General features: G+C 35.5%; 50 protein-coding genes and 1 tRNA gene (2 of these 51 running past the window's edge). 18 read left to right on the plus strand and 33 right to left on the minus strand.

The window, feature by feature from the left end:
* Nucleotides 1-281 carry the end of a methionine--tRNA ligase gene (gene metG / locus ACJJVJ_RS11600; protein ID WP_405370430.1) on the plus strand. The gene continues 1,792 nt to the left of window position 1, outside the view, so 281 of the gene's 2,073 nt are visible here — the last part of the coding sequence; its start codon lies off the left edge, out of view; the stop codon is at nucleotides 279-281.
* 75 nt (nucleotides 282-356) lie between these two features.
* On the opposite strand, the gene ACJJVJ_RS11605 is transcribed toward metG, so the two are convergent.
* Complete coding sequence (locus ACJJVJ_RS11605; protein ID WP_405370432.1) at nucleotides 357-1,052, minus strand: hypothetical protein; 696 nt, start codon at nucleotides 1,050-1,052, stop codon at nucleotides 357-359.
* Between the two features lie 185 nt (nucleotides 1,053-1,237).
* Here ACJJVJ_RS11605 and ACJJVJ_RS11610 point away from each other — a divergent pair, with 185 nt between their 5' ends.
* Both ACJJVJ_RS11610 and ACJJVJ_RS11615 read left to right on the plus strand, forming a co-directional pair.
* Nucleotides 1,238-2,674: a hypothetical protein gene (locus tag ACJJVJ_RS11610; protein WP_405370433.1), complete on the plus strand. Its 1,437-nt coding sequence runs from the start codon at nucleotides 1,238-1,240 to the stop codon at nucleotides 2,672-2,674.
* 311 nt (nucleotides 2,675-2,985) lie between these two features.
* Nucleotides 2,986-5,175 (plus strand): TonB-dependent receptor, encoded by a 2,190-nt coding sequence (locus tag ACJJVJ_RS11615; RefSeq protein WP_405370435.1) that lies wholly within the window; start codon nucleotides 2,986-2,988, stop codon nucleotides 5,173-5,175.
* Between the two features lie 91 nt (nucleotides 5,176-5,266).
* Here ACJJVJ_RS11615 and ACJJVJ_RS11620 read toward each other — a convergent pair whose 3' ends face one another.
* Nucleotides 5,267-5,701, minus strand: a complete 435-nt coding sequence (locus ACJJVJ_RS11620) for a hypothetical protein (protein ID WP_104513947.1) — start codon at nucleotides 5,699-5,701, stop codon at nucleotides 5,267-5,269.
* 188 nt (nucleotides 5,702-5,889) lie between these two features.
* Between ACJJVJ_RS11620 and greA the strand changes: the two genes are divergently transcribed.
* Nucleotides 5,890-6,366 carry a transcription elongation factor GreA gene (gene greA, locus ACJJVJ_RS11625; RefSeq protein WP_104513946.1) on the plus strand — a complete coding sequence of 159 codons (477 nt, stop codon included), beginning with the start codon at nucleotides 5,890-5,892 and terminating at the stop codon, nucleotides 6,364-6,366.
* Nucleotides 6,366-6,761: an HIT family protein gene (locus ACJJVJ_RS11630; protein ID WP_211289269.1), complete on the plus strand. Its 396-nt coding sequence runs from the start codon at nucleotides 6,366-6,368 to the stop codon at nucleotides 6,759-6,761. The genes greA and ACJJVJ_RS11630 overlap by 1 nt, the downstream gene beginning before the upstream one ends.
* 404 nt (nucleotides 6,762-7,165) lie before the next feature.
* On the opposite strand, the gene ACJJVJ_RS11635 is transcribed toward ACJJVJ_RS11630, so the two are convergent.
* On the minus strand, nucleotides 7,166-7,615 hold the full coding sequence (locus ACJJVJ_RS11635; protein ID WP_104513944.1) for a nucleoside deaminase: 450 nt from the start codon (nucleotides 7,613-7,615) through the stop codon (nucleotides 7,166-7,168).
* Between the two features lie 161 nt (nucleotides 7,616-7,776).
* On the opposite strand from ACJJVJ_RS11635, the gene ACJJVJ_RS11640 reads away from it, so the two are divergent.
* The gene (locus ACJJVJ_RS11640) at nucleotides 7,777-9,540 is read left to right on the plus strand and encodes a 1-deoxy-D-xylulose-5-phosphate synthase (RefSeq protein WP_405370438.1); all 1,764 of its coding nucleotides are present in this window, start codon (nucleotides 7,777-7,779) and stop codon (nucleotides 9,538-9,540) included.
* Here ACJJVJ_RS11640 and ACJJVJ_RS11645 read toward each other — a convergent pair whose 3' ends face one another.
* Together ACJJVJ_RS11645 and dgt are read right to left on the minus strand one after the other, a co-directional pair.
* Entirely contained in the window at nucleotides 9,541-12,357 is a 2,817-nt protein-coding gene (locus ACJJVJ_RS11645; protein ID WP_405370440.1) for a T9SS type A sorting domain-containing protein, read from the minus strand.
* A gap of 49 nt (nucleotides 12,358-12,406) precedes the next feature.
* Nucleotides 12,407-13,738 (minus strand): dGTP triphosphohydrolase, encoded by a 1,332-nt coding sequence (dgt, locus tag ACJJVJ_RS11650; protein WP_104513941.1) that lies wholly within the window; start codon nucleotides 13,736-13,738, stop codon nucleotides 12,407-12,409.
* 173 nt (nucleotides 13,739-13,911) lie between these two features.
* Here dgt and ACJJVJ_RS11655 point away from each other — a divergent pair, with 173 nt between their 5' ends.
* From ACJJVJ_RS11655 to ACJJVJ_RS11665, 3 genes are all read left to right on the plus strand, one after another.
* Entirely contained in the window at nucleotides 13,912-15,186 is a 1,275-nt protein-coding gene (locus tag ACJJVJ_RS11655; RefSeq protein ID WP_405370443.1) for a hypothetical protein, read from the plus strand.
* An 86-nt stretch (nucleotides 15,187-15,272) separates the two neighbouring features.
* A complete protein-coding gene (locus ACJJVJ_RS11660; protein ID WP_405370445.1) occupies nucleotides 15,273-18,089 on the plus strand; it encodes a TonB-dependent receptor domain-containing protein in 2,817 nt (938 codons plus the stop codon).
* 184 nt (nucleotides 18,090-18,273) lie between these two features.
* The gene (locus ACJJVJ_RS11665) at nucleotides 18,274-20,535 is read left to right on the plus strand and encodes an inorganic phosphate transporter (protein ID WP_405370447.1); all 2,262 of its coding nucleotides are present in this window, start codon (nucleotides 18,274-18,276) and stop codon (nucleotides 20,533-20,535) included.
* Nucleotides 20,536-20,887: 352 nt separating this feature from the next.
* Here the strand turns inward: ACJJVJ_RS11665 and ACJJVJ_RS11670 are convergent, their stop codons facing one another.
* The 4 genes from ACJJVJ_RS11670 to ACJJVJ_RS11685 are packed head-to-tail and all read right to left on the minus strand — an operon-like array spanning nucleotide 20,888 to nucleotide 27,620.
* Nucleotides 20,888-24,427, minus strand: a complete 3,540-nt coding sequence (locus ACJJVJ_RS11670) for an efflux RND transporter permease subunit (RefSeq protein WP_405370449.1) — start codon at nucleotides 24,425-24,427, stop codon at nucleotides 20,888-20,890.
* Nucleotides 24,428-24,430: 3 nt separating this feature from the next.
* Nucleotides 24,431-25,606, minus strand: coding sequence for an efflux RND transporter periplasmic adaptor subunit (locus ACJJVJ_RS11675; RefSeq protein ID WP_405370451.1), 1,176 nt, complete (start codon nucleotides 25,604-25,606; stop codon nucleotides 24,431-24,433).
* Between the two features lie 22 nt (nucleotides 25,607-25,628).
* Nucleotides 25,629-27,002, minus strand: coding sequence for a TolC family protein (locus ACJJVJ_RS11680; protein WP_405370453.1), 1,374 nt, complete (start codon nucleotides 27,000-27,002; stop codon nucleotides 25,629-25,631).
* Nucleotides 27,003-27,620: a TetR/AcrR family transcriptional regulator gene (locus ACJJVJ_RS11685; protein ID WP_405370455.1), complete on the minus strand. Its 618-nt coding sequence runs from the start codon at nucleotides 27,618-27,620 to the stop codon at nucleotides 27,003-27,005.
* A gap of 134 nt (nucleotides 27,621-27,754) precedes the next feature.
* On the opposite strand from ACJJVJ_RS11685, the gene ACJJVJ_RS11690 reads away from it, so the two are divergent.
* The gene (locus tag ACJJVJ_RS11690; RefSeq protein ID WP_405371255.1) at nucleotides 27,755-28,738 is read left to right on the plus strand and encodes a polyprenyl synthetase family protein; all 984 of its coding nucleotides are present in this window, start codon (nucleotides 27,755-27,757) and stop codon (nucleotides 28,736-28,738) included.
* A gap of 85 nt (nucleotides 28,739-28,823) precedes the next feature.
* Here ACJJVJ_RS11690 and ACJJVJ_RS11695 read toward each other — a convergent pair whose 3' ends face one another.
* The 4 genes from ACJJVJ_RS11695 to ACJJVJ_RS11710 all read right to left on the minus strand — a co-directional run bounded on the left by ACJJVJ_RS11695 (nucleotide 28,824) and on the right by ACJJVJ_RS11710 (nucleotide 32,884).
* Entirely contained in the window at nucleotides 28,824-30,434 is a 1,611-nt protein-coding gene (locus ACJJVJ_RS11695; protein ID WP_405370456.1) for an ATP-dependent DNA ligase, read from the minus strand.
* On the minus strand, nucleotides 30,431-31,528 hold the full coding sequence (locus tag ACJJVJ_RS11700; protein WP_405370458.1) for a ligase-associated DNA damage response exonuclease: 1,098 nt from the start codon (nucleotides 31,526-31,528) through the stop codon (nucleotides 30,431-30,433). Before ACJJVJ_RS11700 ends, ACJJVJ_RS11695 begins: the two co-directional genes overlap by 4 nt.
* Before the next feature lie 56 nt (nucleotides 31,529-31,584).
* On the minus strand, nucleotides 31,585-32,094 hold the full coding sequence (locus ACJJVJ_RS11705; RefSeq protein ID WP_104513932.1) for a hypothetical protein: 510 nt from the start codon (nucleotides 32,092-32,094) through the stop codon (nucleotides 31,585-31,587).
* Nucleotides 32,095-32,194: 100 nt separating this feature from the next.
* Nucleotides 32,195-32,884, minus strand: a complete 690-nt coding sequence (locus ACJJVJ_RS11710; protein ID WP_405370460.1) for a hypothetical protein — start codon at nucleotides 32,882-32,884, stop codon at nucleotides 32,195-32,197.
* Between the two features lie 253 nt (nucleotides 32,885-33,137).
* On the opposite strand from ACJJVJ_RS11710, the gene ACJJVJ_RS11715 reads away from it, so the two are divergent.
* Both ACJJVJ_RS11715 and ACJJVJ_RS11720 read left to right on the plus strand, forming a co-directional pair.
* Entirely contained in the window at nucleotides 33,138-34,076 is a 939-nt protein-coding gene (locus ACJJVJ_RS11715; RefSeq protein WP_405370461.1) for an NAD-dependent epimerase/dehydratase family protein, read from the plus strand.
* Nucleotides 34,077-34,129: 53 nt separating this feature from the next.
* On the plus strand, nucleotides 34,130-34,555 hold the full coding sequence (locus ACJJVJ_RS11720; RefSeq protein ID WP_104513929.1) for a hypothetical protein: 426 nt from the start codon (nucleotides 34,130-34,132) through the stop codon (nucleotides 34,553-34,555).
* A 10-nt stretch (nucleotides 34,556-34,565) separates the two neighbouring features.
* Here ACJJVJ_RS11720 and ACJJVJ_RS11725 read toward each other — a convergent pair whose 3' ends face one another.
* Genes ACJJVJ_RS11725 through fbp form a run of 5 tightly spaced genes read right to left on the minus strand, consistent with a single transcriptional unit; the run spans nucleotide 34,566 to nucleotide 38,787 of the window.
* Nucleotides 34,566-36,068, minus strand: a complete 1,503-nt coding sequence (locus tag ACJJVJ_RS11725) for a response regulator (protein WP_405370462.1) — start codon at nucleotides 36,066-36,068, stop codon at nucleotides 34,566-34,568.
* Nucleotides 36,065-36,547: a Rab family GTPase gene (locus ACJJVJ_RS11730; protein ID WP_405370463.1), complete on the minus strand. Its 483-nt coding sequence runs from the start codon at nucleotides 36,545-36,547 to the stop codon at nucleotides 36,065-36,067. Before ACJJVJ_RS11730 ends, ACJJVJ_RS11725 begins: the two co-directional genes overlap by 4 nt.
* 5 nt (nucleotides 36,548-36,552) lie before the next feature.
* Nucleotides 36,553-37,383 carry a cell envelope biogenesis protein OmpA gene (locus ACJJVJ_RS11735; RefSeq protein ID WP_405370465.1) on the minus strand — a complete coding sequence of 277 codons (831 nt, stop codon included), beginning with the start codon at nucleotides 37,381-37,383 and terminating at the stop codon, nucleotides 36,553-36,555.
* 6 nt (nucleotides 37,384-37,389) lie between these two features.
* Nucleotides 37,390-37,743, minus strand: coding sequence for a fructose 1,6-bisphosphatase (locus tag ACJJVJ_RS11740; RefSeq protein WP_405370467.1), 354 nt, complete (start codon nucleotides 37,741-37,743; stop codon nucleotides 37,390-37,392).
* A gap of 33 nt (nucleotides 37,744-37,776) precedes the next feature.
* Nucleotides 37,777-38,787 (minus strand): class 1 fructose-bisphosphatase, encoded by a 1,011-nt coding sequence (gene fbp, locus ACJJVJ_RS11745; protein ID WP_405370468.1) that lies wholly within the window; start codon nucleotides 38,785-38,787, stop codon nucleotides 37,777-37,779.
* 115 nt (nucleotides 38,788-38,902) lie between these two features.
* On the opposite strand from fbp, the gene ACJJVJ_RS11750 reads away from it, so the two are divergent.
* The 4 genes from ACJJVJ_RS11750 to ACJJVJ_RS11765 are packed head-to-tail and all read left to right on the plus strand — an operon-like array spanning nucleotide 38,903 to nucleotide 43,593.
* Entirely contained in the window at nucleotides 38,903-39,376 is a 474-nt protein-coding gene (locus ACJJVJ_RS11750; RefSeq protein WP_104513923.1) for a GNAT family N-acetyltransferase, read from the plus strand.
* Complete coding sequence (locus ACJJVJ_RS11755; protein ID WP_405370471.1) at nucleotides 39,377-40,663, plus strand: aspartate kinase; 1,287 nt, start codon at nucleotides 39,377-39,379, stop codon at nucleotides 40,661-40,663. It abuts the gene before it with no gap.
* A 49-nt stretch (nucleotides 40,664-40,712) separates the two neighbouring features.
* Complete coding sequence (locus ACJJVJ_RS11760) at nucleotides 40,713-42,548, plus strand: GNAT family N-acyltransferase (RefSeq protein WP_405370473.1); 1,836 nt, start codon at nucleotides 40,713-40,715, stop codon at nucleotides 42,546-42,548.
* A gap of 13 nt (nucleotides 42,549-42,561) precedes the next feature.
* Entirely contained in the window at nucleotides 42,562-43,593 is a 1,032-nt protein-coding gene (locus ACJJVJ_RS11765; RefSeq protein WP_405370474.1) for a carboxypeptidase-like regulatory domain-containing protein, read from the plus strand.
* A gap of 1 nt (nucleotide 43,594) precedes the next feature.
* On the opposite strand, the gene ACJJVJ_RS11770 is transcribed toward ACJJVJ_RS11765, so the two are convergent.
* From ACJJVJ_RS11770 to ACJJVJ_RS11840, 15 genes are all read right to left on the minus strand, one after another.
* On the minus strand, nucleotides 43,595-44,029 hold the full coding sequence (locus ACJJVJ_RS11770) for a low molecular weight phosphatase family protein (RefSeq protein WP_104513919.1): 435 nt from the start codon (nucleotides 44,027-44,029) through the stop codon (nucleotides 43,595-43,597).
* A gap of 126 nt (nucleotides 44,030-44,155) precedes the next feature.
* A complete protein-coding gene (locus ACJJVJ_RS11775; protein ID WP_405370477.1) occupies nucleotides 44,156-44,566 on the minus strand; it encodes a TM2 domain-containing protein in 411 nt (136 codons plus the stop codon).
* Between the two features lie 36 nt (nucleotides 44,567-44,602).
* Nucleotides 44,603-44,998 (minus strand): VOC family protein, encoded by a 396-nt coding sequence (locus ACJJVJ_RS11780; RefSeq protein ID WP_405370479.1) that lies wholly within the window; start codon nucleotides 44,996-44,998, stop codon nucleotides 44,603-44,605.
* Nucleotides 44,995-45,939: a 2-hydroxyacid dehydrogenase gene (locus ACJJVJ_RS11785; RefSeq protein ID WP_405370481.1), complete on the minus strand. Its 945-nt coding sequence runs from the start codon at nucleotides 45,937-45,939 to the stop codon at nucleotides 44,995-44,997. The genes ACJJVJ_RS11780 and ACJJVJ_RS11785 overlap by 4 nt, the downstream gene beginning before the upstream one ends.
* A 68-nt stretch (nucleotides 45,940-46,007) precedes the next feature.
* Nucleotides 46,008-46,484: a hypothetical protein gene (locus tag ACJJVJ_RS11790; protein ID WP_405370482.1), complete on the minus strand. Its 477-nt coding sequence runs from the start codon at nucleotides 46,482-46,484 to the stop codon at nucleotides 46,008-46,010.
* A 107-nt stretch (nucleotides 46,485-46,591) separates the two neighbouring features.
* Nucleotides 46,592-47,941: a magnesium transporter gene (gene mgtE / locus ACJJVJ_RS11795; RefSeq protein WP_104513914.1), complete on the minus strand. Its 1,350-nt coding sequence runs from the start codon at nucleotides 47,939-47,941 to the stop codon at nucleotides 46,592-46,594.
* Nucleotides 47,942-48,013: 72 nt separating this feature from the next.
* Nucleotides 48,014-48,853, minus strand: a complete 840-nt coding sequence (rsmA, locus tag ACJJVJ_RS11800) for a 16S rRNA (adenine(1518)-N(6)/adenine(1519)-N(6))-dimethyltransferase RsmA (RefSeq protein WP_104513913.1) — start codon at nucleotides 48,851-48,853, stop codon at nucleotides 48,014-48,016.
* Between the two features lie 46 nt (nucleotides 48,854-48,899).
* Complete coding sequence (locus ACJJVJ_RS11805) at nucleotides 48,900-49,223, minus strand: DUF4286 family protein (RefSeq protein ID WP_104513912.1); 324 nt, start codon at nucleotides 49,221-49,223, stop codon at nucleotides 48,900-48,902.
* 19 nt (nucleotides 49,224-49,242) lie between these two features.
* Nucleotides 49,243-51,033 (minus strand): tetratricopeptide repeat protein, encoded by a 1,791-nt coding sequence (locus ACJJVJ_RS11810; protein WP_405370485.1) that lies wholly within the window; start codon nucleotides 51,031-51,033, stop codon nucleotides 49,243-49,245.
* A gap of 12 nt (nucleotides 51,034-51,045) precedes the next feature.
* A complete protein-coding gene (gene serS / locus ACJJVJ_RS11815; RefSeq protein WP_104513911.1) occupies nucleotides 51,046-52,317 on the minus strand; it encodes a serine--tRNA ligase in 1,272 nt (423 codons plus the stop codon).
* A gap of 67 nt (nucleotides 52,318-52,384) precedes the next feature.
* A complete protein-coding gene (locus ACJJVJ_RS11820; RefSeq protein ID WP_405370487.1) occupies nucleotides 52,385-53,725 on the minus strand; it encodes an HTTM domain-containing protein in 1,341 nt (446 codons plus the stop codon).
* Complete coding sequence (locus tag ACJJVJ_RS11825) at nucleotides 53,706-54,641, minus strand: bifunctional riboflavin kinase/FAD synthetase (RefSeq protein ID WP_405370489.1); 936 nt, start codon at nucleotides 54,639-54,641, stop codon at nucleotides 53,706-53,708. Before ACJJVJ_RS11825 ends, ACJJVJ_RS11820 begins: the two co-directional genes overlap by 20 nt.
* A gap of 146 nt (nucleotides 54,642-54,787) precedes the next feature.
* Nucleotides 54,788-55,426, minus strand: a complete 639-nt coding sequence (gene pth, locus ACJJVJ_RS11830) for an aminoacyl-tRNA hydrolase (RefSeq protein WP_405370491.1) — start codon at nucleotides 55,424-55,426, stop codon at nucleotides 54,788-54,790.
* 63 nt (nucleotides 55,427-55,489) lie between these two features.
* Complete coding sequence (locus ACJJVJ_RS11835) at nucleotides 55,490-56,119, minus strand: 50S ribosomal protein L25/general stress protein Ctc (RefSeq protein WP_405370493.1); 630 nt, start codon at nucleotides 56,117-56,119, stop codon at nucleotides 55,490-55,492.
* A gap of 24 nt (nucleotides 56,120-56,143) precedes the next feature.
* Nucleotides 56,144-57,085, minus strand: a complete 942-nt coding sequence (locus ACJJVJ_RS11840) for a ribose-phosphate pyrophosphokinase (protein WP_104513906.1) — start codon at nucleotides 57,083-57,085, stop codon at nucleotides 56,144-56,146.
* Between the two features lie 133 nt (nucleotides 57,086-57,218).
* Here ACJJVJ_RS11840 and ACJJVJ_RS11845 point away from each other — a divergent pair.
* Together ACJJVJ_RS11845 and ACJJVJ_RS11850 are read left to right on the plus strand one after the other, a co-directional pair.
* Nucleotides 57,219-57,300: transfer RNA gene (locus ACJJVJ_RS11845), tRNA-Leu, on the plus strand.
* A 275-nt stretch (nucleotides 57,301-57,575) separates the two neighbouring features.
* Nucleotides 57,576-57,671 carry the beginning of a MotA/TolQ/ExbB proton channel family protein gene (locus tag ACJJVJ_RS11850; RefSeq protein ID WP_104513905.1) on the plus strand. 648 nt of this gene lie beyond the right edge of the window, so 96 of the gene's 744 nt are visible here — the first part of the coding sequence; its start codon is at nucleotides 57,576-57,578; its stop codon lies off the right edge, out of view.

Below are 57,671 nucleotides of genomic sequence, written 5' to 3' on the forward strand. Positions count from 1 at the left end.
GAGAAATTCTTACTGCAGAAAAAATGCCTAAAGCAGACAAGCTTATGGTCATGACAGTAGATACAGGAATCGATAAAAGAACCATCGTTTCTGGAATCGCACAACATTATACTGCCGAAGAATTAGTAGGTCGCAAAGTAACCGTTTTAGTAAACCTTGCACCTAGAAAACTAAGAGGTGTAGAATCTCAAGGAATGATTTTACTTGCTGAAGATCCTGATGGGAAATTAGTTTTTGTAAATCCAGATGATGCGAGTGTGAATGGTGCGGTGATAGCTTAGAAATTAAAATACATTATATCAAAAAAGGGGCAGAATTAATTCTGCCCCTTTTTTAATATCTAAGATTTGAAATGGTTACTCAGGATATTTTACTTGCCAAATAGTTCCATCAACTTCGTCAAATCGAATTATTCCAAAGTCTTGATCATAGTAAAGGATATTAACATTTTGATCCAACAAGCCAAATTCTCTACTTGAAACAACATCTGTTGAGTTAGATTCTATTTTTATTACTTTGTTAAAGGTATGGTTAAGAATGTTCATTGTACCAATAGAATTGATTTCGTCATTGTTGGTTATAAAAATGTTTGCAGGGTCTTGTTCTTCTGGATTAGCGTAGCCAGCATTTCTAACATTCCAAAGTGGAAAATTGAAAGCATTTCTAAATCTATTTCCTTGGGAAGTTAGAAAATATTGAACTTTAGTTTTATAACTGTATTTGGCAGTGTCATTTTCGATAATTTGTAGCCTTATAATTTGACTGTCATAAGTGTGTTTTAAAGAAGTTCCAAAAAATCCTGATTCATAAGAACCTCTAGGACAATTTCTCACCTCGTAAACCTCAAAATTTAATACTTCATTATCGTTACTACGATATTTAATAATCTGTCCTTCAAAATATTCAAATGAGATTCTTTTTTGCTCTTGCTCTGTTGTAAATTGATAAGTGGGATCAGTGAATTGACATTTTTCTACAACTTCATCTTCTTCACAGCTGCTAAGAATTATGAGCGCGCAAATAATTGAGAACGGTTTTATTAAATAATTCATTTTAAATCAGGTGTTTAAAAATTGGATTTCTAATTAAATATAACGATTTAATATTTGATTAATTATTTTTAACGGCTATTACATCACAAATCTACTTTTCGTAAGAGCACTTATCATTATTAATAGGAATAACTTCTACATATCATTAATCTTTATATATTTAGCCTAACCAAACCTACTGTCCAATGAAAACAACCATCCAACTATTGTTAGCTTTTGTCATTTTAACCAGTTTTATAAAGCCAGATCGCAATACGGCAAATGGTTTTAAAATAGACCAGAAATATAAAGTACAAGGAACTTTTTCTGGAAATACTCAAGGTGAGGACAGCTTTCATTTTATAATAGCAAAAAATAAAAAAGATAAAAACTACGATATCTTACCTTTTCAATTTAAGAATGAAGAGGTTGTGAAAATGGATCCTATTACTTTTGAAGAGCAGCCTAATGTGTTGTCATTTCATAATAATGGAGATCAATTATCTGTAATTACTTCTTATAATGAAGGTAAATCTAGAAAGTTTCAGGTGGTAGATGTAAACCTTAAAGATCACACTGTTAAAAAATCTGAGGCTCTTGATGGCGAGAATTATAAAACTACAGTTAGAGAAAAAGATCAAAATTTCTTGGTCTTTTCAGATAAAGAGTCTCTTAAAATAGTGGCTGTTAAAAATGCTAGCGATGTAAAAGATATCACTATAGAAGCTACGGCTGCTAATAAAGATTTTTTAAAAGCGCTTTCTAAAAATAATCTTGATGCAATAAGTAGTCAAGATTTTGTAGAAAATGGTTCCATAAACGATTTTAGAATTTATAGTGATCAAGGCACGATTACCATTACACAAGAAGACACTAAAGAAGGTACTACAAATGTGGCGCAAATAGACACCGGTGATTTTTCAAATACAGAATTAAAGGTGACTAACTTTAAAAGTAATGACAGTGGAGATGGTAAGTTGAAGAAAAGTACTTCTTACGTTTCAGATAATAAGTTGTTCCAGATGAATCTTAAAAAAGATGTTGCTACTCTAGATGTTCATAATCTAGATGATAAAAGTAACAAGCAACTTAACCTATTGAGTAGTGATGTGGTAAGTGCAGCTTCTAGTAAAACAGCTGCAAATAGCTTTCTTAAAAATGCTACCAAAGGTAAGAACCAACCTACCGTTACGGTTAATGAGGCGCAAGATGGAGCGTTAAAACTGAGGATAGATTATGTAAATAAGAAGTTATATAGTTACAATTATAACTGGTGGTGGCACCATCACTGGATGATGCAACAGCAAATGTGGATGATGCAACAACAGCAAAACAGAATGATGTTACAAAACAGCCTGCCGCGTTTCGGACCAGATGTGTCTGACGCATACCCTATTTATACGGTAAAAGAAAAGGCAGATTCATTTTTTGAAATAGGCCTTCATACTAATGGATCTATCATGCCGGCTAGCGATGTGACTACTATTCATAAAAACATAGATAAGAAATCTTACATCGATGATATAGATAATAACAAGAAGTTAAAACACTCGTCTACCGTTTTTACTGAGACTACTTTTAGGTATATTTCTTACAATAAGAAAACAAAAAGCTTTCTTATAAATAGTAAGTCATTGAAATAAAATAGATTAAAATAATTTTGAACAAGGGTTAAAATTATTTTTGATTTTGATTTTGGTTTTGAATTTCAGTCGTACTTTTGCCGCCTGTCTCAAGGGGTGCTAATGGAAACAAAGGCTGAGATAATACCCAAGGAACCTGGGCGAGTAATGTCGCTAAGGGAATAGATTTAGATTAGTTTTGATGTGTGTTGTTATATCGCTTTCGCGAAAGCGTGCATCTCAATTATTTATTTCAAGAGAATCCTTCAAACATTTAATTTTAATTCAAACCGAATAAATGCCCCTTTTATTTGAACTTAAACAAAGTTCATATGAAACATTTATCTCGCGTTGTAATTGCTATGGCATTAACTGTAACAGGCCTAGCAACAGCGCAAAATTCACAAGAACAAGATTCTACTAAAGCAAAAAAACTGGACGAAGTACTGGTAAAAGCCGTGCGTGTAAATGCAAAATCACCTATTACACACAGCAATTTATCAAAGGAAGAGATCGCAAAACGTAATATAGGACAGGATTTACCTATGTTGCTTAACTTTTTGCCATCTGTAGTAACTAGCTCTGACGCTGGTGCTGGTATAGGTTATACCGCTTTAAGAGTGCGTGGTGTGAGTTCACAATCTACTAACGTGACTATTAATGGTATTCCATATACTGATGCAGAATCACTGGGTGCATTCTGGGTAAACCTAGGTGATTTTTCTTCTTCTATAGAAAATCTACAGGTGCAACGTGGTGTTGGTACGAGTACAAACGGTAGTGGAGCATTCGGTGCGAGTATAAATATCTTAACAGATGCTGCATCTCAAGAAGCGAGCGGTGAGATTTCTAATTCTTTCGGTAGTTTTAATAGTAGAAAGCATACAGTAAAGTTCTCTACCGGATTGATGAATGAGCATTTTGAAATCGCAGGTAGATTATCAAATATCGCGTCTGACGGTTATGTAGATCGCGCCTCTACAGATTTAAAATCTTATTTCTTACAAGGTACTTATGTGGACGATAACACGCTTATTAAAGCGATCACTTTTGGTGGTAGTGAGGTAACATACCAGTCGTGGAATGGTATTGACGAAGACATGCTAAGAAATGATAGAACGTATAACACAGCTGGAGAGTATGAAGATGAAAATGGAAATGTGCAGTTCTATGATAATGAAGTAGATGATTATAAGCAAGATCATTATCAATTGCACTGGAACCAGCGTTTTAATAACAACTGGTCTACTAACATAGGTTTAAACTATACCTATGGTCGTGGTTTCTTTGAGCAATTTAAAGAAGACGAAGATTTTGCTACTTATGGTCTAGATCCACTAGTAGTAGATGGACAGCCACTAGAAGAAACAGATTTAATACGTCGTAGATGGCTGGATAATGATTTTTATGTGCTTAACGCAAGTGTAAATTATAAAAATAATGAGATAGATGTTACCTCTGGAATATCTGCTAGTCATTATGATGGAGATCACTTCGGTGAAGTGATTTGGGCGCGTTTTGCTAGTCAGAGTAATATTAGAGATCGTTATTATGACGGTAATGCTTTAAAAAATGATCTGTCTGTGTTTTCAAAAGCTACCTATAAATTAAACGATCGTTTTCAATTGTACGGTGATGTGCAGGTAAGAAATGTAAACTATAAAACATCTGGGATAAATTCTGATTTAAGTGAATTTCTAGTAGATGAGAACTTTACTTTCTTTAATCCTAAAGCTGGTGTTACTTATAAGTATGATGATACTAATGATTTGTACTTTTCTTATGCCAGAGCAAATAGAGAGCCTAATAGAAATGATTTTGAAAGCAATCCTGATGTGAAGCCAGAACAGCTTAATGACTTTGAATTAGGGTGGAGACATAAAAAAGGTAACTTTACTTTTAATGCAAATACATACTTCATGCTTTATAATGAGCAACTAGTTTTAAGTGGAGAACTTAATGATGTAGGAGCGCCATTGAGAACTAATAGTGGTAAAAGTTACCGTTTAGGAATAGAGTTAGAGGCAATTGTGCCAGTTACTAAGCAACTTACTCTGCAGCCTAATGTAGCATTGAGCAGTAATAAGAATGACGAGACGGTGCGCTCTTTTGATGGAGAATTACAAAATCTAGGTTCTACAGACATTGCTTTTTCACCTAGTGTAGTGGCTGCAAATGCTATCGTGTATCAACCTATAAAAAACTTTCAGGTTTCTCTATTGAGTAAATTTGTAGGTGACCAATTTATGAGTAATACAGAGGCCGATGCTTCTAAGCTGGACAGCTTTTTTACTAACGATATCAACCTAGTCTACACTATAAAGCCGAAGTCTATATTTAAGACTGTTGTGTTTACCGGTTTAGTGAATAATATATTCAATGAAAAATATGAAAATAATGGGTACTACTTTACTTATGACGACGATTTTTCTAATCCAGGAACCATCTCTACGGTAGAAGGTAATGGATTCTATCCACAAGCAGGGACTAATTTCTTATTAGGCGCAACGCTTATTTTTTAAAACATAAAATCAACCAGTACCATTAAGAATAAATAACTGTTTACATTTATTCTTAATGGTTTGGCTTGGTAAATTATACTTTATTAATACACTAATTAGATATTCTAATTGTGGCGCCGTTTCTTTCTACACGGTAGGCTTTTAAACCATACTGTCCGTCACCTTCTATAGGCTGTCCGGTTAGAATATTATATTTATTAATGTCATCAGTACAAGGGCAGGTCGCTTCTATACCGCTTATTTCGAGTGTAGAGCAACTGTTAGGCGAGTGATTAGGATCGCTTAATTCATAAGCCACATATTGCGAGTTATTAAAATTATAAACCACCGCACCGCGCAAACCTACGTTAGGTACGATCACAAAATTACCAGGGAAATTAAGATTGCTATATTGTGGTAAATTAGTGTTAAGGTCCATCTGGAATCCTAGATCTACTAGAAATGGGTTGTTATTACGGCTGTCATCGCTTGTGCAAGCAAAAACGGTAAGCAATAAAGCGAGTATATAAGCGTTACGTATTTTCATAAGAAATCAATTGGCTTCAAAAGTATAACGAACTGATTGATATTTATTATATTTGTTTGATAATCCCGCAGCAATGATGGGATTTTGTTATTTATAGCCTCTTAGTCATGATGTAAGCAGTGAGACTGGTGGTTATATCGCTTTCGCGAAAGCGGAACACAAACAACAACACTTAAAATTGAAAAGACATGAGTAACGTATCATATTATACAGAAGAAGGATTAAAAAAATTAAAGGACGAGTTAAAGCAACTTAAAGATGTGGAACGTCCTGCGGCATCCCAAGCCATTGCAGAGGCTCGTGATAAAGGTGATTTAAGTGAAAATGCAGAGTATGACGCAGCAAAGGAAGCTCAAGGAATGCTAGAAATGCGCATCTCACAATTAGATGCTATAGTTAGTAATGCGCGTATTATTGATGAGGACACGCTAGATCTTTCTAAGGTTTTAATTCATAGTACGGTTAAAATTAAAAACTTAAATAATAAAATGACTATGAATTACAAGCTAGTCGCACAGAGTGAGGCAGACGTAACTAAAGGTCACATATCTGTAGAGTCTCCTATAGGTAAGGCATTATTAGGTAAAGAAGTAGGTGAGGTGGCAGAGGCTGTTGTACCAGTAGGCACGATTAAGTTAGAAATCATGGAAATTACAAGAGACTAATTATGAGTGTTTTTACAAAAATTATTACTGGAGAAATACCTAGCTATAAAGTAGCAGAGAATGAAGATTTTATCGCTTTTTTAGACATCAACCCTAATGCACCAGGGCATACCTTATGTGTTCCTAAAAAAGAAGTGAATAAAATCTTTGATCTAGATAGCGAGACTTATTTTGATCTTATGGATTTTTCTAGAGAGGTAGCTCTTGCATTAAGAGAAGAGGTTACTTGCGAGCGTATAGGCATGTCGGTAATAGGACTAGAAGTGCCGCATGTACACGTGCATTTAATACCATTACGTGATATGGAAGATATGCGTTTTAGTAACAAAGTGAGCCTAAGTAAAGAAGAAATGCAGGATATCGCGACTCGTGTTAAAGCGCGTTTTGATTCATAATTGTATTGATAATGTGGTATTCATAGGTGCGGACTGAAGTCGGCACCTATGAATACCACATTTGTGATCAGGCTTTTCATTTCGCATACATTATACTCACGCCCATTTTCCAACATGGCAATATCATAGTTCAAATTGCAATTTGAATCCTTGTCTAAAACAACAATGTCAACAACCAACTCTAATCTTCCACTTCGACATAACTCAGCGCATCGCCTCCAAAGGAAGACGGTAGTTTCTCTATTTCGTAACCTTATTGTCACAGCTCAAAATTTGGGTTTTCCCTCTGAGGGAAATGTCCGCAGGACAAAGGGTGTAGCGCGTGAGTGATCCATAACAGGTGATTTTTACTTCAGAAAAGGGATTCGTTAATCTGCCTTTTAGAAATACAATAAGAACTGTCTTTATTTAAGCCCTCTTTTCCTCACAAAAAACTCTTTCATCAACGTAGCACAAGGTTCTTCTAGAATTCCAGAAATCACTTTAGTTTTAGGGTGTAACTGTGTTCCCATAGCTAGGTAACCACGTTGCACATCACTTGCAGCAAAAACTACAGTTCCTATTTGTGACCAGTATAAAGCACCGGCACACATCTGGCAAGGTTCTAAGGTTACATAGAGCGTACAATCTTTTAAATATTTACCACCTATAAAGCTAGATGCTGCGGTTATGGCTTGCATCTCTGCATGAGCAGTCACGTCTGTAAGTGTTTCTGTGAGGTTGTGACCTTTGGCTATGATTCTATTTTGGGCTACAATAACAGCGCCTACAGGAATTTCATTACGATCAAAAGCAGCCTCAGCCTCCTGTAGCGCTTTTCTCATAAAATACTCGTGGTCGTATGGTTCTATCATCGAGTAAAAATAAAGCTAAAAATAAAAGTAAAGGAATGGTGATTAGATAAAATGATATGATCATTTGAAAAGGAGCAGTACTTTTTACTTTAGATAATTGATCTAAGTAAAATTATCAATTCCTTAAATCAAGAATTAGATTTAGAACGTACCTTTGAAACATGGCTCAAAAACTACTTTCTAATATTAATTCTCCTGCTCATTTAAAGCAACTTCCTGAAGAGGATCTGGCTAGAGTCGCACAAGAATTAAGAGCTTTTATTATAGATGTAGTAGCTGCTAAAGAAGGACATTTGGGTGCAAGTCTAGGTGTGGTAGAACTGACTATAGCGTTGCATTATGTATTTAACACACCAGACGACCAATTGGTTTGGGATGTTGGGCACCAGGCTTATGGACACAAGATTTTAACTGGTCGTAGAGATGTTTTTCATACCAATAGAGATCTAGGTGGTATATCTGGTTTTCCTAAAAGATCAGAGAGCGTTTACGATACCTTTGGGACAGGACATAGTTCTACCTCTATAAGTGCCGCTCTAGGAATGGCTATGGCTAGTGCTTTAAAGAAAGAAGATAGAAAACACATAGCTATAGTAGGTGATGCGAGTATTGCTAGCGGTATGGCTTTTGAGGCTTTAAACCATGCTGGCGTTAGTGGAGCAGATGTCCTAGTTATTCTCAATGACAACGCGATAGGAATAGACCCTAGCGTAGGTGCGCTTAAAGAATACCTCACCAAAACTAAATCTGGTAAAGAAACTGGTAGTGATAATATCTTTGAATCACTACACCTAGATTATTCTGGACCTATAGATGGACATGATTTACCGCTGTTAATTAAAGAGCTAAAAAGACAAAAAAGCTTAAAAGGACCTAGACTTTTACATGTGAGAACGGTAAAAGGTAAAGGACTTAAACAGGCAGAAATAGACCAGGTACGTTACCACGCGCCAGGTAAGTTTGATAAAATCACAGGCGAAATTACACCTAGTGATACCAGTAAATTGCCTCCTAAGTTTCAAGACGTTTTTGGACTTACCATAGTAGAACTTGCAAAGCAAAATGATCGCATTGTAGGTATTACTCCAGCGATGCCTACCGGTAGTTCCATGAAAATAATGATGGAAGAATTGCCAGATCGCGCCTTTGACGTAGGTATTGCAGAGCAGCATGCGGTAACGCTAGCCGCAGGAATGGTGACTCAAGGGTTAGTGCCTTTTTGTAACGTGTATTCCACTTTTTTACAGCGTGCTTATGATCAGGTGATTCATGATGTAGCGTTGCAAAAACTGCCGGTAGTTTTCTGTCTAGATAGAGCAGGTATAGTAGGTAAAGATGGTGCGACACATCACGGTGTTTTTGACTTGGCTTATTTAAACTGTATACCAGATATCATCATCGCAGCACCTATGGATGCTGTAGAAATGAGAGATATGATGTTTACCGCTTCTCAAGGACTGGATTTACCTATAGCCATTAGATACCCTCGTGGTCGTGGTAAAATAGTGGACTGGCAGCAGCCTTTTACACTTATGGAAATAGGTTCTTCTAGATTACTCCATGAAGGGAAAAAAATTACAGTAATAAGCATAGGGCCTATAGGAACTATGATTCAAGATTTAATAAAGGAAGAGCAGTTAAATATTACTCATCTAGATATTAGGTTTTTAAAGCCTATAGATACTAAAGCTTTAGAATTAATTTTTAAAAATCACGATCACATTATTACCATTGAAGACGGTACAGTAGTAGGTGGTTTAGGAAGTGTTGTTGGTGATCTCGCTTTCGCGAAAGCGTACCAAGGAAAAGTTCATAAACTAGGTATTCCAGATTCATTCATGGAACACGGCCCCACTGCCGATTTGCATAAAATTGCAGGAATCGATAAAGGAACCGTGTTGAAATTGATTAAAGAACTTCTTTAATTATTTAATTATAATTTTCTCTGTTTGCGTGTTGCCGTTAGAGCTAATTTTTACCAGGTAAAAGCCGCTTTTTAAATCGAGTTGTAACGCAGTTTCTGTAGTGCTTAAATTGCTTTTACTAATAAAAACTTTTTGCCCGCTTAAGTTATAGATCTCAATATTTGTGTTTACAAGATCTTCACTTGAAGTGATGTAAATGTTACCATTAGAAACGGTAGGGTAGATGTTAATACCTAAATCTGTTTTATCAACTCTGCTTATACTAAGAGTGTCAAATTTTCCTGTAAACATACCGCGTCCATGAGTAGTTGCTAGTATGGTGTTATCGCTAGTTCTTAAATCTAGGTCTACTACTTTTACGTTAGTCATACCGTTTATAAGCGGTTGCCATGTTGGGCTAGCGCTGTTAAAATCACTGGTGGCATAGATTCCCACCTCAGTACCTATAATAACCTCTCCTGGTAATAATGGATTAGGTAAAATAGTTTTTACAGGCATATCAGGTAGGTTACCTTCTTTGGCAGTCCATGTTGCACCAGCATCATTTGTGTACCATATATTCTCCACACCATAATTGTGCATGGTTACATAAATTTCTGACTCTGTTGCACCGAATTCTATATCAGACACACTACCTAAAAAGTTAGGTCCGGTTATACTAGTCCATATAGGATTTGCAGTATTTGCGCCTGTAACTTTTAATAATAATGAAAATTCTGTTCCTACCATTAAAGTAGAAGAACCTGATGTGTAAGGTGAGACCTTCATGGCTGTAGGTCTATTAGTAGAAATTAAACTATTAGTAATAGTCGTACAAACAGATGTGTTATTTAATAACTCACAAGTATCGATACCATTAGTACCATTAAAGTTTCTTGAGTTGGAGAATAAGTAATTAAGATTGCGATCTAGCTCTGCTACGTTAATAAAATCACCATCTGCGTTTGCGCCACCATCTGCACAACTTGCGGTAGCGATGCAATAAGCAAAATTATAACTAGGATAGCTGACTAGTCTATGGTTATTAAATTGAGATGTGATAACAGCATAGTTATCGTTACTATCTATTGCTACATGAGCACCATCACCACCTAGAGCTTCTATAAAATCATTTGCTCCTGGAGTGGCATTATTAATAGCTAGTGTTCCGTTATCTTGTGCGCCACCTACTAGATTATCTCCATTAGAAAAATCAGAATCTATACTACCGTAGTAAAACTGAGTCACGTTATAACCATTATTTCTAGTTGATATAGATCCATTGTTGAAAGAAGCAGTATTAAGGCTGGATGCCCATGAGACACCGCCATCGCTACCTATAAGTGCCTGGTTAGAATCTGTAGGATGAAAACTCAATGTGTGAATGTCTGCATGTACAAATGGTGCGTTAATTGATTGCAGTCCGTTTGCGTTGATCCATTTTGATATTTGAGACCAAGAATTTCCTCCATCTGTAGATCTAAAACTGTCTATTCCTGCCGCATAAACGATTTGATCGTTAGTAGGATCAACTTCTATAACAAGATTATAAAATGCTTGTCCTCTAGCAAAATCAGTAGCAGATATAGAGTTGTCAGCATCATCAGGTTCATTAATCGCAACGGTAGTTAATAAACCGTCATTACTAACTAATAGGTCTACAGCGCTGCCTTGTTGCAAGGCTACGTATAATAAATTAGGATTAGTTTTTGAGGCTGCGATTTCTACACGATCACCACCTCTAATCGTGCTTTGTACAGTCCAGTTGATTCCATCAGTAGATTTATAAAATCTACCGCCACCAGCATTTGTGCCAGGTACCGAGATGGTACCCATGTAAAGACTGTTGTCTGCGCCTATTTCAAAATCATTAGGAGCCACATAAAAAGTTTGCCCGCCAAAGAAATAGCCCATAGACGGATTCTCAATTCTCGACCAGTTTGCACCGCTATCAATACTGCGATAAAGTCCAGCGTTTTGTGCTCCTAAAACATTTACTGGATTTGAAATATTGAAGTTAGGCGATACATAGTTGGTAGATCCTACGCCTACATATACTTCACTAATACCACTGTTGTTTCTAACGATTATATCATTAATAAAGAATATCCCAGCTGTAAATAAATCTGCCTGTCCACTACCTAGAGTTCCTTGTCCTGCAGGTGTGATGTTTACATTAGTCCATGTGGCACCACCGTCTGTAGTTTTATACAGTCCGTTCCCTACCGCAGCACCTGCAGCATATTGCTCACCGGTACCTATGTAGAATGTCATAGAATCGTTAGGGTCTATAGCGTGTGCGCTCACGTTTAAGTTGGCAGCCAGTCCAGGCATGATGTTCCATGTGGAGGTAGGAGAGGTAATATCATCATTAACCCATAAACCACCACCTACACCACCGGCAAAAACACGGTTGTAATCTATACCATCACCATTATTAACACCTACATCGTTAGGGTCATAAAATACTACTCGAGTTCTACCGCCTATATTGGATGGTCCTCTTTCTTCCCATGCTCTTCCTGCAGATCCAGGTGCGCTTTTAGTAAAACTAGTAGCAATAGTCTCTACCTTATAAGGTGTAGGAATCCCAATGGTAGGATTCATACTTAATTCCCATACACGCTCATTATATGCATTAGGAGGCAGAGAAAGTGCTTTGCGCTCACTTCTAGAAAGTTTTATAGTCTCTTTATAAGGACTGTTTTCTACATATTGTTTGTGTAAATCCCTCGCTTTTTGAATAGAAGTGATATGCTCTGTTTTACTTAAAAAGTAATATGAACTAGCTGCTATAAAGCATAGAAGTATACTAGTTAAAAGTATTTTTTTATTCATGGTAAAGCAATTAAGAAATTAAAGATAAGGTATTTGAAAGTAGTTGCTTCTAGATCTTACCATTGATAATGTTGAAAAGAGCGATGGACTTACTGTCAGTTAATGATGCTACATAACCGCAAACATCTAGTATACGTTCATAACTTGTGGTACCACTTAACCTTAGTCCTTTACAAGATTTTAAAATAAGTTTGTCATAAGAGTCCTCTGTATTATTGAGGCTGTTTATACTAGCATTTACGGCAGCATCTAGTATGTCTTGTAAAATTTTATAACCAGCGACTTCTTTTTGAATGACCTCTTCGTTGTTATAAACCTTATCAATAGTAATAGCTAGTATGTCGTCTATTTGTGCTTTGTATGTGGATTTATCAGTAAGCGCATGTGGAAAAGTACCACTGAGTATCGCTTCTTCATTTTCCATAAATATAGAAATGCAGTCAGTAATTAAGTTGTTAATAGCTAGAGATCTTAGATAAGAAAGTCTTTCTGAAGTCGTAGAGAGCTGAGTGTAAATATCTGTTCTTATAGTATCTCTTACTAGTTTAATTAATTGCTCCAGTGCATGGTCTTCACTTATCCAGCCCAGATTGATGCCGTCTTCAAAATCGATTATCGTATAACAAATATCATCTGCAGCTTCTACTAGGTAAGTAAGTGGGTGGCGGTAATGAGACTCTTCACTATCGGTATTGTTAAGGAGGCCTAGCTCGTTAACTACATCATTAAAATGATCTACATCTGCCTGAAAGATGCCGTATTTTTTCTGAGAAATATGCTTAGTAGGCCTGTGTGGTAAGGACTCTTTAGGGTATTTAATAAAAGCACCTAAGGTTGCATATGATAATCTCAATCCGCCAGAAGTTCCTGGGCTATCGAGATTTAATAAACGATATCCATTTGCATTTCCCTCGTAGGAAAGTAGGTCTTGTTGTTGCTTTCGCGAAAGCGTACTTATCATCTTTGCTCCTCGCTCAGTTTTAAAATAACTGCCTATAGCCTTCTCACCACTATGTCCGAATGGTGGGTTACCTATATCGTGAGCTAGCGCGGCTGCGGCTACTATCGCTCCAAAATCTTGTTGTTTATAACCGGACGCTACTAAGTCTGGATGCTTTTCTAGAATAAGTTTTCCTGCCATTCTACCTAGAGAGCGGCCTACAACGCTTACTTCTAAGCTGTGTGTGAGTCTAGTGTGTACAAAACCAGTCTGGCTTAAAGGGATGACCTGGGTTTTATCCTGTAGCGACCTGAAATGCTGTGAGAATATAACACGGTCATAATCTACTTCAAAGCCTAGTCTTAACTCATCTTGTTTTGCTCGAGGTCTAGGATGTGAATCGCCATATCTCTTTAATGATAATAATTGCTGCCAGTTCATTTAAAAGGAAATTTTGTGCAAGATAAATCAATAATTAAAACTCGATTTAACCTTTGGATAACACACTTAACAATAACTTAAACACTATTGGATTTTTGATAATCTGTTATTAACTTCTTTAACTAGTAATCTCGTTTTCTTTGCACCAGCAAACTCAAACAAAAAAACAAAAGATGAAAAAATTATTTATTTCAATGTTAGCTATAGCGGCATTTACTATTACTAGTTGTGATAGTGATGATGATACAGTAGTGTCAGGTCCAGATCTAAGCGATAATGTGATTACTGGAGTTATTTCTAGTGATAAGACATTAACAAACGATCGTATGTGGGAATTACAAGGTAGAACTACTGTTGAAAGTGGTGCAGTTCTTACTATTGAGCCAGGTACAATAATTAAAGGTTTGCAAGGGCAGGGTGCAAATGCATCTGTTCTTATTATAGCTAGAGGAGCGTCTATACAAGCAAATGGTACGGCTGCTAGCCCTATTGTTTTTACTAGTGTTGCAGATGATATTACTTTAGGTCAAACTGCAGGTTCTAATCTTACAGAAAATGATAGAGGATTATGGGGTGGTCTTATAGTTTTAGGTAATGCACCTAGTTCATTAAGAGGTGATGTAGATGCTGTACAAATAGAAGGTATACCTGCTAGTGATACTAACGGTTTATACGGTGGTACTAATGCGACTGATAATTCTGGTGTTTTAAATTATGTTTCTATACGTCACGGTGGTACAAATATCGGTGAAGGAAATGAAATCAACGGTTTAACATTAGGTGGTGTAGGTTCTGGAACTGTAATCTCTAATATTGAAGTTGTAGCAAATGTTGATGATGGTGTTGAGTTCTTTGGTGGAACTGTTAATGCAAGTAATATCTTTGTATGGGCTGTAGGTGATGATTCAATAGATATTGATCAAGCTTATTCTGGTACTATTACTAATACAGGTATCGTATTAGGAGATATATCTGACCACGCATTTGAAATAGATGGTCCTGAAGGATCTGCAACAGGTTCTTTTACTATAAATGATGCAACTATTTTTGGAAATACAAACACACCTAATGGTGAGTATGCTGACTATAGAAGTAGAGCGCAAGGTGCTACTAATAATGTATATGCAACTGGTTTTAAAGCATCAAGTGATGTTGAATTAGATAACAATGCTGTAGCTCAAAACTACCTAGATGGTAACTTAACTTTTTCTAACTGGGTGATTGATCTACCAACTGGTGTTGCAGCTGCAAACGAAGTATTTGTTGAAAAAGTAGGTTGTGCACAAAACTGTGATGATGAAGATGATTCTAATGATATAGCTGAATTAACTTTAACTTCTTTTACTAGTGATGCTGCTGCGTGGGCAACTTCAGGAACAACAGGAGGAGCTAACTTATCTGCATTTTCTTGGACATATGCAAATACTAAAGCTAACTTAGGTTTCTAGTTAAATAAAAAACCAATTATTAATGCTCATCATGATATAAAATCATGATGAGCATTTTTTCAATTTAAAGAAATAAATTTTCAATAATGCAAAATTCTAAAATTTTAGTGCTTGCCATGTTCCTTTTAGGTTCATTATTCTCATTTGGTCAAAATGGTACTTTGTCTGGTAAAATTATCGATGGAGATTTTAATGATGTGCTGGCCTTTGCAAACGTTGCGGTAAAAAATAGTAATTACGGGACTGCGACAGACTTTGACGGAAAGTATTCAATGGAAATGGCTCCAGGTACGTATACAGTTGTTTTTACTTTTGTTGGGTATAGTACTAAGGAGATAACTGATGTAATAATTAAGTCAGGTCAGGTAACAAATTTAGAGGTAACATTAACATCTGCTGCAGATGCTTTAGACAGCGTGGTAATTACTGTAACAAAAAGACAAAATTCTGAAAAAGCAGTTTTAGATGTTCAGAAAAATGCAACTGTAGTATTAGATGGTTTATCCTCTGAGTCTATTAAGAAATCTGGATCTTCTTCTGTAGCTAGTGCTGTAAAAGCTGTTCCTGGTGTATCAGTTCAAGATGGGAAATTTGTTTATGTAAGAGGTCTGGGAGATCGTTATACTAAAACACTTTTAAATGGTATGGAGGTACCAGGTCTTGATCCTGATAGAAATGCATTGCAATTAGATATTTTTCCTACAGGTGTTATTGAAAACTTGCAAGTGAAAAAGTCTGCAACGGCAGATCTAACGGCAGATTTCACAGGTGGAATAGTTGATATTTTAACTAAAGATATCCCTTCTAGTGAGGAGTATGCCATAAGTTTAAGTTTGGGTTATAATCCAGACATGCACTTTAATGATGACTATTTAAGTTACAATGGAAGTAGTACTGATTTTTTAGGTTTTGATAATGGAGATAGAGACTCACCTATCGCTATTGGAACACCTATTCCTTTGTTACAACAAGATGGAACATTTGTTAGAGCTTTAACTCAAAGTTTCAATCCAGAGCTTGCTGCGATGAAAGAGAAAAGTTTTATGGATTACGGTTTTAGTTTTGCTGCAGGTAATAAATTTAAGTTTGAAAACGGTAATGCCTTAGGATTTACAGCATCCTTAGCTTACAAAAATGATACAGAATTTTATGACAACTATATCGACGGTCAGATTTTTAGAAAGAGCGCAGACTCAAGTAATAATAATCCTGTAGTAGGTAGGACACAGCAAGGTGCACTAGGAACAAATAATGTGTTGCTTAATGGGTTATTAGGTTTAACTTATAAAACGGAATTGTCTAAATATAGATTTAATGTACTCCATATTCAGAATGGTGAGTCTAATGCAGCATTAATATTTCAGGAAAACTCAGAACGTTCATCTAATCAAATAAAGAAAGATGTACTTACTTATACAGAAAGGTCTTTAACAAATGTGTTGTTCTCTGGAGAGCATAATAATAAGGATGGGTCTTGGAAAACTGAATGGAAACTATCTCCTACTTTGTCTCGTGTAGACGATAAAGACTTTAGAACTACACCGTTTAGAATCGATGGAGGAGTGCCTACAATAGAACCATCTGAAGCAGGTGATCCAACAAGATTGTTTAGAGAATTAGAAGAGATAAATTTAGCTTCTAGAATTGATGTTACAAAAAGGCATACTTTATTTGGAGAACCAGCAAAACTTACTTTTGGTGGTGGGTACACTTACAAGAACAGAGATTTTGCCGTAGATCAATATTCTTTTATCTTACAAAACTTCCAAAGTTCTGAATTTAATGGTGATCCAAATGAAATTTTAAATCCTGATAATATTTACAATCCTTCTACTGGTTCAGGAGTTGCGGTTAGATCAGATTTTAACATTACAAACAACTTTGATTCTAAAATATCTATAGCAAGTGCTTATTTGTCAGATGAATTTCAATTAACCGATCGTCTTAAATCCATCATCGGTGTTAGATTTGAGAAATTTGATCTAAGTTATTCTGGTCAAAATCAACAAGGAGTCGTGTCAGTAGATACTAAGTTTATTGATAAAGCAGATTTCTTCCCTAGTTTAAACCTTATTTATGATCTAGATGATACTAGGAGCTTTAAATTAAGAGGTTCTTATTCTAGAACTACTGCAAGACCATCGTTTAAAGAAGCGTCAGATGCTGAAATTTTTGATCCTGTTTCTAACTTTTTCTTTATAGGTAACAGGGATATTCAACCTACTTATATTGATAACATGGATTTAAGAATTGAAAAGTATGGTAATGGGAGTGACTTCTACGCAATAAGTGGTTTCTACAAAGACTTTACTGATCCTATCGAGTTGAGTTTTATCCGTGAGGCAGAAGGTCAATTTACACCATTGAATTTAGGTAACGCAACTGTTTTTGGTGCAGAATTTGAGGTGAGAAAGAACTTAGGTTTCTTGACAAGTGTTTTAAATAATTTTAATGCTTCTGTGAATGTTTCTATCATTGAGTCTAGACAAAATTATAGTGAAGATGAAGAGGCAAATAGAACAGCTACATTGCGTGATGGACAGACCTTAGATGATACAAGACCTTTACAAGGTCAGTCTCCTTATTTAGTAAATGCAGGTTTAGTTTATGAAACTGAAAATAGTCTTAGAGTAGGTGCTTTCTTTAACGTTCAAGGGAGAACACTTGAGATTGTAGGATCTGGTGATATTCCAGATGTTTATACTTTACCATTTAATTCTCTTAATATTACTGCTAGTAAAACTTTTGGAGATAAAATAAAGCAAACGATAGGCTTTAAAATAGAAAACATATTAGGAGATGATAAGGAAAGTGAATACGATTTCTTTGGATCTGATAATCGTACGTTCTCTTTACGTAGTCCAGAGACATCATTCTCTCTTAATTATGGAATTAAATTCTAAACTATAATTAGAAATAATTTTTTAAAAGGCTGCTCTATCGAGTAGCCTTTTTTGCGTTTATAAGATAGTGTTTGTTTCGCTTTCGCGAAAGCGGTGTTGATAAACTAGGGGAATATTAATAACAGTAGCATAACATTTGAAATACTTATATAGCCGACTTTTGCAAGTTGAATAAAACAACGTAATGTCTGATATTTATATATACATGCTTATCATCCTTGCTGGACTGGCTATTACCGACCTGGTAGTAGGAGTAAGCAACGATGCTGTTAACTTTTTAAATAGTGCGATAGGTTCTAAAGCGATTAACTTTAAAACTATTATGATTATCGCAAGTATAGGTATAGCCTTTGGGGCGATGTCTTCTAGTGGTATGATGGAGGTTGCTCGTAAAGGTATCTTTGTCCCTGGAGAATTCTTTTTTGATGAGGTCATGATCATTTTTATGGCTGTGATGATTACCGATATTCTACTGCTCGATTTCTTTAATAGTATAGGTTTGCCTACCTCTACTACGGTTTCTATCGTATTTGAATTACTAGGTGCTGCAGTATGTATGTCTGTAATAAAAATCAATGGAAATGAGGCAGAATCACTTCTTGATCTAGGTAAATATATCGCTACAGATACTGCTATAGAGATTATATTAGGGATATTACTATCTGTAGTAGTAGCCTTTATTATAGGTGGACTGGTACAGTTCTTTTCTAGATTGCTACTTACTTTTGATTATGAAGGAAGACCTCCTTTTCTAGCCGCACTTTTTGGTGGTGTGTCACTTACTAGCTTGTTTTACTTTATCATTTTTAAAGGACTTAAAGGAGCAGATCTAGGTGTAATAACGGAGTTTATAGGCAGTACAGATGTCTATACTTTTATAGGAGTTACCTTTTTATTCTGGACGGCATTTAGTTTTGTTTATGTATTCTTAATTAAATGGGATGTTTATAAACTGATTATTATACTGGGAACATTTGGTCTAGCAATGGCATTTGCAGGTAATGATCTAGTAAACTTTATAGGTGTGCCTATCGGTGCATATCAGGCATGGGAATTTGCTGAGGGAACTGGTCTTAAAGCTAGTGAGATTAACATGAGCTTTTTAAGTGGTAAGCTACCTTCTAATAAATTGTTACTAGTAGCAGCAGGTTTAATAATGGTGGCAACACTATGGTTTTCTTCAAAAGCGCAAGCGGTTGTAAAAACATCTGTAGACCTAGCGAGACAAGATTCTGGTACAGAGCGTTTTCAATCTAATTTTTTATCTAGAATTTTAGTAAGATATTCTATCGTGGCTGCAGACGGTGTACAACGTATTTTACCAGACACTGCATCTAATTTTATATCTTCTAGATTTGAAAAACTACCGGTGCCTATGGTGGTGCCTAAACATGCAGATAAACCAGCGTTTGATTATGTGCGAGCATCTGTAAATTTAATGGTAGCTAGTGTATTGATCTCGATTGCGACATCTTATAAATTACCACTTTCTACTACTTATGTAACTTTTATGGTAGCGATGGGAACATCTCTAGCAGATAGAGCTTGGGGTACAGAAAGTGCTGTGTATAGAATAGCAGGTGTACTTAATGTAATAGGTGGATGGTTCTTTACAGCCTTCAGTGCATTTACGGCTGCGGCTGTATTTGCTTACCTTATTTATTTAGGTGGCATGTATGCAGTGGTTGCTCTAGTAACAATTGCAGTTTTGTTAATTATACGTAGTTTTATAGGGCATAAAAAATCCCAACAAGAACAAAAGGTAACAGACCAATTACAAAAAGCTGAAAGCAAAACGATACAGGGTATTATTGATGAGAGCTCTGATAATGTTGCTACTGTGTTTAAACGTTCTAAGCGTATTTATAAAAACACACTAGATGGACTTATTGCACAAGATCTAGCTATTTTAAAAACGTCTAAGAAAGAGAGTAAGAAGTTAAGCGGTGAGATAGATGATCTACGTAATAACATTTTCTTTTTTATCAAAAACCTTGATGAACACAACCTAGGAGCAAGTAAATTTTACATTGATGTTTTAGGTAATCTTCAAGATGTATCTCAATCACTCGATTACATTTCTAAGGCGAGTAACACGCACATAAGCAATAATCACAAGAGTCTTAAATTTAATCAGATAAAAGACTTAAAGGAAATCATATTGCGTATTCACGAAATATTTAATGATGCACAAGAGACCTTTACTACAAAGGATTTCAGTAATCTAGGGGCTATTATCGTAGAACAAAGAGAGCTGATTACTCTAGTAGATGAAAAAATAAACAAGCAGGTAAAACGTACTAAGGATGACGAAGAATCTCCTAAGAACACCACGCTTTATTTCAGCCTATTGCTTGAAACTAGAGATCTAATGAATGAAACTATTCAAATAGCAGAGCAGTATTATCTAGAGTATGATGCTTCTAAATTTGAACCTGAGAATTAATAACACAATTTTCCAAGTATAAAAAACCGACTCTAATCAGTCGGTTTTTTTATGTCCGATAATCAGACTCTTTTGGAGCATATTTAATAGGGTTGTTGTTGTTGTTGTTGTTGTTGTTGTTGTTGTTGTTGTTGTTGTTGTTGTTGTTGTCCCGCTTTCGCGAAAGCGGAATAGACATACGGCCTTATCCTTTAAATAAAGTCCTGTCCTTACATGAAACCTATAATGTAGTTACCTAGTTGTAGCGTCGTCTATATATGCTTAATAAAGGTAAGATTTGAGCATTAAAAAAGGTGCTTACTTTGTAGTAAACACCTTTTCATTTGTAAATAATAAGAGTTATCTCTGTTGTTTATTCTTCTTCATTAGTTGTGCTAGAAGACTCAGATTTGTCCATTTCAACAAGTTCAGGATTCTTGTATCTTAAAATTCTTAATTTTAATCTATGTACTAGGTACAATAAGATAGGGACAATAATTAAGGTTAAGAATGTAGCAAACAATAATCCGAAGATTACGGTCCATGCAAGTGGTCCCCAGAAGATTACATTATCTCCACCCATATAGATTTTTGCGTCTGCCTCGCTAAAAAGACTGAAGAAATCTATGTTGAAACCTATCGCTAGTGGTATAAGACCTAGTACGGTAGTGATAGCTGTAAGTAGTACAGGACGTAAACGTGCTTTACCTGCTTGTACAATCGCGTTATAAGAGTCTTCTTTGCTTATAAGGTGCTTATCGTCATCGATACCTAGTTCTTCTCTTCTACGTAGTTTTAAGATATCTACATAATCAATAAGTACCACACTGTTATTTACCACAATACCTGCTAGAGATATAATCCCCATCATGGTCATCATAATGACAAATGGCCATCCTGTTACCATAAGTCCTAAGAATACACCTATGAAACTCAAGAATATAGAAACCATGATAATAGTAGGTTTTGAAATACCACCGAATTGGAATATCAAAATAAAGAAGATCAATGCTAGACCTACCATAAGTGCGGTCATCAAGAACGCTTGTTGCTTATTTTGTTCTTCTAATTGTCCTGTGTAATCTATTTTAATAGTATCTGATAAACCTTCAAAATCTAACATCTCGTTTTGAATTTGAGCAACTGCAGCACCTGCATCACTGAATCCTGGTTTTAAAGCACTGTAAACGGTAACAACTCGCTTGTTATTTTTATGTTTAATGGCACTAAATCCAGATACATTTTCTTGAGTAGTAACAGCATTAACCGGTATTTCTAGAACCTGACCAGTAGCCATGTCTCTATAGGTAATGCGCTGATTAAATAATGAACTGCGGTCATAACGATTCTCTTCATTAAAACGCACGTAGATGTCATAATCCTCACCGTCCTTTTTATAAACACCTGCTTTCTCTCCAAAAATAGATCTACGTAATTGCATACCTACCTGACTAGCGCTTATGCCTAATTCTCCGGCTTTTTCACGATCTACTTTTACTTGTACTGCAGGCTTGCTTTTATTTACGTCTATCTTAAGTTCATCTACAGGAGCAATGTTTTTTTCATTTAAGAATTTCACCATACGCTCTGCAGTCACAATTAGTTCTTCATAATCATCACCTTGTAATTCTACGTTTATAGGATATCCTGCTGGTGGCCCAGCAGCATCTTTTTCTACACTTATGGCAATACCAGGGAATTTACCTTGTATAGCTTCTTGTATCTTTTTACGTAAAATCTCACTATCGGCACCATTACGGTACTTGTATTCTCGCATGGATGCAGTGATTTTACCTTTGTTAGGCATCTCTGCACTACTACCACCATCAGTTTGAGGGTTTCCAGCACCTTCACCTACTTGCGATACAGCACTTTCTACTAAGAAGTTCTCACCATCTTCTATATACATCTCTTCATTAATCACATCATAAACGATGTTCTCAATATCTTGGGTTGTTCTATTGGTTTTGGCAATAGATGTTCCTTGTGGGTACTCTATGTAAACCATGATCTGGTTAGGTTTGTTCTCTGGGAAGAACTCTACTTTAGTACGACCAGTACCTACAGACCAACCGAAATACATGAATAGAACCCCAAAAAACATAACTACCATTCCAGCAGTAAAGAAATATGGTTTCTTACCTCTTAAGGCAAATTTTAAGAAACGTTCATAAATATTATCTAACCATCTCAGTATTCTACGTTGAAAGAATAGGGTCGATTTTTTAATGAAATATTTATATAACCACAGTAAAATAACGGTTACTACCATTACAGACCCTAGTCCTCTTATGGCACCACCAAAAAGTAAAATCAGTAAACCTATTCCGCCCATTACAGCTGTGATAAGTAACAGTTTCTTTACCGGTATCACCTTCTCGTCTATACTCATATATTTTGAAACTAACATAGAGTTAAAGAGAATAGCAACTACTAGTGAACTACCTAATACCACAGATAGCGTGATAGGGAAGTACTTCATAAATTCTCCCATTACACCAGGCCATAAACCTATAGGTACAAAGGCTGCTACAGTGGTAAGAGTAGAAATGATAATAGGTACAGCGATCTCGCCGATTCCTATTTTTGCCGCTTTAATGCGTGACATACCTTCTTCGTCCATTAAACGATAGACATTTTCTACCACCACAATACCGTTGTCAACGAGCATTCCTAATCCCATAATCATGGCAAAAAGAATCATCGTGTTTAATGTATAACCTAATAAATTAAGGATTATAAAACTCATTAACATAGACATAGGAATAGCAAACCCAACAAAAAGGGCGTTTCTAAAACCTAAGAAAAACATCAATACCGTTACCACTAGAATCACACCAAAAATGATGTTATTTACCAGATCATCTACCTTATTAAGGGTGCGATTTGCACCATCATTAGTGATAGTAATTTCTATATTTTCAGGAATTCTTCCATCTTCTTGAGATGCTTTTACTATCTCTCTAATACTTTCTGAAGCAGTAATCATGTTCTTACCAGATGACTTCTTGATATCTATCATCACGACAGCATCTCCAGATTCTCTAGCATAGGTAGTTTTATCTTCTTCTTTAAAGCTTACCTCAGCAATATCTTTAAGATATATAGGGCCGTTTTCATTTTTAACTACAAAACGTTCTAGTTGATCTGGTTGTGTAATTTCACCTAAAATTCTAATAGTACGTCTTTGATTTTCTGTTTTAATGTTACCAGCACTCATTGTAGCATTTCCACCACGTACTGCATTAATAACGTTATCAAAACTCACCTTTGCAGCAGTCATTTTATAAATGTCTACTGCTACTTCTACTTCTAGTTCTTGTGCACCTCTTATACTTGCTTCCTTAATTTCTTGTAGACTTTCTATCTCGTCTTCTAGATATTCAGCAAATACTTTAAGTTCTCTAACCGTATAATCACCACGCAGGTTGATATTCATGATAGGTACCTCTTCACTCATTTTGAGGTCAAAGACGTTAGGTTCAATTTTAGCACCGTTAAAAGTAGGCCAGTCCTCATTAGATGTTTCTACATCTAACTCATCCTTAACTTTCTGTTTTGCCGCCTCTACAGTAATACTACTACCTAATAGAGATCCTTCTTCAAACTCTACAGTTATGATAGAATAATCTTCTTGAGATGTAGAAAGAACCTCTGCAACACCAGAAATGTTCTTTAATCTATCCTCTAGTGGGTCTGTTATTAATCTTTCAATATCCTCGGCAGTGTTACCAGGGTAAACACTAGAGATATAAATTTTTGTTTCTTTAACCTCTGGAAAATCCTCTCGAGGCATAGAAAAATAACCCTGAACTCCTAGAACAAGTACAAGACCTATAAGAATCCATATTACCGTGGGGTTATTGATCGCCCATGAGGAAAATCCAAACTCTTTTTCACTTTTCTTTCCCATGACTTAGGCTTTTTTTATTCTAATTTGTTGGTCTTCTTTTACACTACGAGCACCTTCAATTATAATGTTATCTCCTTTTTCCAGACCGCTAGTAATTTCTATCATATTTGCACTAGGTTTACCAGTTGTAATAAGTCTTCTTTTTGCGACAGCCGTTTTGTATTGGTCACCATCTTTTAAGTCTGCAGCTATCATGATGTATTGATCACCATTTTGATTTTCACTTATAACCGCAAGAGGTATTAAGATAGCCTCTTCACTTGTGTAGTCGTTAATCTTTAATCTAGCAGTTAGATTAGGTTTGATATTTCCTTCTTTATTATCTACAGGAATTTCAATTTTAAAAGATCGGTTTGCAGGGTTGATAAAAGAACTAGTCTGACGTACTTTGCTATTAACAGACTTACCTAACATAGGGAACTCTACCATTACTTCAGTTCCTTTTTGAATAGAAGAGATATAGTTTTCTGGTACTTCTACATCGATATACATGTCTTTAAGGTTCACAATTCTAATAAGTGGTGTCATTCCTGGAGATACTGTGTTACCTTGTTCTGTAATCACATCGTCAATTACACCAGAGAACGGAGCTGTTACTATTGTTTTAGCCAGTTGTTGTTGCATGGATCTAATAGCATTTTGTTGAGATTCATATCCAGCCTTTGCTTGTAAATACTGAATTTCAGAACCTATTTTTTGATTCCATAGTCTTTCCTGACGTTCATAAGTAGTTTTAGCAAGTTGTGCTTGTACTTTCATTTGCTCAATATTTTGAGCGATACCTCCATCGTCTATTCTTGCAAGACGCTGTCCTTTAGAAACACGCTGTCCTTCCTTAACATAAACGTTAGTTAATATACCTCCCATTTCTGGCATTAAAGTGATATTCTGTTTAGTGTCTACATTACCTTGTAACTCTATATAGTGGTTGTACATTGTGTCGTTAACAGTTTCTATACTAACTAGAGCACCATCTTTTTTAATTGTGTTCTTATCTAGATATTTTTCAATGGCTTTTATCTCTGTTTCCAGTTCTTTCTTTTCATTAAGTAACTCTGTTTTCTTTTGAGATATAACCTTTGTGTCTCCAGTAGCGATTAACTCGTCTATGGTTGGTTCTTTATCACCACATGAGGTGAGAATAAAAAGGCCTATAAATAGTATGCTTAATTTTTTCATGATATATAATTCTGTGGTGGTTTTATTTTTGTGTAGTAAATTCTGGGGTATTGAGAATAGTCTCAAGATTTGCTTTTTCATTGATCACGTCATACATACTTTGCAAGTAAGTAGATTGTGTACTGTACAGTTGTGTTTGCGCCTGCCTTAAGTCAAAGCTAGTGGCAAGACCTTCTCTAAATTTGATTTGGTTCTTATTCTCAATGCGCTCTGCCAGTTGTAAATTATCCCTACTCGTACTATAATTATCTATAGCAATTTGATAATTATTAAGAGCGGTTTGATAATTTAATCTTATTTCTTCCTTTGTACGGTCTAGGTCTGTAATCGATTGATCCCAAGCTATTTTTGCACGATCTGTTCTAGCCTGTCTACCCAGTGAACTAAAAATAGGGACTGATAAACTAATCCCAGCAACAGACTGCCCGAACCATTTATTATCTCCATCTAAAAATGTAAAATCATCATTAAATGAATTCACTCCATAGTTAACAAATCCAGATAGAGTAGGAAGAGCCTTTGCTCTTTCTAGCTTGTATTCTAGACGTCTTTGTTCTGTAAAATTAGATGCGATATTATAATCTGCATTTTTATCTAACTCTAAGGTATTGGTGGTCATACTAGGGTCCATATTCTTAAGAGCTAGAGATGCTAGATTTTCTTTAAGACTAACAGACTTTTGTAAATCGATACCTAGAGCTAGTTTCAACATGTCTGTAGCAATATCTTCCTGACGTCTAGCGCTGTTCAATTGATTTTCTAGTTGAGATTTTGTGATTTTTAATTGCTCTACATCTTCTTCTTCGGCGAGACCATTTTCATAAATCTTTGTAGTTTCATTTAGATTTTTAGTCAGTGTCTCTAGATTGCGCTCAATAATAGATATGTTTTCTTGCGTAAGAAGCACACCACCATAAGCATTTATAATCCCTTTTCTTACTTCAAGCTTTGTCTTATTATTGGCGTTTTCTGAAAAGTCCAAAAAGGTTTTTGAAGCTTCTAACGCAACTATATAAGAACCGTCAAAGATTAATTGCCTTAACGTCGCTGTTAAAGTTGCACTCTGTTTAGGTGAAAATGTTACCGGTACAAATGTCCCTGGCGCACCGCCTACTAACTCTGCAGGTAATGGTGTGATAGGTTGTTTTATCTGGTAATTATAATTTGCACTACCATCTATTTGTGGCAATCCTGTAGCAGTAGTTTCCCATTTTTGTTTCAGTGCTTTTGCGATATCTCTTTTTGCATTTATCGCTTGGTAATTATTCTCTAGACCATAGGTTACAGCCTCTTCTAGTGTAAAGCTGTATGAATCTTGATTTGTAGCTTGTTGTGAGTACGCTTTCGCGAAAGCGAGAACACAAAAAACCCAAATGTATAATGATTTATAATTCATTTAATCGTGGTTTGTATTGGTTATTTTATTTAAAATTTTACGTCCCAAAGGAGTTACAATTCCTCTAAGATGGTATTCTAAGTACTGGTCGTGTAATGCAGCAGTAGGGTGTTTACTAGGTGGGAAAAGGTTTAAATTTTTGATTCCTTGAATACCTACATAGTAAATACGGGCAATGAAATCTACATCTATATTGTCTCGATATAATCCTTTTTCTATACCTCTGGTAACGTTCTTTTTGATACAGTTTTCCATGTGGTCAAATTGCACCGCGGTAATTTTTTTATGTACCTCTGGATAGTATTTGTGGAGTTGATAGATAGGAGAACTCTCGTCACCCTTTAAATGTTCCATGACATAACGCTTAATGGTGTACAGTTCTTCAATAGCATTTTCTGTCTCACCTTCTATGATATGATCCACACCACTACATATATGATTGCACAAGTGTACAGAAGACTCTTCTACTAGCTGCCCTTTATTTTTAAAATGCGCATATAGGGTTTTCTTACTCATCCCTAATCTAGATGCGATCTCATCCATAGTCACACTTTTAAAGCCTAAGGTCAGGAATAGATCCAGAGAGGTTTCTAATATGTTTATTTTTGCTTCGCTCATTTATTTATTAAAGGGCGCAAAGATACGTCTAGGAAACTAACGAAACTCTAGAAGTTTCCTAAGTTTTACAATTTTTTAACAAGACAGTTCGTATTTCTTATAAAATAGAACTGTTCATGGATTATTTTTACCGCATGAATGCATTAGAACACTTACGAATTACGTTTTTAGATCATCTTAAAAATAGAATCACAGAAAATGAGCCCGCAGGTCTTTATGATCCAGTTCATTACATACTTAGTTTAGGAGGTAAAAGAATAAGACCTTTATTAACTATGATGAGTGCAAAAATGTATGGCGCACCAGTTAATGACAGTCTAGACGCTGCGGTAGCGGTAGAGGTGTTTCATAACTTCACTCTTTTACATGATGATATTATGGATGCGGCAGACCTGAGAAGAGGGCAAGAAACGGTCCATAAAAAATGGGATCTTAATACAGGTATTCTTTCTGGTGACGCGATGTTAATAATGGCTTATCGTTTATTTGAAGGGTATGATAAGGAGCAATTCTTTCAACTGCATAAAGTGTTTTCTAAAACAGCACTAGAGGTGTGTGAAGGACAACAGTATGATGTAGATTTTGAAACTCGTGACGATGTTACTGTTTCAGAATACTTGAATATGATTAAGTTAAAGACATCTGTTCTTGTAGGTTGTGCATTACAAATGGGTGCTATTATCGCTGGCGTGAAAGAAGAAGAGCAAAAGCTTATTTATAATTACGGTATTCATTTAGGTCTTGCTTTTCAATTAATGGATGATTATCTAGACGCATTTGGTGATCCAGCAACCTTTGGTAAAGAGGTAGGTGGTGATATACGAGAGAATAAAAAGACATACTTATACCTAAGAAGTATAGAAAATGAAGATTGCGCAACAGAATTAAAAGAATGGTTTGCTCTTGATCATGAAGAAATGAATGAAGATCAAATTGAAGAAAAGAAAGAAATCGTAAAAGTCTTTTTTGAAGCAAGTGGTGGGGCAGCAGCAACCCTACATGCTATTAAATTTTATACGGACGAGGCGCTTTCTATTATAGAAACTCTTTCTATAAGTGATGACAGTAAAAATGAATTAAAGAAATTTTCACTGGATTTGATGAGTCGTGTGAGTTAGAAAAAAAATTTTGCTCTATATGGAGAGTTTTATATCAAAAAAGGGTGGATTTATTCCACCCTTTTTTAATGTCAGTTTATTCATTTTATGGTATCAAAGCTTTTAAATCATCTAATGTATTTGCCTCTTCCATGGGTTTATCTGTACGCCATCTTACTATTCTAGGGAAACGTGTTGCAACACCAGATTTGTGCCTTTTACTAGGTGCAATACCTTCAAAAGCTATTTCAAAAACATGATGCGGTGTTACAGATCTTACTGGGCCAAAACGTTCTAACGTATTTTTCTTAATCCAGGCATCTATTTTTCTAAACTCGGCATCAGTTAAACCGCTGTATGCCTTTGCAAACGTGACCAGCTCTCCATCCTGCCACAATCCAAAGGTGTAATCTGTAAATAAATTTGCTCTTCTACCATGACCGCGCATAGCATAGGTAAGAACAGCATCTATAGAAAAGGGATCTGTTTTCCATTTCCACCAGTCGCCTTTTTTACGACCTACTAGATAGGGACTGTCTTTTCTTTTAATCATTAACCCTTCAGATCTTTTTTCTCTTGCGAGATGGCGCTCTGCAGCCATGTCTTTCCAAGAAGTAAAATTCATAGTTTCTGATAGGAGCAAGGGTGTTTTTTCTTCTTGTGGTAATATTTCCTCTTTTTTGTTGAGGTCCAAAACTAGCTTGTCGAGTAGGGCTCTTCTTTCTATGAAAGGCATTTCTCTTAAATCTTTTCCTTTCCACTCTAGTAAATCATAAGCTACGATTACTACAGGAACATCTTTTAATAGTTTTTTACCAACGGTTTTACGACCTATTCTTGTTTGTAGATCGTTGAAATTCATAATAACACCATCTTTAAACGGTAGTATCTCTCCATCGATCACAGTACCATTGGGAATTACATCTAGAAATCTTTGAAACTCTGGGTATTTGTCGGTTACTAATTCTTCACCTCGCGACCATACAAATAGCTCATTTGCACGTATAATAGTTTGCGATCTTATTCCATCCCATTTATGCTCTGCGCTCCATTCATGAACATCGCCTAGATCGTTTACTTCACCTTCAATAGCATAAGCAAGATAAAACGGATAAGGTTTACCACGCATAGCAACTTCATTATCTTCAAAAACAAGCTCTTGAAACGTTGTGTTTTCTCCTGTCCAGCTACCCATAAGTTTATGGGCAAGAATGTCTTTGTCTATACCAGTAGCACTAGCCAGCGCTCTAGTCATTAATTTTTGAGAAACACCTATTCTAAAACCACCAGTGAGAATTTTATTGAACACAAAGCGCTCATAATAATTAAGTTGTAGCCAGTTGCTTTGAAGGTATTCTCTTTTCTCTTGTTCGTCCTTAGATTTTAAGTTTATGATCTCTTTAATTATTTGTGATAGACTTTTATCGCTAGACTCGTTTGTGGTAGGCAGTATAAGCGCAATAGTTTCTGCTAGATCGCCTACTATATGGTAGCTTTCTTCAAATAACCACATAGGTACACCGCTTATTTGAGTAGCCCATTCTCTCATTAAGGTAGTGTTCACAGGTCGTTTAGGTCTTCTATGCGATAGAATGGCAATAGTCCATAATTTATCCTCGTCGCTGGCTATTTTAAAATACTCGGTAAGCGCTGCGACTTTAAGATTAGTTTTATTAGTACCATCTATGGTTCTTATAAGTTCTGCAAATTGCTTCATGACTCTGTATTTGAATTAGAAGATAAGGTAGAGTCTGTAATTTCTTTTTCAACTCGATCCTGTTTAGCATCTGTAGATGTGTCTTCTTCACTTGCATTTGATTCACCGTTTTCTCCTTCATATTGAGTGCGCTCACTAATTGCATTTAATCCTTTTTCTTCTCTTAAAAAACGAGCAAATATATCTTGATATCCATGTGTTGTTATTACGTTTTCACAACCAGTTGCATCAATACTATTTAATAACCCATCCCAATCACAGTGATCAGAAAGAACAAAACCTTTATCTATAGCTTTTCTACGGCGTGCACCTCTAAAAGTCATCCATCCACTAGCGCTTGCGGTAACATAAGGGACCATTTTTCTCATCCATGCACTTCCATGAGCACTAGGTGGTGCAATGACTATGTTTCCTGCAATTTCTTCTTTTGTAGTTTCTCTCGTTATTAAATGCGTAGGAGGAAAATTAATTTGCTCTCTCAATACCTCAGTCATTTTAAAAACCGCACCATGACAGTAGATTTTCATTTGTGAAGTGTCTAGATGTTTAATTATGCGTTGTGCTTTACCTAGTGAGTAGGCAAAGAGAATAGAAGTCTTCTTTTCTACATGATTTTGTGCACACCATAGATTTATATCTTCCATAACCTGTTGCTGTGGTCTCCATTTAAAAGCAGGTAAACCAAAGGTGCATTCTGTTATAAATGTATCACACTTTATAGGTTCATAAACGGTAGAAATACCGTCGTCTTCTGTTTTATAATCTCCTGTAAACACCCAGACTTCTCCTTTATGTTCTACTCTTATTTGAGAAGATCCTGGAATATGGCCGGCAGGATGAAAAGAGAACTTTACATTATTAATTGAAAAACTATCGTTGTAATTTACTCCTGACACATCTATGTCGCCCAGTCGGTGACTTATTATAGGAACATTATCATTTTGAGTAATGTACTTTTTATGACCCCATCTAGAATGGTCTGCATGGCCGTGTGTGATTAGCGCCTTTTCTACCGGCTGCCATGGGTCTAGATAAATTCCTGCAGGTTTGCAATAGATACCTTTATTGGTAAACTGTAATAATGCTTTACTCATGTCATAAAGTTAAATGACATAAGCCTTAATATCGATGGATTAAGAGAAGTTTATAATTAAACCTTATCAGGATCTAAATCTGCTTTTAAATCTTCTAAAGTTTCTCTATTGCTCGATTCAAATTCGTTTTTAAACCAATTCATTTGATCGGTAAGCTGGTCTAGTGCCGTTATGATATCGTTGTATTTTCTTTGTGAATCTTCAGGAGTTTTAATGCGGTAACCTAAGTATGATTTATAAATACTTAACCTCGTTTTTAAAACCAGCATGCGAGATAATATAGTCTGGTCATTAAACGCACTGTCCTCTAGCTTTAACATTTTATCTACGTGATCTATAAGTTCGTTAGTCATACCTATAGAATGATCGTAATTTTCTAATCCAGTGATTAAATTCTGGTAGTCCACCCATTTAAGAGCTTCTTTTTGTGCTTTACCTACTAGTGCCATTTTAGTCACACTTAAATTCATAGTTGAATAATCAATTTGATTTGATTTTGTAGATACATCTGCCGGTGCAGGTCTACAGGCTACTATTAAAAAAAGAAATAAAATTGATAAACGCATAGATAGATAACGATGAAATGCAAATATGATTATAATATAAACAAAAAAAAAGTGCTGTAACGCGTACAGCACTTTTAATAAATAATAGTTTAGGGAAGTATTATTTGTCTTTCATTTCTTCATTGTACTCTTCAGTAGCGTCTAGATACCTCTCTGTAGTAGTTTGATTTCTGCTACTGTTTATTTCTTCCATGTATTCTTCCATCGCGTCTTTTTTATTATCTATAAATTTTTCACGTGCTTGTACCATTTCTTTTTCTAGATCGTCAAAGGCTTCTTGAATTTTCTCTATGTTCTTTTTGTTATTCTTTTCAGATGCTTTTTTACCTACCATCTCTTCTTCATATTCTTTGATCTCTTTTTCTACGTCTTCTATAGCGTCATTCACATCATCTACACGTAAATATTCAGGGATGCTAGTCTTAAAACTGTTGAAAGAAGCTCTTAATGACTCACTTTTCATTTTTACGTTATCAGCACTAGATTCTTTAAGGTCTGTAAAGCTTGTTCTTAAATTATTATAAGCATCGTATCCTTTAATAGATACTATTTTGCCATCTTTTACCTCTACATTGCTCTCAAAATCGTTTGCCATTTGTGTAGCTTGCTCTTCTGTATAAGAAACAGTTTTGTCCATTGCATTTTCGGTATTGTTCATCATGTCTTCTGTAGGATTTTCTACTTCGTTCATCACGTCATCAGAAATGTCGGCCATTTTTTCTTTTTCACTCTCTTTACATGCAGTTAATACTGATGCTGCAAATACAGCGGCTATTATCGTCTTTTTCATAATTGTTTGATTTGTTGGTACAAAATTACAATGTCATAGCAACTGTAGAGATAGTTTTATAGGTAATAGATTGTTAATTAATAAGCATTATTCATAATTTATTTAACAATAAACATATTTTATGTGTAAATTTTATTAAAATGATTGATTTATGTGTATTCCGCTTTCGCGAAAGCGAGATATTTATAACAATTAGAATAAATCTAAGAATTGCATGTTTAATGTCTTCTTATCTTTGTGAAAAAATATACAAATGCCGACTAAAGTATTAGTAATAGGTGCCTGCGGGCAAATAGGTACAGAGCTTACCATGCGATTGAGAGAGATTTATGGAGGTGAGCAGGTGGTTGCTAGTGATATACGTGAGGGAAATGAAGAGTTAATGTCTTCTGGCCCTTTTGAGACGCTAGATGCTATGAATAAAAGCCAGATAGAAGATATATGTCTTCATTATGAAATTAATGAAGTGTATTTAATGGCTGCCATGTTAAGTGCTACTGGAGAAAAATTCCCTAAAAAAGCATGGAGTCTTAACATGGATTCTTTAATGCACGTGCTGGATATAGCAAAAGAAGGTAAGGTAGATAAGGTTTTCTGGCCGTCTAGTATAGCTGTTTTTGGACCTACTACACCTAGAGAAAATACAGGACAACATACGGTTATGGAACCTACCACGGTTTATGGTATAAGTAAGCAAACTGGTGAAAGATGGTGTGAGTACTATTCTAATAAGTATGGAGTGGACGTTAGGTCTATTAGATACCCTGGTCTTATTTCTTGGAAAACATTACCTGGTGGTGGTACTACAGACTATGCGGTAGATATTTTTCATAAAGCTGTTGCAGAGGGTTCTTATGATTGTTTTCTTAAAGAAGACACTGCTTTACCTATGATGTATATGGAAGATGCGGTAAGGGCAACTATAGAAATTATGCGTGCGCCTTTAAAAGAGATTAAGGAGCGTTCTTCTTATAATTTATCTGGTATGAGTTTTACTCCTACTGCTATTGCTGAGGAGATTAAAAAGCATATTCCAGAATTTACTATAGAATATAATCCAGATTTTAGACAAGAAATTGCAGACAGCTGGCCTAGTTCTATTGATGACAGCGCAGCAAGAGAGGACTGGAACTGGAAACATGAGTATGACCTTGATAATATGGTTACAGAAATGCTATCTCACCTTAAATAATTAGAAAGTTCTAGAAGAGCTATCCTTATATTTGCAATAATTAAATAAAGATTATGTCGTTTTCAAGTTTATTTGAATCTGGAGAAAGTGCCAGAAATAAAAGTCATTTTGCAACTTTGGTAAATCTAGCCCAAGTGTCTGGAATGCATGAAGAAGAAAAAGTAGTGTTGAGTCGTTTTAAAGCGATCTTAGATATCTCTGATGCTGACTATGATAAGATAGTAGAAAATCCTAAAGCTTATCCTGTAACGCCTCCTAATACATCAGAAGAACGCATCCAGTGGTTGCATGATCTTTTCAAAGTAGTATTTGCAGACCACCATATGGAAGAGGCAGAGCATATTCTGTTGAAAAAATATGCTACTGCATTAGGTTATAATGATGAAGATGCTGAATACCTAGTAGAGCGTTCTATTCAAATATTTAATGGACATCTTAATCTTGAGGATTATAGACACTTATTAAACAAAGACAGATAAATTCCTATTCTTAAAGGAATTTTTTAAGATTGAGCCTTTTATAGATGGTGTTTAATAACTCGTCATCTGTATAAGGCTTTTTTACTACATCTTTAAATCCTGCCTTGCGGTAAGTTGCAATGTCTTCTTTACTTGTGCGCACGGTTAATGCGATAATAGGAATAGTCTTATTCTTATCGTTTGCAAACTCTTTAATAATACCTATTAATTCTACGGCATCTATCTGAGAGATGCTAGAAGATATTAGAATAAGGTCATATTCATGCTTTTCTACAGCTTCTAATAATTCTCTAGGGTCTTTATATACTACGGTGTCAAAGTTACCTGTACTCACAAGTACCTTTAAGGCGGTAAATTGTGTAGTGCTATTTTGGTCTGCAATAAGAACTCTTACTTTATCTGTAAAGTTATATTGTTGTGCTGTTTTAGTTTCTTTAACCGGTATTTCTACGTTGTGTAATGGAAAAGAGACTCTTATGTTTATAATTTGCTCAGTACTATTGTTGTCTATTTTTTTAATAGAAATACTACCGTCCATTAGATCTACTAACTCTCTAACTATAGAAAAAGATAGTCCTTCTGGTTCTATTTTTTCTATATCTTTAACTAGGTGTCGGTTTTCTAGATCTTCTGGAACAAGTCCTTGATGGTGTACGACAAATCTTAAACTAGATTTACCAGCTCTTCTGTTGTTTTCTGAAATTTCTAATTTAATCTTATTACCGCTATTGTACAATAAAGCGTTTTCAATAAGATTACTTATAATTTGTTCTATTCTCCTTTTATCTCCTATTAAAAATTCAGGAACATCTTGTGAGACACTCATCTCAAAAATATTACTGGAGATACTTATTTTTGAACTGAAATTAAGATGAATGCTTTCTATTAATTCTAGAAAAGAAAAAGGAGTGTTTATAATCTCTGGTTTTCCTTTTTTAAGTTGAGAAAGCTCTATAATATCGTCCATTAATTTTCTAAGCTTATCGCTTTGTTCATTAACAGCCTCGACTAATTTAGTTTGATCTAGATTTAATTCTCCTTTAAGTAATAGAGAGGAAAAGGCACTTATTAAAGTGAGTGGACTTCTCACCTCGTGTGCAAAATTCTGTATAAATTTAGTTTTAAACGCTTCTTTTTCATGAAGCATGTTGTTCTTTAATTCAAGAACTTCATTAAATATAAGGGACTCGTTACGCTTTTGTGCGATCTTTTGAATACGATCATAAAAGTCTGTGCGATCTCTTAAAATAATTACTCCTGTATTATCCTTATGAGTGATTACCTCTATATCATAAGAATGGTCGAACATGTTGACACAATCTAATTTTATGTGATCAGATTTGTGATCGAAATAAGTAATAAGAGATTCAAAAAAAGGATGAACATCTACTATTTGTGTTCCTTCAGTAAACTTTATTAAATTTTGGTCTGACTTTTTGATCCTACCTTGATCATCAATTGCTATAAATTGTACTTTTACTATAAAGTCTTTGTTGCTTTTATCTGGTATCATGCGATAAGCATTTTTGCCATTCTTTCAAATAAGCGTTGCACGTTGTTTCCTTCTTTTGCACTTATAAGTAAGTCTAAGAAGTCCATTTCTTCTTTCATTTGCGCTATGCTACCTTTGGCAAGTAAATCTGTTTTGTTTCCTACTGCTATTATAGGCACATTGCCGAATTGTTCGTTCAGGTATGTTTTATGAGCCGCTAGATTCTCATATGTTTTAGGTCTAGTAATATCTGTAACGTAGATAAAACCATGAGTTCCTAGTAAATAGGCTTTTCTTATTTCTTCTATATCGTCAGTACCTTCTGTATCCCAGATGATAAGGTTTACTATGTTTTCCTGTATTTCTACAGTCTTCTTTAGTATATGTACACCTATAGTAACTTTGTAATCTTCAGAAAAAGTCTCGTCCACAAAACGACGTATAAGCGACGTTTTACCTACTCCAAAACTTCCTACTATAACTATTTTTTTTGATGTCATCTTATTTATTCCTCTGTGAATTTGTATGTTTTAAATCTGTCTAGTAATAAAGCTTCTAGAGCATCTCTATCGTGTAAGATACTTTTTTTGCTTATATCTTCACTAATTTCAAAATTAAAATTTTCTAATTCGTTTTCTAATCTTTCTGTAAATGTCCCACTTACTGCAGATGCAATGTAGTATTTATGAAAACTATGTAGGTGTATTTCATAGAGATCGTATTCAATAGACTGAAGATCGTGATGGGTTTCTTTAAAAGCATCTTCTACAAATGCTTTTATGGCTGTAAGCATACCGCTTATCATGTCCTCATCTACAGTTTCTTTAGTCTGGTAGCTGCCTAAGAGTATTCCAGAACCTTTTTCTATAACAAATATTTGTTCTACATGTGCTTTGGCCAGGGCACTTATGATCATGTCATTTTCTTTAACGCCACTAAATAGCGCCATGAATTTTCTTTTGATTCCTTTACTAGAAAAAGCTTCTTTGGTAGACTTATCTATGCTTTCTGATAGCATCTTGATCTCATTAGAGATGTATTTTTTTATCATTTTACCCAGTATAGGGTATAAAGCTTCTACCACTTCGTCTTTTGACTCTTCTATTTGAACTTTAAGACTCTTTGTGATTACGGGACCTAGTGTTTTCGGAATGTTCAGGGTGTACTTTTCCAGCTCTTCTTGTATGATGGGTGTCACTTTTGCAGAAAGTTTTTCTCTCTCTCTAATGGTTTCTTCTAGAATAGAAATTTTATTAGAGATACTCTCAGTAAGCTGTCTGTCATCAGTAAGTAAAAGAGTGCGTAATAAGTCTAGCTTATCATCCTGATTAATCATTCACTTTTAGGCTTTTATCTTTTTACCTAACTCAATTAATGCTTCACCTAACATAGAGCGACTAGTTTTATCGTCTTCTATGCTCTCTAGTCTATCTTCCATTTTAGATTCTAAATCTGTAATACGGATGTTTAAATCTGTAGATAGGCTATCTATGCTTTTATTCAATTCTTCACGAGTATCATCGATCATCTCGTTCAGCTCTTGACGTTTAGCTAAAAGGTCTTTCTTTAAAAGATCAAATTCAGAGTCATACTGTTGTATGTTTTCTCCAAAGATGAGGTTCTTTATCGCTTCAAGTTTAGAACTGCTATCTATAGATATTGCTGGTTCTTCTGCCTGTGATTTGTTATGGGCCATAAGGTTAATATTAATAGGCTAATTTAAGTAAAATTATCGAGGATATTTAGTCATGAATTCCTCTGCTTTTGAAACCATGTTTTTACTACCACAAAAGAAAGGTACTCTCTGGTGTAATTCAGTAGGTTTAAGGTCTAGAATTCTTTCATGTCCATCACTAGCACTACCGCCAGCTTGCTCTGCTATAAAAGCCATAGGATTACATTCATAAAGCAATCTCAGTTTTCCTTCTTTTGCTTTGGAACTCCTAGGGTACATATAAATACCACCCTTGATCATATTACGGTGTATGTCACTAACTAGACTACCTATATACCTGCTTGTATAAGGTCTGTCGCCTTCTTCGGTCTGACAGTATTTGATGTAATCTTTAACGCCTTGAGGGAAATGACTGTAGTTTCCTTCATTTACACTATAGATATTTCCATCATCTGGAAAAGTCATGTTAGGGTGAGATAAGTAATAAGTACCTAGCGATGGGTTAAGTGTAAAACCATTAACACCGTTACCAGTAGTATATACTAACATGGTAGAAGTACCGTAAATTATGTAACCAGCCGCAACCTGCATATTACCAGGTTGTAAAAAATCCTCTAGTTGTACAGGTGTTCCTACCGGTGTAATTCTTCTATAAATAGAAAAAATAGTACCTACAGATACGTTTACATCGATGTTAGAACTACCATCCAGTGGGTCCATAGCAACCACGTATTTGTTACCGTGATCATTGCGCTGCCCTTCTATGGTGATAAAATCATCATTTTCTTCACTAGCAATACCACAAACTATTTGCCTGTTAGTTAGTGTTCTTATAAATGTGTCGTTTGCAAATACATCTAGCTTCTGCTGGTCTTCACCTTGAGTGTTAATTTCACCAGCACTACCAGTTATATCTACTAGGCCAGCTTTGTTAACTTCGTGGTTGACCATCTTTGCAGCAAGCCTGATAGAGTTGATCAGTCTAGAGAGTTCTCCACTACTGTATTGAAAGTCATTTTGGTTTTCAATAATAAATTCTCCTAAGGATTGATTCTTTGTAGCCATAATTTGATAAGTTGTGCAAATATCTTAATAAAAACGCTGCCCCTACAACGTTGTATAGGATAGTTTTTAGATTTCTTTAAAATTGGTCAATTATATTTACATCAAAATTCACCTTATGATAGAAGTTAGAGAGGCCGTTAAAGAAGATTTCCCTAGAGTTATTGAGCTTATTACAGAGCTTGCTGTTTTTGAAAACGAGCCCGATGCTGTAGATATTACTGTAAAAGACCTAGAAGAACACGGGCTAGGTGAGTCCAGTTTATTTAAATGTTTTGTAGGTTTACATGAAGGTCAGATAGAAGGAATAAGTTTGTGTTATCCACGTTTTTCTACATGGAAAGGTAAAACCATTCATCTAGAAGATTTAATAGTTACAGAAAAAATGAGAGGTAAAGGCCTAGGTAAAGCGCTTTATGATAAGGTAATGCACTATGCTTATGATCAAAATGTGGGTCGTGTAGAATGGGTAGTTTTAGACTGGAATACTAACGCTATAGAATTTTATGAAAAGTCTGGAGCTACTATTGATAAAGAATGGTACCTAGCTCAAATGGATAAAAAATCATTAAAAGCTTACATTAACAAATAGATGAGGATATTTAAATTTGGTGGTGCGTCAGTAAAAGATGCCTCAGCAGTGCGCAACGTTTTAAATGTATTGCAAACTACAGGTATAGAAGATTTAGGTATAGTGGTTTCTGCAATGGGAAAAACTACTAATGCTCTAGAAGTTATTATCGCTACCTATCAAGATAATGATGCCAGTTATCTCTCGCTTATTGACGATTTGTATAACCAACATTTAAAAATTATTGAAGATCTAGAGGTGCCAGTACCTGGTATGGAAGATTTATGGTTGTCTCGCTTTCGCGAAAGCGGAATTAAAAAAGACATAAAAGCAATAATAGAGTCTCTCAAAGGTGAAATGCTACGCAATCAGAGTAAAAATTATAGTTTCTTATATGATCAAGTAGTGTGTCATGGAGAGTTGCTTTCTACAAAGATAGTTGCTGCTTTTATGAATGCTTGTGGTATCCCTACGGTGTGGAAAGACGCCAGACAATTGATAAAAACAGATCATAAATATCGTGATGCTGGTGTGGACTGGAAAAAAAGCGGAAAACTCATATCTCAATCCTGTCAGGGACAATTGTTCATTACACAAGGTTTCATAGGGTCTGATGATAATGGTTTTACCACAACACTAGGTAGAGAAGGTAGTGATTACACTGCAGCTATTCTTGCCTACTGTCTTAATGCAAAAAACGTGACTATATGGAAAGATGTTCCTGGTGTTCTCAATGCAGATCCTAGAGTTTTTAAAAACACCGTTTTACTTAATAAAATGCCTTATAACGAGGCGATAGAATTAGCATTTTACGGTGCGTCTGTGATACATCCTAAAACATTACAACCATTACAAGGTAAGAAGATACCTCTTTATGTAAAATCTTTTATTAATCCTACAAAAGAGGGTACGGTCATTACGTCTGTAGAGACTATAGAGCCTTTGATACCTTGTTATATTGTGAGAAAAGAAATGGTTTTTCTCAAGATTTCTTCTAGGGATTTTAGTTTTATAGGAGAGAATAATATATCTGATATTTTTCAAGAACTAAGCGTTCATAAAATGCAAGTAGGGCTGTTGCAAAACAGTGCAATTAGTTTTTCAATTTGTGTAGAAGATAAATATCATAAAATTAATGAGCTAGTTAACGATCTAGAATCGCGTTATAAAGTGAGTTATGTAGAAGATGTATCACTCTATACAGTAAGACATTATGATGGAGATTCTGTAGAAATGATAGAGTCAGATAAAAAAGTTTTATTGAAGCAACGTGCACAAGAAACACTTCAGTTGATCGTTAAGGAATAGTCGGTTTACAATTATCTTATATTTGTAAACTTATTACTAACCAACTTTTATGGGAATTGTTAATGCAAAAGAGGTAGCCAAAGCTATCAATATAGATAAGTACGGTTTTCTAGGTACCCTAGGAGGCTGGTCACTTATGAAGTTATTGCGCATCTCTACTCTTAATAAGTTATACAATAGACACAAGGATAAAAGTTCTACAGTATTTTTAAATGCACTTCTAGAAGATTTAAAAATTGAGTTTGAAATTCCTGAAGAAGATTTAAGACGTATTCCTAAAACAGGTGCGTTTATAACTATTTCTAATCATCCACTAGGTGGAGTAGATGGTATTCTTCTTTTAAAACTTCTTTTAGAACGCAGGCCTGATTATAAGATAATAGCAAATTTTTTACTGCACCGTATAGAGCCGTTAAAGCCTTATATAATGCCTGTAAATCCATTTGAAGATCATAAAGATGCAAAGTCTAGTACGGCTGGTTTTATGCAGGCTATTAGGCATTTAAAAAGTGATTTGCCTCTAGGTATCTTTCCTGCTGGAGAGGTGTCAACCTATAAGGACGGTACACTTATGGTAGATAAAAAATGGGAAGAAAGCGCTATGAAATTAGTTCAAAGAGCTGAGGTGCCTGTTATTCCTATTTACTTTCATGCAAAAAATAGTCAGTTATTTTACAGACTTGCAAAATTATCGTCCGTTTTTAGAACTGCAAAATTACCGTCAGAAGTTTTATCACAAAAACGACGTGTGATTAAAGTGAGGATAGGAAACCCTATTTCTGTTAAAGCACAAAAAGAACACAACAGGCTAGAAGACTTTACAGACTTCTTACGCAAGAAAACGTATATGCTCTCTAAGGCATATGATAAGGAAGCTAAGAAGTTAAGCGACATTCCTAAAACTATTAAATTACCTAAAACGCCTAAAAAAATTATCGATACAGTAGATCAAAACGCGATGATTAAAGAGGTGGAAAAGCTTCGTAAAAAAGGTGATAAACGATTATTAGAATCTAAGAACTACGAGGTTTTCTTAGCTAGAAAAAATGATATCCCTAATATTCTTAAGGAATTAGGTAGGTTAAGAGAGATCACCTATAGAGCAATAGGAGAAGGGACTAATAACGCTACAGATCTAGATCACTATGACGAGTACTACCATCAAATGTTTTTATGGGATCGCGATGCAAACCGTATTGCAGGAGCATACCGTATGGGTATGGGTAGTGAGATAAGTAAAGCTTATGGGTTAGAAGGTTTCTATCTTAATGAGTTATTTAAATTTGAGCCAGAGCTGCATAAAATGATGAGCGAGTCCATAGAAATGGGGCGCGCTTTTATTATAAAAGAATACCAGTTAAAGCCTATGCCTTTATTCCTTTTATGGAAAGGTATCGTGCATTGTACTCTTAGATTTCCCGAGCATAAATATCTAATAGGTGGTGTGAGTATCAGTAATAAGTTTTCTAATTTCTCTAAGTCATTGATGATAGAGTTTATGAAGAGTAATTACTACGATCCTTATGTGGCGCAGTACATTACACCAAAACAAGAGTTTAAAGTAAAGCTAGAAGATGCCGACAAGGATTTTATATTTGACGAGAGCGAGGCAGATCTCAATAAATTTGACAAAATCATTGACGAGTTAGAGCCTAACGAGTTAAGATTACCGGTATTAATAAAGAAGTACGTAAAGCAAAACGCAAAAGTGGTAGCTTTTAATGTAGATCCTTTATTTAATAATGCAGTAGATGGATTGATGTATATACGTATAGCAGATTTACCAGAAAGTACTGTAAAGCCAGTCTTAGAAGAATTTCAGGCAGAGATGGAATCTAAATATTTTTCTAAGCAGGATGATGATAAAGTAGAAGATAAATCTTAAACAGAATTATACTTTGAATTTTAAATTTTTATTACTCTTAATTCTCCCACTTTCTCTAAGTGCACAGCAAATAAAAGGAACCGTTTATGACGCTGTGACTAATGAAACACTTGCATCTGTAAATGTCTATTTTTCTGGAACATCAAAAGGTACTATCACTGATTTTGATGGGAATTTTGAAATTCCTTATTATGATAATAGTCAAAGTGTTTTTACAATAAGCTTATTAGGTTATGTCTCTCAATCTTTTAATGACCCTTTACATACAGATTTTTCTAACATAAGATTACAACCTAAAGTAGGAGAACTGCCAGCTGTATTTCTTAATCCAGATCCATGGAGTAGAGAGAAGAAAGAACAATATTTTATCAAACAGTTCTTAGGAACTACTTTAATTGCAAAGCAGTGTACCATTCTTAATCTAGATAAAATTAAGATGAGGTTTAATCCATCTACAGGTAAGATGATAGCCTTTGCTCAAGAACCAGTATTGATAGAAAACAGAGATTTAAATTACCTTGTAACTTATGATTTAACCGATTTTGAGATTACGTTTGAAAGTATAAGCTTAGATAATATGCGTATTACTGGTGATTTTGAAACTCCTACTCATAGAATGGTGTCTTCTTTCTTTGTAGGTAGTGCTTTTTTTAAAGAGTTAGATGAGAGTAAAGCTAATAAAGGCTGGGTAAAACGCCACCGCAAGCGAGCTTATAAAGTGTCAGAGGTGCGTTTATTTAAATTAATGGCTTTAGGAGAGTTTGAAAAAGAGGGTTATAAGTTGTTCTTCAAAAGAAAAAAGGTCTCTTTTGATAAACATGTGAGGAGTAGAAAGCGAGGTGATAAATATCTATTAGATTTTAGAGAGACTCAATATGATATTATGGATTCTAAGAATTTCCAGTCTGCGATATATTTAGAAGACCCTACATTAATAGTTTCTGGATCTGGTAATGTGATTAATTACCATGTACTCAAAACAGGTGGTTTTGTATCTTATTTAAAAGTGTCTGGTATGCTGCCTCTAGATTATGAATTAAAGTAATCTAGTCTTTCTTTATTTTCTTTTGCAAGTGATTTTCTGCGAATTCAATACAGTAATTTTGTAATTCCTTACGACTCGCTTTAAATGCTTGTTTAACTTCTTTGTTAGTACCGTTTACTTCATCAAGGTTATCCATGTCCAGATGGAATATTTGAGCTCTTTTGGCAGTTTTAACAGCTAGGTCATTTGCTTTTCTAGAAAAAGTAAATATATAGTCAAAGGTGATTTCTTCTATATCTTCAAAACTCTTTCTTGATTGTTCTACTGGTATACCTAAAGAATCCATAACCTTAAGGGTCATCTCGTTTATAGGCAAAGGTTTTAAACCGGCACTAATTACCTTCGTTTTCTTGGAACTGTAATAGTCTAAAAACCCTTGAGCCATAGGCCCTAATGTAGAGTTAGTGGTACTGAGAACTAATATTTTTAAAGCCATGTGTTGAACATTCTAACCTCTGGTAGTTGTAATGTTAAGGCAAAGTTAAGACCATTAATTCGTGCACACAAAAAAAGGCCTTAAACTTAACATTTAAGACCTTATTTATCTGTTAATCAGCAAGTGCTAAAACCATGCTTTCTTACCTACTTGATACGTTTGATAAAATTCTTCATCTGATTTTGTAAGGTAAATGATACCTTCTATAAGTCCTATAACTCCTGGAATCCAAACAAATAACATACCTACAGCAAAACATGAAGTTATGATACCTACCAGTGTGATAGCAGCTAGTATGATACCTTCATTAGTGTAACCTAAAATAAATTTATGAACACCAAATGCACCAGCAACGATTGCTAATATTCCAGCAAGCATTTTCTTGTTCTCCTGATTGTTCATTGTTTGGTTAAAACCTTGTTGAAAGTCCTTTGCACTTTCTTTTGCTCCTTGAGATGCTTGATTAAAAGTTTCCTTTGCAGACTCTGCTGCGTTATCAAAACTGTTTTTTGAACTATCGTATCCCTCTGTACTCATGTTTGTTATTTTTGATTAGTTTTTTGTAAATGTATGTTATTTTTCAAATAGATGCTCATTGATCGGTTCCCAAAGTTCTACTTTACGGCCATCACAGTCTATAATCCAACCAAATTTACCGTAATCAAACTCTTGAATGTCTCCTGCTATTTCAACATCGTTTTCTCTCAGTTCGTTTATTAATCCATGTAGATCATGTACTCTGTAATTGATCATGAATTCTTGTTCTCCTGGCTCAAAGTAATTACTATCTTTCTTAAAAGGACTCCATTGCTGGCTCGCTTTTTTATCTAGCGCCACACTATCTGCTTGCCAGAAGGTGCAGCCATAATCATCTACCGGTAGGCCTAAGTGCTTTTCATACCACGCCTTAGTCACTGCGGTATCTTTACATTTAAAAAATATACCGCCTATTCCTGTTACTTTTTTCATGCCGTCTTGTGATTTGCAATTATTTTATCTGCTATAACTTCTGCTAGTTTATACTTAGATTCTACGGTCCATCCAGCTACATGAGGACTTAAAAGAACATTTTCCATTTCTAGCAGTTCTTTAAATGCTTGAGGTATTTCACTGTCGCGAAAAAGAGATTCAAAAGAACCCTTCTCATACTCTAACACATCTAACCCTGCAGCTAGAATTTTACTTGTTTTTAATCCAGCTACTAGATCTTCCGTAACAACAGATTTACCTCTAGCGGTATTAATTAAATAAAAAGGCTTTTTGAAAGCAGCAATAAAAGCTGCGTCTATCATCTTTACAGTTAGCGGTGTTTGAGGTGTATGTAAACTTAACACGTCCGACTGTTCTTGTAGTTCTTTGAGAGAGACCTGCTGGCTATTCTTATCTCCTACATTTTGCTTAATGTCATAGCAAATTACCTTACAGTCAAAGCCAGAGAGCTTTTTTGCAAATGCTTTTCCCATATTACCATAACCTATAAGACCTACCGTTTTACCATCTAACTCTACACCGCGATTTTCTTCTCTATGCCATAAACCAGAGCGTACTTCTTTATCTCCTTTGTTTAAGTGATTAAATAAAGAGAGCAACATACCTAGAGCGTGTTCTCCTACGGCATTTCTATTTCCCTCTGGTGCGTTATAACAAGCGATGTTATTAGCAGCTGTGTAATCTAGATCTATGTTTTCTAGTCCAGCACCTACACGACCTATGAATTTCAAATGAGTTGCTGCACTTAAAAATTCACGATCTATAGGAAAGCGACTGCGTACTACTATGCCATCATAGGTATCGATAACTTTCATGATTTCTTCCTTTGAAGAAGTAAAGTCAAAGTAATTTTCAAAACCAGCCTCTTCTAGCTTGTTTGCTAGAATATCATGGTTGCTATCTAGGTGGAGTATTTTCATAAAGAGTCATTAATTAAGATGGAGAGAGATAAAATTAGATTTGGCATCAATTGCGCAATAACAGTTCATCAAACTTCCACCATGTTCAGTTCAGTTTCAAAATCATATTGAAGATCTTCATGCAAGGTAGAGATACGAGTTCTTATCAATATAATTTGTCTTGCCATTAAATCTCTCATAGTTTTACTGCGCATCACCTGTGGATGTGTCTCGCGCATTAAACGACAGAAATGAATAAGCACAGCCACCTCTGTCTCTTTACTTCCAGAATAACGCACATACTTTTTTGCCTCACGCAGTATTTTGCGCACTCCTTTTTGTAAACGATAATTATTAGAAGTGTTAAGTGCTAGAAACATAGTATCCATTAAGGTCTTTACATTTACTACATAATCATCTTCATCATTAGACTCAAAAAGCAAGTAGGTAAGTAGTTCTTTATTTTCTTTTTTAAATCTAGAAAGGCGCAAGATTATCTTCATCAAGTCCTCTTCAGACCTGAATTTAAGTTCTTCCTTTAGTTCTTTTACGGTTGCCGTTTTCATAAAGTGAAGATAAGTAATGGATGCTACTTTTTACTTAATCTTATGCTAGAAATACTTTGTGATCTTTTTGATCTCGCTTTCGCGAAAGCGGAATAAAAATCTATAATCTAGATACCTATTATAGCCTTTGCAATCATGAAATAGATGAGGATCCCAAATATATCGTTACTGGTGGTAATAAATGGGCCAGTTGCTAGCGCTGGGTCTATCCCTCTTTTATGCAATGCAAGCGGTACAAATGTACCTACGAGTCCAGCAACTATGATCACAACAAAAAGTGATGTAGAGATCGCGATAGATGTGAATATCTCGCCTTTGGTAGCAAATGTATAAGCAAATAAAAGTATAGCGAGTATGACACCGTTTAACATCGCGAGAAGTATTTCTTTAATTAATCGATTTCCTATACTTCCTTTGAGGTCGTCGTTTGCAATACCTTGTACTATAATAGCGCTAGATTGCACACCTACGTTACCAGCCATAGCGGCTATAAGTGGTGTAAAGAAAAAGAGTACGGCGTGTTTTTCAAATATTTCTTCAAAACCGCCCATAATAGCCGCAGCACCTATACCACCTAGAAGTCCTAGAACGAGCCATGGTAGTCGTGCTTTAGTCAGTTCCCAGATGCTATCGTTAGCCTCTACGTCTTGTGATATACCACTGGCTAGTTGGTAATCTTTTTCTGCCTCTTCTGTAATAAAATCTACAATGTCATCTATGGTAATGCGACCTACTAGTCGGTCTAACTCATCAACTACAGGTATGGCTTCTAGGTCATACTTACGCATGATACGTGATACTTCTTCACCTGGTGTGTTTACGGTTACAAAATCTACTTTGGGAATATAAACGTCTTTTATAGGTGTGTCTTCCTTACTAGTTAGTAAATCTTTTAAAGAGAGTCTTCCTTTCAGTTTATTGTTGTTATCTACTACATAGATAGAGTGTACACGTGTTACATTTTCTGCTTGTGCACGCATCTCGCTCACGCAACCGGTAACGCTCCAGTTCTCGTTAACTCTCACGAGTTCTTTGGCCATAAGTCCACCGGCACTGTTTTCTTCATAGCGCAATAGATCTACTATGTCCTCAGCATGTTGCTCATCTACGAGCTCATTGATTACAGATTGTGCTACGTCTTCAGATAGTTCATTAAGAATATCTGCCGCATCATCGGTATCCATTTCTTCTAGCTCTCCAGCTATTTCTTTAGGAGATAATGCGTTAAGAATGCGGTCTCTTTGTGCCTCGTCTAGCTCCATGAGAGCTTCAGACGTTTTTTCAGAATCTAGTAACTTTACTATAAAGACGGCATCTTCTAGATTAAGTTCGTCTATAATCTCTGCTATGTCTGCAAAGTGTAGTTCTTCTAGAATATGTTCTAGCTTTTTAGTATCACTGACTTCAATAAGTGATTTTACTTCTTCAAGAAAGTCTTTGGTGATATTAAATTGCATGATTCTTACTTAAGCTAGCAAAGATAATTTTTTGAATAGGAGTAGGTGTGGTTTTTTACAAATTTGTAGGAATTATGACTCTAGTGCCTCAATTTCTTGAACTAATTCTACAAACATGGCGACACTTATTTGTTCTGGACGTAGATTAAAGAGTTCTTTTTCTCGCATCTCGTCAGGTAAATTCATTGTTTTTAATGAATTTCTTAAAGTCTTGCGACGTTGTTGAAAAGCTAGTTTTACTACCTGGCGCAATTTTGCATAAGAACAAGGCAGTTGATCATAATCTTCTTTACGTGTTAAAAGCAATACACCACTGTCCACTCTAGGTGGCGGATTAAAAACCTCTGGACCAACAGTAAAAATATACTCTGCATGATAGTAGGCCTGTGCAAGAACAGATAGAATACCATAGGTTTTTGAACCGTGTGGTGCGCAAATGCGCTGTGCTACCTCTTTTTGAAACATACCACCGAATTCTGGAATCTGGTCTCTGTTCTCTATAGTCTTAAATACAATTTGTGTACTAATGTTGTAAGGGAAGTTACCTATAATGGCAAATGAGCGATCTCCATAAATATCTGACAGATCTTTCTTAAGGAAATCTGCTTCTATTACGGCAAATGTTTTATCGTTTACCAGGCCAGCATGTTCTATCGGGAAACTGGTGGTTAAATATTCTACAGACTCGCTGTCTAGTTCTAGTGCAGTTACTTTAATATCTTTTCTCAAAACATGTTTAGTAAGGACACCTGTTCCTGGACCTATTTCTAGAACTTGATCATAGCCTTTATAAGTTAAACAGTCGGCAATGCGCACAGCAACAGTGTCATCCTTAAGGAAGTGCTGTCCTAAGTGTTTCTTTGCAGTAACACCTTTGTCTTGCGATGTGTATTTAGGTTTGTATTTTGCCAATTTTCTTCTGTTTGAATATGTTTTTAATGGAAATCAATGATTATTTCTAACCTCTACGCACGTTATATTCATCGATCAATTCTAGCTCTGTTCTAAAGGAGAGAACCTGTTCTCCAAATTTACTGATGCCTTCTTTTCTCAATTCTGCAGCATGATTTTCATAGTAATCCAATAATGCTTCTTTACTGTTTGCCTTATACTGGATAGAAAAAGTACTGTGTCCGTCTTTATCCTCTACAAGAACTCTTGTAAATCTAGCGTCCATAAAAAGTCCTGTTCCTAGTACTTTGGCAATATGTTCTCTAATCCATGGTACCCATTCTGGTTCTAATGAAGAATGCATGTTACAAGTGACATTATATATGATCATAAATCTGTTGATTTTATACTTAAAAAGCTTTGTCGTTTTCATCACCACGCAACCTGCGATAGCGCCTGCGAGCATCTACAAAGTGAATACTGTCTGCGTGTGAAAATATTATTTTTTCAAAAAGCTCCTTGGCTTTCAATGGGTTTTCTAGGTGTTCTTGATACAATAGGCCTAGTCTGTAAATAGCGTCATCTGCAAGAATACCATCGCTGTAATTATCAATAATAAGCTGGTAATTATCTCTAGCTTTTTCAAATTTGCCATCTATTTCATAAAGCTGTGCTTGTTTTAATAAGGCTTCATCTTCGATAGGGTCTCCTTTGTGATCTAACAGTAATTGATCGTAAAGAGTTATGGCCTCAGATCTTTTATTCTGGTATTGTTTTAATTCCGCTTTCGCGAAAGCTTTTAACGCAACAAACGTCGTGTCTTCTACAGAGTGGTCTGCAATAGTCAGGCTTAACTCCATGGCATCATTTGCGATTAACTTACTGGCAGCGCTGCGCAATACTTTTAATTGAGTCAGACTCCAGGGAAAGTCACCCTGATAATAGCTGGTACGTGCTACTTTAAATTGAGATTCTTGAGCACGCAGGTCGTTAGGTAAGTCGTTTTGTACCTGACTGTAAAATATAAGTGCTCTGTTAAATTGCTCCTGTAGAACGAGTATGTCGGCAAGAAGTATTTTTACATCTGCTTTTTGAAATTTACTTAAATTAGTTTTTTCTAGAGCTATCAATAAATCGCTAGCCGTTTGAGGTTCGTTAGTTTTAAAAGCTAGAAAATCTGCATAGTCCAGTTGCAGTCTAAAAGTTTCTTTGTCCCTACCATAAGTAGTAAGTAGATTTTCATAATCTAATTTAATAGATTCAAACTCTTGAGCAGTAGCTGCGTTTGCACGCAACTTAATTTTTAAACTTTGCGCGATGTATTTAGTACTTAAAGATTGCGTTTCTTCAATCATGTAATCAAGAATGTCCTTTGCAGCTTCTAGATCATTTTCATCTATAGCAGTTATTACAAGATCTCTAAGGTTGTCCATATTAGATTCCTCACGTTTATAGATCGCTTTTTCTTGTATAAATGCTTTTTTAAAATCCTTTTGTTGCACAAATAACCAAGAGAGCAATTGATTATAAATAGGATCTGGATTTTCACGCAAGCGCAATAAAAGTACCTTTCTTAATAATTTATTTCCCTCATTATCTGCATCATCAGTGACATATTGAGCAAATATAGCTTGTGCTCGAGAGCGGTAAACGGCATTTTGCTCTATCAAGGTCACGTTAGTATCGAACATCTTTTCCAGATCTCCTTGCTCACCGTATAATTTAGCTAGTTGATAATTGTAGTTAAGTTTATCGTTGAGAGCCATTCCTTTTTCATAGGACAGTATAGCTTCTTCTAGCTCATTACGCTTTTCAAATCTATAGGCTATTTGATAGGTAAGTTGTGGTAAGGAGTCTATAACATGAATCGCTTTTTGGTAATAGTTAGTTGCGATACTGTCTTTGCCTTGTAGCGTTGCATTATAACCACGTTCTATGTAAAATTGCTCTTTGCGAGGGGTGCTTTTTTGTGCAATATCGATAATAGAATCTACACTAGAATAACGTTCTAACTGTTGATATACTTCAATAAGCGCAAACACCGCTCTGGGATTGCGCTTATTTTTATCGTATATTTTTTGATAGATTTTTAATGCCTTATTGTACTCACCTTGATCCATGTAATTTTCAGCAAGTTTAGAATCTTGAGCAAAACTAAAGGTGCAAAAAAGTGCCGTAAAAACTACAAAAAGGTAACGCATAAGGTTTTAAAGTTAATCTATAGTATCAAAACCACAATAAGGAATCAATACTTTAGGGATTTTAATACCACTCTCTACTTGAAAGTTTTCTAGAATACTAGCAAGAATACGTGGTAATGCTAGTGAGCTACCATTCAAAGTATGTGCCAGTTCTGTTCCTTTTTCTCCACTTCTATAACGCAATTTCAAACGATTTGCCTGAAAAGCTTTAAAGTTAGAAACACTACTTACTTCTAGCCATTTCTCTTGTGCCGTACTGTACACTTCAAAATCATAAGTTAGAGTAGAGGTAAAACCTAGGTCACCACCACAAAGGCGTAAAATACGGTAAGGTAATTCTAGTTCTTCTAGAATTTCCTGTACATGTGATACCATGTTATCTAGTGCTGCATCACTATTTTCTGGATGCTCGATACGTAAAATCTCTACTTTATCAAACTGGTGTAAACGATTAAGACCTCTTACATCGCTACCATAACTACCAGCCTCACGACGAAAACATGGTGTATAACCAGTCATTTTAATAGGGAAATCTTTATTATCTAAAATACTGTCTCTATAAATGTTAGTTATAGGTACTTCTCCAGTTGGGATTAAATAAAGGTCGTCCACACCTACGTGGTACATCTGTCCTTCTTTATCTGGTAACTGTCCAGTTCCATAACCACTAGCTTCATTTACAAGATGCGGTACTTGCATTTCTTCATATCCAGCAGCGGTATTTTTATCTAGAAAGTAATTGATTAACGCACGTTGTAAACGAGCACCTTTCTTCTTATAAACAGGGAATCCAGCACCAGTAATTTTATTACCTAGTTCAAAGTCTATGATATCATAATCTTTTACTAGTTCCCAGTGTGGTTTTGCACCGTCATGTAAAGTAGGTATTTCTCCATGTTGAGAGATTACCTCGTTATCTTCATCACTGTTCCCAGCTGGAACGCTGTCTTGTGGTATGTTAGGAATCGTGTATAAAATGTTTTGTAACTCTTCTACGGCAGCGTTTAATTGCTCACCTATTTCTTTTGAAGATTCTTTTAAACCAGAAGTTTGTGACTTTAGTTCATTTGCTTCAGCACCTTTTCCAGATTTAAATAAATCTCCTATTTCTTTAGAAAGTTTATTGCTTTTTGCAAGAATTTCATCTAGTTGACCTTGTAGGTTACGTCGATTTTCATCTACAGCAATAGCGCTCTCTAATAAAGGAAGTGCATCGATGTTTCTCTTTTGCAATGCGATTGCAAACGCGTCTTTGTTTTCACGTATTTCTGCTATTTGTAGCATGTGATCTGATTTAAAGTATGATGGTAAAATTAGGGATAATCGTTAACATAACGATAGGAACAGCTGCTTAGTTTTTAAGCGTGGGAATTTCTTCATAAAGTGAAGAAGGCATAATCCAAGAATGGTGTTTAAAGTGGCTCCATTCTTCTTGTGTAAGATCTACCGTGGGATCAGTAAGTTGTTTTCTAGGTCTTCCATTTATAGAAACCTTTATGTCAGCATAGACCTCTATTTCTTTACCTTCTTCGGCATAGATTTCTTCTAGCTTTTGTGCAAACTGCCAGATGAAGTCAGGTTTAGACTGTACAGAGCGTTGTTGTTTTTTACTCAAATACTGGTTTAAATGTACAGGCATTTTTTTACCAGTTTCTTTATCTACTACATAGAAGATGCCATATCCAGACCTGCTGCGCAACATCATGCGCCAGCTTAATCTATGTCCTTCTTCTGTCCATAATACATCGTCTTCTATAACCCAGTGTCTTAAGGGTAGTAAAAACATGGTGATTAAAAACGTGACGGTACAAAATAGAATAACAGGTTTTGTTTTAGGTACAATAACCTCTGCTGCTGCATAATAGGCTTTTTTCCAAATCAATCTTTTGTGTAATACCTCGGTGGAGAAAAAGAACAGTAAAAAGGATAGTGCGAGATAAGGGAAAATACCTATTTGAAAAACAATACTATTAAATATATGGAAGAAGATAGAAGCGATAATGGCTATCCATCTTGTTTTTTTCCATAATAGGAATGGTACAATCAACAAGTCAAAAAATAAACCAAAATATAATATCGCCTGATGTGACCAGTCGTGTTGTAAAATATCAAACGACTTACCTCTTGTGCTCATCAAGTACTTTGCAAAACTACCGTCTAACCAGTCTGGGTAGAACTTTGCGATACTTGCATAGGCATAAACGATCCATATAAAAGCGATAATAAATGCATAAATCCATCGGGACATATGCTCTTTTCTATAGCTAGCGTCTAGTCTCGCATCTATGGATGCCGATCGGTTTGCAGGTAAAAAGATCATGATAAAGTTAAGCAACATAAGTAGGTAACAATGGTTGTTATAACTACTCTTTTGCAATAAATAAACATAAGCCCAGCTTATAGCATAAAATATTATCGCCATGCGGTATTTGTAGCCTACCATAACCATTAAACCAGCGATTCCCATAATCGAGTACAGTACATACATCCAGTTACCAGGCAATGGTTCTAGAAATTCAAAACCTATAAAAGTAAATGTGAAATCTGGCTCTATAAATAATCTTCTCACGGCACCTAAGGCAATGGAACCAAATGCTTCACAGGCTATAAGTAATCCAAAAATCATCCTGAAAAGGACTAGAGCAGTATTATCTACCTGTGTAAAAAGCCATTTATCCCACTTGCTGTACATAGGCTCTTGTTTTATGCTCGTCTAGTTGCATAGCTTTTACTAGATCTTCGAGATGATTAAATTTTTCTTCTTGTCTCAATCTTTTATGAAAGAATAATTCTAAATTCTTACCATAAAGATCTTCATTAAAGTCTAGGTAATAGGTCTCTATAGTTTGAATAGCTTCGTTAGAGACAGTAGGGTTTACACCTATATTAGTCATTCCATAAACACGTGTGTCGTTAATAATAGAACTCGTGATGTAGACACCTGGTGCAGGAATAAGTTTATAAGATTCTTTAATCATTAAATTTGCAGTAGGATAGCCTATAGTGCGGCCCACTTGTTTTCCAGTAACTACAGTGCCGTGTATACTGAAATTGCAGTTTAAATATTTATTGGTTATTTCTATTGCCCCTTTTTCTAAGGCATGTCTAACCTTGGTACTGCTTACAGCAACTTCTTCTACTTCTTTTTTTGAAATTTCTATAACCTCAAAGTCATATTCTTTAGAATATTCTATGAGTTGTTCAATACTAGCAGATCTATTAATACCAAAACGGTGATCGTATCCTATGACTATTACTTTGGCCTTCAGTTTATCTACTAGAATGTCCTTAACATAATCTATCGCAGTTGTTCTAGAAAACTCTCTAGAGAAGGGGTGTATAACGATATTTTCAATGCCTTGATTTGCAACTAGATCGACACGCTCTGCAATAGAATTGATTAATTTTAGATCGTTATCTGGCTGTAATACCATTCTAGGGTGTGGGAAAAAGGTTAGAAGAAGGCTCGTTAGATTGTCTTCATCAGCTTTCTTAACTACACGTTGCAAGATTTTCTGATGTCCTTGATGCACGCCATCAAAGGTTCCTATAGTTACCACTGCGCCTTTTACAGCTTTATATTTATCAATATTATCGTAGGTATTCAATTCAGAGTTTTCTTTTGAGAACTTGCAAATTAAAATAATCTGCGCATATTTTTATGTTTTTAAGAGCCTTTTAATGAGTGTGATGGTGGTTGCTGTTTCGCTTTCGCGAAAGCGAGATCTATATATACCCATTATTAAGTGTCCAGCTACTTGCCATTGTATTGATTCATGGTGTTAGCTAGTCCTGCGTGAGTGAAGGATAGCGCCATGTCTGCAGTAGTGCTGAGGCGTTCTGGAAGGTCTTTTTGTTCTTCTTTATTCCATTCTCCAAGTACATAATCTACCTGTCTGCCGCTGGAAAAAGTATTGGAAATACCGAAACGTAAACGTGGATATTTAGGTGTGTTAAGTGTGATTTGAGTGTCTTTTAAACCATTGTGGCCGCCATCGGTTCCTTTTGCCTTCATGCGTAGCGTACCGAATGGTAGGTTCAAGTCATCGGTGATAACAAGTATGTTCTCTATATCGATACCTTCTTGTTTCATGTAGTATTTAATCGCTTTACCGCTTAAATTCATGAAAGTATTAGGTTTAAGCAGGATAACGCTTTTACCCTTGTGTTTAATAGATGCGACGTCGCCTAGTTTTAGAGTTTCAAAACTAGCCTCTTTTAATGAGGCGATTTCGTCTAGTACTTTAAAGCCTATATTGTGTCTGGTCTCTGTGTATTTTGCGCCTGGATTACCCAAGCCTATGATCAAGAATTTCTTCATGGGGTCTTCTTCCTTTAAGATAATAGTGGTTTGAGGTCCACTATTCCATATGTTTTTTAACCATTTAAACATGCTGTAAAAATAAAAAAGCTGCAAGAAATAAATCTTGCAGCTTGTAAAAGTATGGAAAAGCGATTAATCTTGTTTAACCGCAGCTTCGTCACTTGTTTCAGTAGAAGGAACATCTCCTTCTTCATCTTCATCCTCATCTGCAACAGCAGTACGAGACGTTTTGATCATACAAACTACTACAGAGTCTTGGTGCATGATTTCATATTCATCTACTCTTAAGTCACGTACGTACTTCTTAGCACCAATTTTCATTGGAGAGATGTCGATTGTGATATAATCTGGTAAGTTAGCTGGTAAAGCTTTTACTTTTAATTTACGGTTGTTACGACGTAAAACACCACCGTTAAGTACACCTCTTGCAGAACCTTCAAGAATAACAGGTACTTCCATAGTTACAGCTTTATCATCAAATATTTGATAAAAATCTGCGTGTAAAAGTAATTCTTTTACTGGGTGCCATTGCATATCTTGAGCGATTGCGTTGAACTGTCCGTCTTTTCCTAAATCGATAACTACAGTGTGTGCATCTGGAGTGTAGATAAGTTTTTTGAACGCTTTTTCTTCTGCTGAGAAATGTATTGCTTCGTCTCCTCCGTAAATTACGCAAGGTACCAATCCAGCATTACGTAGGGCTTTAGTTGCCTTTTTGCCCACGCTTTCTCTTTTAGATCCTAAGATCGTGATTGATTTCATGTTATATATATTTAGTTAATGAAATTACATTATAAAGTTGTCACTGATAGATTCATTGTTTTGCACGCTTTGCATAACGCCTGCAAATAATTCGGCGCAAGATAACACTCTTATCTTATTACTTTGCTGCTTTAAAGGAATCGAGTCTGTAACGATTAATTCTAATAATTGTGAGTCTTCTATGCGTTCATATGCTTTACCAGATAGAATAGCGTGTGTACAAATTGCTCTTACACTTTTTGCGCCTCTTTCCATCATCACATCTGCCGCTTTAGTAAGTGTGCCTGCTGTATCTACCATGTCATCAACTAAGACTACGTTTTTACCAGTTACATCACCTATAAGCTCCATGTGAGATATCACATTTGCTTTCTGACGTTGTTTGTAGCATACTACTACATCACTTTCTAATACTTTAGCATATGCATAAGCACGTTTTGATCCACCCATGTCTGGAGATGCTATAGTAAGGTCGCTTAAATTAAGACTCTTTAAATAAGGTATGAATAAAGAACTTGCAAAAAGATGATCTACTGGCTTTTCAAAGAAGCCTTGTATCTGGTCTGCATGTAGGTCCATCGTTATAATACGAGTTGCTCCAGCAGATTCTAGAATTTTTGCGATCATCTTTGCACCTATTGGTACACGAGGCTTGTCTTTGCGATCTTGTCTAGCCCAACCGAAATATGGTATTACTGCTGTGATGTGTCTCGCGCTTGCGCGTTTTGCAGCATCCATCATTAATAGCATTTCCATTAAATGGTCACTACTAGGTTGTGTAGACCCTATAATAAAGACACGGCGGCCTCTTATAGATTCTTCAAAAGAAGGTTGGAATTCTCCATCACTAAATGTGGAAAAATTTACCTTACCTAAAGTTGCGCCGTACTTGTCTGCTATAGCAATAGCAAGGTCCATACTTTGGCGACAGCCGAATAACTTAGCGTTGTTTAAAGGGTAGTTCATATTAAAATCCTTTAGGTCTTGATTTTAAGGCTGCAAATGTACTTATAATTTTAGAGAAGGCTCTCTAAATAAGAGTCAAATTGTATTTAAAAATAATTTTAATGTATTACTTTTGCCGCTCCAATTGATTAATGCCTCAGTGGTGGAATTGGTAGACACGTTGGATTCAAAATCCAATGCTTCACGGCGTGCCGGTTCGATTCCGGCCTGAGGTACAAAAGGAGTATTCTTTATAATAAGGATGCTCCTTTTTTTATTTAAAAGCAGATTTTTAAATATTAACATTTACATAACATCACATCTGTTGATTAGGTCTAAACTTCTGAAAGTCTTACGGTTTCTAGCAGTTTTTCTTACCGTCGAAATGGCTATTCCTATACGTTTACTAGAATATTTAATTATAGATTAACATTAGTTGTGCTATTTTAGCTCAAGAAATTATATATTTACCTCCTTTAATCTGAAAATTCAAATAAATCAAATAAGTCAAATGAAACGATCACTTTCAATTTTATTCACGGCAGCCATGACATTAGGTGTTACTGGTGTTGCTTCAGCATCTGCATTAATTCAAGAAGCTCCAGAG

The sequence above is a fragment of the Nonlabens sp. Asnod2-A12 genome (assembly GCF_045063745.1).
Taxonomy (GTDB): domain Bacteria; phylum Bacteroidota; class Bacteroidia; order Flavobacteriales; family Flavobacteriaceae; genus Nonlabens; species Nonlabens xylanidelens.

Bases quoted from the DNA above. Each gene is read 5' to 3' on its own strand.
- ACJJVJ_RS11605 (WP_405370432.1), bottom strand. From the start codon at position 1,052: ATGAATTATTTAATAAAACCGTTCTCAATTATTTGCGCGCTCATAATT.
- ACJJVJ_RS11610 (WP_405370433.1), top strand. From the start codon at position 1,238: ATGAAAACAACCATCCAACTATTGTTAGCTTTTGTCATTTTAACCAGT.
- ACJJVJ_RS11615 (WP_405370435.1), top strand. From the start codon at position 2,986: ATGAAACATTTATCTCGCGTTGTAATTGCTATGGCATTAACTGTAACA.
- ACJJVJ_RS11620 (WP_104513947.1), bottom strand. From the start codon at position 5,701: ATGAAAATACGTAACGCTTATATACTCGCTTTATTGCTTACCGTTTTT.
- greA (WP_104513946.1), top strand. From the start codon at position 5,890: ATGAGTAACGTATCATATTATACAGAAGAAGGATTAAAAAAATTAAAG.
- ACJJVJ_RS11635 (WP_104513944.1), bottom strand. From the start codon at position 7,615: ATGATAGAACCATACGACCACGAGTATTTTATGAGAAAAGCGCTACAG.
- ACJJVJ_RS11640 (WP_405370438.1), top strand. From the start codon at position 7,777: ATGGCTCAAAAACTACTTTCTAATATTAATTCTCCTGCTCATTTAAAG.
- ACJJVJ_RS11645 (WP_405370440.1), bottom strand. From the start codon at position 12,357: ATGAATAAAAAAATACTTTTAACTAGTATACTTCTATGCTTTATAGCA.
- dgt (WP_104513941.1), bottom strand. From the start codon at position 13,738: ATGAACTGGCAGCAATTATTATCATTAAAGAGATATGGCGATTCACAT.
- ACJJVJ_RS11655 (WP_405370443.1), top strand. From the start codon at position 13,912: ATGAAAAAATTATTTATTTCAATGTTAGCTATAGCGGCATTTACTATT.
- ACJJVJ_RS11660 (WP_405370445.1), top strand. From the start codon at position 15,273: ATGCAAAATTCTAAAATTTTAGTGCTTGCCATGTTCCTTTTAGGTTCA.
- ACJJVJ_RS11665 (WP_405370447.1), top strand. From the start codon at position 18,274: ATGTCTGATATTTATATATACATGCTTATCATCCTTGCTGGACTGGCT.
- ACJJVJ_RS11670 (WP_405370449.1), bottom strand. From the start codon at position 24,427: ATGGGAAAGAAAAGTGAAAAAGAGTTTGGATTTTCCTCATGGGCGATC.
- ACJJVJ_RS11675 (WP_405370451.1), bottom strand. From the start codon at position 25,606: ATGAAAAAATTAAGCATACTATTTATAGGCCTTTTTATTCTCACCTCA.
- ACJJVJ_RS11680 (WP_405370453.1), bottom strand. From the start codon at position 27,002: ATGAATTATAAATCATTATACATTTGGGTTTTTTGTGTTCTCGCTTTC.
- ACJJVJ_RS11685 (WP_405370455.1), bottom strand. From the start codon at position 27,620: ATGAGCGAAGCAAAAATAAACATATTAGAAACCTCTCTGGATCTATTC.
- ACJJVJ_RS11690 (WP_405371255.1), top strand. From the start codon at position 27,755: ATGAATGCATTAGAACACTTACGAATTACGTTTTTAGATCATCTTAAA.
- ACJJVJ_RS11695 (WP_405370456.1), bottom strand. From the start codon at position 30,434: ATGAAGCAATTTGCAGAACTTATAAGAACCATAGATGGTACTAATAAA.
- ACJJVJ_RS11700 (WP_405370458.1), bottom strand. From the start codon at position 31,528: ATGAGTAAAGCATTATTACAGTTTACCAATAAAGGTATCTATTGCAAA.
- ACJJVJ_RS11705 (WP_104513932.1), bottom strand. From the start codon at position 32,094: ATGCGTTTATCAATTTTATTTCTTTTTTTAATAGTAGCCTGTAGACCT.
- ACJJVJ_RS11710 (WP_405370460.1), bottom strand. From the start codon at position 32,884: ATGAAAAAGACGATAATAGCCGCTGTATTTGCAGCATCAGTATTAACT.
- ACJJVJ_RS11715 (WP_405370461.1), top strand. From the start codon at position 33,138: ATGCCGACTAAAGTATTAGTAATAGGTGCCTGCGGGCAAATAGGTACA.
- ACJJVJ_RS11720 (WP_104513929.1), top strand. From the start codon at position 34,130: ATGTCGTTTTCAAGTTTATTTGAATCTGGAGAAAGTGCCAGAAATAAA.
- ACJJVJ_RS11725 (WP_405370462.1), bottom strand. From the start codon at position 36,068: ATGATACCAGATAAAAGCAACAAAGACTTTATAGTAAAAGTACAATTT.
- ACJJVJ_RS11730 (WP_405370463.1), bottom strand. From the start codon at position 36,547: ATGACATCAAAAAAAATAGTTATAGTAGGAAGTTTTGGAGTAGGTAAA.
- ACJJVJ_RS11735 (WP_405370465.1), bottom strand. From the start codon at position 37,383: ATGATTAATCAGGATGATAAGCTAGACTTATTACGCACTCTTTTACTT.
- ACJJVJ_RS11740 (WP_405370467.1), bottom strand. From the start codon at position 37,743: ATGGCCCATAACAAATCACAGGCAGAAGAACCAGCAATATCTATAGAT.
- fbp (WP_405370468.1), bottom strand. From the start codon at position 38,787: ATGGCTACAAAGAATCAATCCTTAGGAGAATTTATTATTGAAAACCAA.
- ACJJVJ_RS11750 (WP_104513923.1), top strand. From the start codon at position 38,903: ATGATAGAAGTTAGAGAGGCCGTTAAAGAAGATTTCCCTAGAGTTATT.
- ACJJVJ_RS11755 (WP_405370471.1), top strand. From the start codon at position 39,377: ATGAGGATATTTAAATTTGGTGGTGCGTCAGTAAAAGATGCCTCAGCA.
- ACJJVJ_RS11760 (WP_405370473.1), top strand. From the start codon at position 40,713: ATGGGAATTGTTAATGCAAAAGAGGTAGCCAAAGCTATCAATATAGAT.
- ACJJVJ_RS11770 (WP_104513919.1), bottom strand. From the start codon at position 44,029: ATGGCTTTAAAAATATTAGTTCTCAGTACCACTAACTCTACATTAGGG.
- ACJJVJ_RS11775 (WP_405370477.1), bottom strand. From the start codon at position 44,566: ATGAGTACAGAGGGATACGATAGTTCAAAAAACAGTTTTGATAACGCA.
- ACJJVJ_RS11780 (WP_405370479.1), bottom strand. From the start codon at position 44,998: ATGAAAAAAGTAACAGGAATAGGCGGTATATTTTTTAAATGTAAAGAT.
- ACJJVJ_RS11785 (WP_405370481.1), bottom strand. From the start codon at position 45,939: ATGAAAATACTCCACCTAGATAGCAACCATGATATTCTAGCAAACAAG.
- ACJJVJ_RS11790 (WP_405370482.1), bottom strand. From the start codon at position 46,484: ATGAAAACGGCAACCGTAAAAGAACTAAAGGAAGAACTTAAATTCAGG.
- mgtE (WP_104513914.1), bottom strand. From the start codon at position 47,941: ATGCAATTTAATATCACCAAAGACTTTCTTGAAGAAGTAAAATCACTT.
- ACJJVJ_RS11805 (WP_104513912.1), bottom strand. From the start codon at position 49,223: ATGATCATATATAATGTCACTTGTAACATGCATTCTTCATTAGAACCA.
- ACJJVJ_RS11810 (WP_405370485.1), bottom strand. From the start codon at position 51,033: ATGCGTTACCTTTTTGTAGTTTTTACGGCACTTTTTTGCACCTTTAGT.
- serS (WP_104513911.1), bottom strand. From the start codon at position 52,317: ATGCTACAAATAGCAGAAATACGTGAAAACAAAGACGCGTTTGCAATC.
- ACJJVJ_RS11820 (WP_405370487.1), bottom strand. From the start codon at position 53,725: ATGTACAGCAAGTGGGATAAATGGCTTTTTACACAGGTAGATAATACT.
- pth (WP_405370491.1), bottom strand. From the start codon at position 55,426: ATGTTTAAATGGTTAAAAAACATATGGAATAGTGGACCTCAAACCACT.
- ACJJVJ_RS11835 (WP_405370493.1), bottom strand. From the start codon at position 56,119: ATGAAATCAATCACGATCTTAGGATCTAAAAGAGAAAGCGTGGGCAAA.
- ACJJVJ_RS11840 (WP_104513906.1), bottom strand. From the start codon at position 57,085: ATGAACTACCCTTTAAACAACGCTAAGTTATTCGGCTGTCGCCAAAGT.